Origin of the sequence: Pseudonocardia sp. N23 (genome assembly GCF_002583555.1) — a bacterium.
Classification (GTDB): domain Bacteria; phylum Actinomycetota; class Actinomycetes; order Mycobacteriales; family Pseudonocardiaceae; genus Pseudonocardia.
In genome coordinates this window covers 153,689-207,792 of the sequence record NZ_BEGX01000114.1, presented here as the reverse complement: position 1 = coordinate 207,792, position 54,104 = coordinate 153,689, and the positions used below count along the sequence as shown (strand labels likewise).

77 protein-coding genes (1 of these 77 cut by a window edge) are annotated in these 54,104 nt (G+C 70.3%); 62 read left to right on the top strand and 15 right to left on the bottom strand.

Annotated features, from left to right (window positions below; genetic code table 11):
• From TOK_RS25395 to pgi, 10 genes are all read right to left on the bottom strand, one after another.
• Positions 1–2,629: the 5' portion of a phage tail tape measure protein gene (locus tag TOK_RS25395; protein WP_098960487.1), read on the bottom strand. It extends 1,358 nt beyond the left edge of the window; 2,629 of the gene's 3,987 nt are visible here — the first part of the coding sequence; its start codon is at positions 2,627–2,629; its stop codon lies beyond the left edge, outside the window.
• A 1-nt stretch (position 2,630) separates the two neighbouring features.
• Complete coding sequence (locus tag TOK_RS25390; RefSeq protein WP_098960486.1) at positions 2,631–2,921, bottom strand: hypothetical protein; 291 nt, start codon at positions 2,919–2,921, stop codon at positions 2,631–2,633.
• Between the two features lie 388 nt (positions 2,922–3,309).
• A complete protein-coding gene (locus TOK_RS25385) occupies positions 3,310–4,743 on the bottom strand; it encodes a phage/plasmid primase, P4 family (RefSeq protein WP_098960485.1) in 1,434 nt (477 codons plus the stop codon).
• A gap of 388 nt (positions 4,744–5,131) precedes the next feature.
• Entirely contained in the window at positions 5,132–5,317 is a 186-nt protein-coding gene (locus TOK_RS35530) for a ribbon-helix-helix protein, CopG family (protein WP_098960484.1), read from the bottom strand.
• Positions 5,318–5,468: 151 nt separating this feature from the next.
• Positions 5,469–5,726, bottom strand: a complete 258-nt coding sequence (locus tag TOK_RS25375) for a hypothetical protein (protein ID WP_098960834.1) — start codon at positions 5,724–5,726, stop codon at positions 5,469–5,471.
• 414 nt (positions 5,727–6,140) lie between these two features.
• The gene (locus TOK_RS25370) at positions 6,141–7,691 is read right to left on the bottom strand and encodes a recombinase family protein (RefSeq protein WP_172457777.1); all 1,551 of its coding nucleotides are present in this window, start codon (positions 7,689–7,691) and stop codon (positions 6,141–6,143) included.
• A 25-nt stretch (positions 7,692–7,716) separates the two neighbouring features.
• Positions 7,717–7,848 carry a hypothetical protein gene (locus TOK_RS34825; protein ID WP_256388008.1) on the bottom strand — a complete coding sequence of 44 codons (132 nt, stop codon included), beginning with the start codon at positions 7,846–7,848 and terminating at the stop codon, positions 7,717–7,719.
• A gap of 50 nt (positions 7,849–7,898) precedes the next feature.
• The gene (locus tag TOK_RS25365; protein ID WP_098960482.1) at positions 7,899–8,729 is read right to left on the bottom strand and encodes an ABC transporter ATP-binding protein; all 831 of its coding nucleotides are present in this window, start codon (positions 8,727–8,729) and stop codon (positions 7,899–7,901) included.
• A 273-nt stretch (positions 8,730–9,002) separates the two neighbouring features.
• Entirely contained in the window at positions 9,003–9,707 is a 705-nt protein-coding gene (locus TOK_RS25355; RefSeq protein ID WP_098960481.1) for a phosphatase PAP2 family protein, read from the bottom strand.
• A 56-nt stretch (positions 9,708–9,763) separates the two neighbouring features.
• The gene (pgi, locus tag TOK_RS25350) at positions 9,764–11,437 is read right to left on the bottom strand and encodes a glucose-6-phosphate isomerase (protein WP_253258628.1); all 1,674 of its coding nucleotides are present in this window, start codon (positions 11,435–11,437) and stop codon (positions 9,764–9,766) included.
• A gap of 569 nt (positions 11,438–12,006) precedes the next feature.
• On the opposite strand from pgi, the gene TOK_RS25345 reads away from it, so the two are divergent.
• Positions 12,007–12,798 (top strand): DoxX family protein, encoded by a 792-nt coding sequence (locus TOK_RS25345; RefSeq protein WP_098960480.1) that lies wholly within the window; start codon positions 12,007–12,009, stop codon positions 12,796–12,798.
• Positions 12,799–13,042: 244 nt separating this feature from the next.
• Here TOK_RS25345 and TOK_RS32935 read toward each other — a convergent pair whose 3' ends face one another.
• On the bottom strand, positions 13,043–13,327 hold the full coding sequence (locus TOK_RS32935) for a hypothetical protein (RefSeq protein WP_172457776.1): 285 nt from the start codon (positions 13,325–13,327) through the stop codon (positions 13,043–13,045).
• A 117-nt stretch (positions 13,328–13,444) separates the two neighbouring features.
• Here TOK_RS32935 and TOK_RS25335 point away from each other — a divergent pair, with 117 nt between their 5' ends.
• From TOK_RS25335 to TOK_RS25280, 13 genes are read left to right on the top strand one after another with little or no spacing between them, the layout of a single operon-like run.
• Positions 13,445–13,663, top strand: coding sequence for a hypothetical protein (locus TOK_RS25335; RefSeq protein WP_098960479.1), 219 nt, complete (start codon positions 13,445–13,447; stop codon positions 13,661–13,663).
• Positions 13,664–13,703: 40 nt separating this feature from the next.
• Positions 13,704–13,976, top strand: coding sequence for a hypothetical protein (locus tag TOK_RS25330; RefSeq protein WP_098960478.1), 273 nt, complete (start codon positions 13,704–13,706; stop codon positions 13,974–13,976).
• Between the two features lie 35 nt (positions 13,977–14,011).
• Positions 14,012–14,185: a hypothetical protein gene (locus TOK_RS32930; RefSeq protein ID WP_172457775.1), complete on the top strand. Its 174-nt coding sequence runs from the start codon at positions 14,012–14,014 to the stop codon at positions 14,183–14,185.
• Positions 14,185–14,751: a hypothetical protein gene (locus TOK_RS25325; protein WP_098960477.1), complete on the top strand. Its 567-nt coding sequence runs from the start codon at positions 14,185–14,187 to the stop codon at positions 14,749–14,751. Before TOK_RS32930 ends, TOK_RS25325 begins: the two co-directional genes overlap by 1 nt.
• Complete coding sequence (locus TOK_RS25320) at positions 14,748–15,065, top strand: hypothetical protein (RefSeq protein ID WP_098960476.1); 318 nt, start codon at positions 14,748–14,750, stop codon at positions 15,063–15,065. The genes TOK_RS25325 and TOK_RS25320 overlap by 4 nt, the downstream gene beginning before the upstream one ends.
• Positions 15,062–15,478 carry a hypothetical protein gene (locus TOK_RS25315; RefSeq protein ID WP_098960475.1) on the top strand — a complete coding sequence of 139 codons (417 nt, stop codon included), beginning with the start codon at positions 15,062–15,064 and terminating at the stop codon, positions 15,476–15,478. Before TOK_RS25320 ends, TOK_RS25315 begins: the two co-directional genes overlap by 4 nt.
• Positions 15,475–15,696: a hypothetical protein gene (locus tag TOK_RS25310; RefSeq protein WP_098960474.1), complete on the top strand. Its 222-nt coding sequence runs from the start codon at positions 15,475–15,477 to the stop codon at positions 15,694–15,696. The genes TOK_RS25315 and TOK_RS25310 overlap by 4 nt, the downstream gene beginning before the upstream one ends.
• Complete coding sequence (locus TOK_RS25305; RefSeq protein WP_141566539.1) at positions 15,693–16,601, top strand: hypothetical protein; 909 nt, start codon at positions 15,693–15,695, stop codon at positions 16,599–16,601. The genes TOK_RS25310 and TOK_RS25305 overlap by 4 nt, the downstream gene beginning before the upstream one ends.
• Positions 16,598–17,764, top strand: a complete 1,167-nt coding sequence (locus tag TOK_RS25300) for a hypothetical protein (RefSeq protein WP_098960472.1) — start codon at positions 16,598–16,600, stop codon at positions 17,762–17,764. The genes TOK_RS25305 and TOK_RS25300 overlap by 4 nt, the downstream gene beginning before the upstream one ends.
• Positions 17,764–18,054 carry a hypothetical protein gene (locus TOK_RS32925; protein WP_098960471.1) on the top strand — a complete coding sequence of 97 codons (291 nt, stop codon included), beginning with the start codon at positions 17,764–17,766 and terminating at the stop codon, positions 18,052–18,054. The genes TOK_RS25300 and TOK_RS32925 overlap by 1 nt, the downstream gene beginning before the upstream one ends.
• Positions 18,051–18,371, top strand: coding sequence for a hypothetical protein (locus TOK_RS32920; RefSeq protein ID WP_098960470.1), 321 nt, complete (start codon positions 18,051–18,053; stop codon positions 18,369–18,371). Before TOK_RS32925 ends, TOK_RS32920 begins: the two co-directional genes overlap by 4 nt.
• Positions 18,368–18,643, top strand: a complete 276-nt coding sequence (locus TOK_RS32915; protein WP_098960469.1) for a hypothetical protein — start codon at positions 18,368–18,370, stop codon at positions 18,641–18,643. Before TOK_RS32920 ends, TOK_RS32915 begins: the two co-directional genes overlap by 4 nt.
• Entirely contained in the window at positions 18,643–18,912 is a 270-nt protein-coding gene (locus TOK_RS25280; RefSeq protein WP_098960468.1) for a hypothetical protein, read from the top strand. Before TOK_RS32915 ends, TOK_RS25280 begins: the two co-directional genes overlap by 1 nt.
• Here TOK_RS25280 and TOK_RS34820 read toward each other — a convergent pair.
• A complete protein-coding gene (locus TOK_RS34820; RefSeq protein ID WP_256388007.1) occupies positions 18,909–19,040 on the bottom strand; it encodes a hypothetical protein in 132 nt (43 codons plus the stop codon). The two genes, TOK_RS25280 and TOK_RS34820, sit on opposite strands and share 4 nt — an antisense overlap.
• Here TOK_RS34820 and TOK_RS25275 point away from each other — a divergent pair.
• The 46 genes from TOK_RS25275 (at position 19,039) to TOK_RS25050 (ending at position 50,860) form a co-directional block, all read left to right on the top strand.
• Complete coding sequence (locus TOK_RS25275; protein WP_098960467.1) at positions 19,039–19,380, top strand: hypothetical protein; 342 nt, start codon at positions 19,039–19,041, stop codon at positions 19,378–19,380. The two genes, TOK_RS34820 and TOK_RS25275, sit on opposite strands and share 2 nt — an antisense overlap.
• A gap of 34 nt (positions 19,381–19,414) precedes the next feature.
• Positions 19,415–20,350, top strand: coding sequence for a hypothetical protein (locus TOK_RS25270; RefSeq protein ID WP_098960466.1), 936 nt, complete (start codon positions 19,415–19,417; stop codon positions 20,348–20,350).
• Positions 20,343–20,603: a hypothetical protein gene (locus TOK_RS25265; RefSeq protein WP_098960465.1), complete on the top strand. Its 261-nt coding sequence runs from the start codon at positions 20,343–20,345 to the stop codon at positions 20,601–20,603. The genes TOK_RS25270 and TOK_RS25265 overlap by 8 nt, the downstream gene beginning before the upstream one ends.
• The gene (locus tag TOK_RS25260) at positions 20,596–20,859 is read left to right on the top strand and encodes a hypothetical protein (protein WP_098960464.1); all 264 of its coding nucleotides are present in this window, start codon (positions 20,596–20,598) and stop codon (positions 20,857–20,859) included. The genes TOK_RS25265 and TOK_RS25260 overlap by 8 nt, the downstream gene beginning before the upstream one ends.
• Positions 20,852–21,208, top strand: a complete 357-nt coding sequence (locus tag TOK_RS25255; RefSeq protein ID WP_098960463.1) for a hypothetical protein — start codon at positions 20,852–20,854, stop codon at positions 21,206–21,208. The genes TOK_RS25260 and TOK_RS25255 overlap by 8 nt, the downstream gene beginning before the upstream one ends.
• Complete coding sequence (locus TOK_RS25250; protein WP_098960462.1) at positions 21,205–21,402, top strand: hypothetical protein; 198 nt, start codon at positions 21,205–21,207, stop codon at positions 21,400–21,402. Before TOK_RS25255 ends, TOK_RS25250 begins: the two co-directional genes overlap by 4 nt.
• On the top strand, positions 21,399–21,965 hold the full coding sequence (locus tag TOK_RS25245; RefSeq protein WP_098960461.1) for a hypothetical protein: 567 nt from the start codon (positions 21,399–21,401) through the stop codon (positions 21,963–21,965). Before TOK_RS25250 ends, TOK_RS25245 begins: the two co-directional genes overlap by 4 nt.
• Positions 21,958–22,614 (top strand): HNH endonuclease signature motif containing protein, encoded by a 657-nt coding sequence (locus TOK_RS25240; protein WP_098960460.1) that lies wholly within the window; start codon positions 21,958–21,960, stop codon positions 22,612–22,614. The genes TOK_RS25245 and TOK_RS25240 overlap by 8 nt, the downstream gene beginning before the upstream one ends.
• Before the next feature lie 172 nt (positions 22,615–22,786).
• Positions 22,787–23,086, top strand: coding sequence for a hypothetical protein (locus TOK_RS25235; RefSeq protein WP_141566537.1), 300 nt, complete (start codon positions 22,787–22,789; stop codon positions 23,084–23,086).
• Positions 23,038–24,564, top strand: a complete 1,527-nt coding sequence (locus TOK_RS25230) for a hypothetical protein (RefSeq protein ID WP_141566536.1) — start codon at positions 23,038–23,040, stop codon at positions 24,562–24,564. The genes TOK_RS25235 and TOK_RS25230 overlap by 49 nt, the downstream gene beginning before the upstream one ends.
• Positions 24,557–24,871, top strand: coding sequence for a hypothetical protein (locus tag TOK_RS25225; protein ID WP_098960457.1), 315 nt, complete (start codon positions 24,557–24,559; stop codon positions 24,869–24,871). Before TOK_RS25230 ends, TOK_RS25225 begins: the two co-directional genes overlap by 8 nt.
• On the top strand, positions 24,868–25,089 hold the full coding sequence (locus TOK_RS25220) for a hypothetical protein (protein WP_098960456.1): 222 nt from the start codon (positions 24,868–24,870) through the stop codon (positions 25,087–25,089). The genes TOK_RS25225 and TOK_RS25220 overlap by 4 nt, the downstream gene beginning before the upstream one ends.
• Positions 25,086–25,307 carry a hypothetical protein gene (locus TOK_RS25215; RefSeq protein ID WP_098960455.1) on the top strand — a complete coding sequence of 74 codons (222 nt, stop codon included), beginning with the start codon at positions 25,086–25,088 and terminating at the stop codon, positions 25,305–25,307. The genes TOK_RS25220 and TOK_RS25215 overlap by 4 nt, the downstream gene beginning before the upstream one ends.
• A 280-nt stretch (positions 25,308–25,587) precedes the next feature.
• Entirely contained in the window at positions 25,588–25,833 is a 246-nt protein-coding gene (locus TOK_RS25210) for a hypothetical protein (RefSeq protein WP_098960454.1), read from the top strand.
• Positions 25,834–25,916: 83 nt separating this feature from the next.
• Positions 25,917–26,822 carry an HNH endonuclease signature motif containing protein gene (locus TOK_RS35525; protein ID WP_216362098.1) on the top strand — a complete coding sequence of 302 codons (906 nt, stop codon included), beginning with the start codon at positions 25,917–25,919 and terminating at the stop codon, positions 26,820–26,822.
• Between the two features lie 93 nt (positions 26,823–26,915).
• Positions 26,916–27,392 carry a hypothetical protein gene (locus TOK_RS25200; RefSeq protein ID WP_098960453.1) on the top strand — a complete coding sequence of 159 codons (477 nt, stop codon included), beginning with the start codon at positions 26,916–26,918 and terminating at the stop codon, positions 27,390–27,392.
• Positions 27,393–27,398: 6 nt separating this feature from the next.
• Complete coding sequence (locus tag TOK_RS25195; RefSeq protein ID WP_098960452.1) at positions 27,399–29,051, top strand: terminase; 1,653 nt, start codon at positions 27,399–27,401, stop codon at positions 29,049–29,051.
• Between the two features lie 163 nt (positions 29,052–29,214).
• A complete protein-coding gene (locus TOK_RS25190) occupies positions 29,215–30,567 on the top strand; it encodes a phage portal protein (RefSeq protein WP_098960451.1) in 1,353 nt (450 codons plus the stop codon).
• Between the two features lies 1 nt (position 30,568).
• Complete coding sequence (locus TOK_RS25185) at positions 30,569–31,270, top strand: hypothetical protein (RefSeq protein WP_098960450.1); 702 nt, start codon at positions 30,569–30,571, stop codon at positions 31,268–31,270.
• 87 nt (positions 31,271–31,357) lie between these two features.
• Positions 31,358–31,873, top strand: coding sequence for a hypothetical protein (locus TOK_RS25180; protein WP_098960449.1), 516 nt, complete (start codon positions 31,358–31,360; stop codon positions 31,871–31,873).
• Positions 31,874–31,970: 97 nt separating this feature from the next.
• Positions 31,971–32,897, top strand: a complete 927-nt coding sequence (locus TOK_RS25175; protein ID WP_098960448.1) for a phage major capsid protein — start codon at positions 31,971–31,973, stop codon at positions 32,895–32,897.
• 121 nt (positions 32,898–33,018) lie between these two features.
• Positions 33,019–33,426, top strand: coding sequence for a Gp19/Gp15/Gp42 family protein (locus tag TOK_RS25170; protein ID WP_098960447.1), 408 nt, complete (start codon positions 33,019–33,021; stop codon positions 33,424–33,426).
• Positions 33,426–33,743, top strand: coding sequence for a hypothetical protein (locus TOK_RS25165; RefSeq protein WP_141566534.1), 318 nt, complete (start codon positions 33,426–33,428; stop codon positions 33,741–33,743). The genes TOK_RS25170 and TOK_RS25165 overlap by 1 nt, the downstream gene beginning before the upstream one ends.
• A complete protein-coding gene (locus TOK_RS25160) occupies positions 33,740–34,057 on the top strand; it encodes a hypothetical protein (protein WP_098960445.1) in 318 nt (105 codons plus the stop codon). Before TOK_RS25165 ends, TOK_RS25160 begins: the two co-directional genes overlap by 4 nt.
• Positions 34,050–34,436, top strand: coding sequence for a hypothetical protein (locus TOK_RS25155; protein ID WP_098960444.1), 387 nt, complete (start codon positions 34,050–34,052; stop codon positions 34,434–34,436). Before TOK_RS25160 ends, TOK_RS25155 begins: the two co-directional genes overlap by 8 nt.
• Positions 34,437–34,451: 15 nt before the next feature.
• On the top strand, positions 34,452–35,111 hold the full coding sequence (locus TOK_RS25150; protein ID WP_098960443.1) for a hypothetical protein: 660 nt from the start codon (positions 34,452–34,454) through the stop codon (positions 35,109–35,111).
• A 93-nt stretch (positions 35,112–35,204) separates the two neighbouring features.
• Complete coding sequence (locus tag TOK_RS25145; protein WP_098960442.1) at positions 35,205–35,423, top strand: hypothetical protein; 219 nt, start codon at positions 35,205–35,207, stop codon at positions 35,421–35,423.
• Positions 35,420–35,797 (top strand): hypothetical protein, encoded by a 378-nt coding sequence (locus TOK_RS25140; RefSeq protein WP_098960441.1) that lies wholly within the window; start codon positions 35,420–35,422, stop codon positions 35,795–35,797. Before TOK_RS25145 ends, TOK_RS25140 begins: the two co-directional genes overlap by 4 nt.
• A gap of 233 nt (positions 35,798–36,030) precedes the next feature.
• Positions 36,031–36,270 carry a hypothetical protein gene (locus tag TOK_RS25135; protein WP_098960440.1) on the top strand — a complete coding sequence of 80 codons (240 nt, stop codon included), beginning with the start codon at positions 36,031–36,033 and terminating at the stop codon, positions 36,268–36,270.
• Positions 36,267–39,800 (top strand): phage tail tape measure protein, encoded by a 3,534-nt coding sequence (locus tag TOK_RS35125; RefSeq protein WP_098960439.1) that lies wholly within the window; start codon positions 36,267–36,269, stop codon positions 39,798–39,800. Before TOK_RS25135 ends, TOK_RS35125 begins: the two co-directional genes overlap by 4 nt.
• Positions 39,797–40,723: a hypothetical protein gene (locus TOK_RS25125; RefSeq protein WP_141566533.1), complete on the top strand. Its 927-nt coding sequence runs from the start codon at positions 39,797–39,799 to the stop codon at positions 40,721–40,723. Before TOK_RS35125 ends, TOK_RS25125 begins: the two co-directional genes overlap by 4 nt.
• Positions 40,724–40,736: 13 nt before the next feature.
• Positions 40,737–41,831, top strand: a complete 1,095-nt coding sequence (locus TOK_RS25120; RefSeq protein WP_141566532.1) for a hypothetical protein — start codon at positions 40,737–40,739, stop codon at positions 41,829–41,831.
• Between the two features lie 4 nt (positions 41,832–41,835).
• Positions 41,836–42,954, top strand: a complete 1,119-nt coding sequence (locus tag TOK_RS25115) for a hypothetical protein (RefSeq protein WP_098960436.1) — start codon at positions 41,836–41,838, stop codon at positions 42,952–42,954.
• Positions 42,954–43,535 carry a hypothetical protein gene (locus TOK_RS25110; protein WP_098960435.1) on the top strand — a complete coding sequence of 194 codons (582 nt, stop codon included), beginning with the start codon at positions 42,954–42,956 and terminating at the stop codon, positions 43,533–43,535. The genes TOK_RS25115 and TOK_RS25110 overlap by 1 nt, the downstream gene beginning before the upstream one ends.
• Before the next feature lie 105 nt (positions 43,536–43,640).
• Positions 43,641–43,838 carry a hypothetical protein gene (locus TOK_RS25105; protein ID WP_098960434.1) on the top strand — a complete coding sequence of 66 codons (198 nt, stop codon included), beginning with the start codon at positions 43,641–43,643 and terminating at the stop codon, positions 43,836–43,838.
• Positions 43,835–44,695, top strand: coding sequence for an N-acetylmuramoyl-L-alanine amidase (locus TOK_RS25100; RefSeq protein ID WP_098960433.1), 861 nt, complete (start codon positions 43,835–43,837; stop codon positions 44,693–44,695). The genes TOK_RS25105 and TOK_RS25100 overlap by 4 nt, the downstream gene beginning before the upstream one ends.
• Positions 44,692–45,051, top strand: coding sequence for a hypothetical protein (locus TOK_RS25095; RefSeq protein ID WP_098960432.1), 360 nt, complete (start codon positions 44,692–44,694; stop codon positions 45,049–45,051). The genes TOK_RS25100 and TOK_RS25095 overlap by 4 nt, the downstream gene beginning before the upstream one ends.
• Before the next feature lie 5 nt (positions 45,052–45,056).
• On the top strand, positions 45,057–45,386 hold the full coding sequence (locus TOK_RS25090; protein ID WP_098960431.1) for a hypothetical protein: 330 nt from the start codon (positions 45,057–45,059) through the stop codon (positions 45,384–45,386).
• Positions 45,387–45,389: 3 nt separating this feature from the next.
• Positions 45,390–45,794: a hypothetical protein gene (locus TOK_RS25085; RefSeq protein WP_098960430.1), complete on the top strand. Its 405-nt coding sequence runs from the start codon at positions 45,390–45,392 to the stop codon at positions 45,792–45,794.
• On the top strand, positions 45,791–46,090 hold the full coding sequence (locus TOK_RS25080; protein WP_098960429.1) for a hypothetical protein: 300 nt from the start codon (positions 45,791–45,793) through the stop codon (positions 46,088–46,090). The genes TOK_RS25085 and TOK_RS25080 overlap by 4 nt, the downstream gene beginning before the upstream one ends.
• A complete protein-coding gene (locus tag TOK_RS25075) occupies positions 46,090–46,758 on the top strand; it encodes a hypothetical protein (RefSeq protein ID WP_098960428.1) in 669 nt (222 codons plus the stop codon). Before TOK_RS25080 ends, TOK_RS25075 begins: the two co-directional genes overlap by 1 nt.
• Positions 46,755–47,339 (top strand): hypothetical protein, encoded by a 585-nt coding sequence (locus TOK_RS25070; RefSeq protein ID WP_098960427.1) that lies wholly within the window; start codon positions 46,755–46,757, stop codon positions 47,337–47,339. The genes TOK_RS25075 and TOK_RS25070 overlap by 4 nt, the downstream gene beginning before the upstream one ends.
• Positions 47,339–49,519, top strand: coding sequence for a right-handed parallel beta-helix repeat-containing protein (locus TOK_RS25065; protein WP_098960426.1), 2,181 nt, complete (start codon positions 47,339–47,341; stop codon positions 49,517–49,519). The genes TOK_RS25070 and TOK_RS25065 overlap by 1 nt, the downstream gene beginning before the upstream one ends.
• 23 nt (positions 49,520–49,542) lie before the next feature.
• Positions 49,543–49,872, top strand: coding sequence for a hypothetical protein (locus TOK_RS25060; protein WP_098960425.1), 330 nt, complete (start codon positions 49,543–49,545; stop codon positions 49,870–49,872).
• 38 nt (positions 49,873–49,910) lie between these two features.
• Complete coding sequence (locus tag TOK_RS25055) at positions 49,911–50,618, top strand: hypothetical protein (RefSeq protein WP_098960424.1); 708 nt, start codon at positions 49,911–49,913, stop codon at positions 50,616–50,618.
• Between the two features lie 2 nt (positions 50,619–50,620).
• Positions 50,621–50,860, top strand: a complete 240-nt coding sequence (locus TOK_RS25050; protein WP_098960423.1) for a hypothetical protein — start codon at positions 50,621–50,623, stop codon at positions 50,858–50,860.
• A 5-nt stretch (positions 50,861–50,865) separates the two neighbouring features.
• Here TOK_RS25050 and TOK_RS32910 read toward each other — a convergent pair whose 3' ends face one another.
• Both TOK_RS32910 and TOK_RS25040 read right to left on the bottom strand, forming a co-directional pair.
• On the bottom strand, positions 50,866–51,417 hold the full coding sequence (locus tag TOK_RS32910; RefSeq protein ID WP_172457774.1) for an Ltp family lipoprotein: 552 nt from the start codon (positions 51,415–51,417) through the stop codon (positions 50,866–50,868).
• A 250-nt stretch (positions 51,418–51,667) separates the two neighbouring features.
• Positions 51,668–51,892, bottom strand: a complete 225-nt coding sequence (locus TOK_RS25040; protein ID WP_098960422.1) for a hypothetical protein — start codon at positions 51,890–51,892, stop codon at positions 51,668–51,670.
• Between the two features lie 139 nt (positions 51,893–52,031).
• On the opposite strand from TOK_RS25040, the gene TOK_RS25035 reads away from it, so the two are divergent.
• Positions 52,032–52,292: a MerR family DNA-binding transcriptional regulator gene (locus TOK_RS25035; protein ID WP_253258627.1), complete on the top strand. Its 261-nt coding sequence runs from the start codon at positions 52,032–52,034 to the stop codon at positions 52,290–52,292.
• Positions 52,293–52,297: 5 nt separating this feature from the next.
• Here the strand turns inward: TOK_RS25035 and TOK_RS25030 are convergent, their stop codons facing one another.
• A complete protein-coding gene (locus tag TOK_RS25030) occupies positions 52,298–53,227 on the bottom strand; it encodes a site-specific integrase (protein ID WP_172457773.1) in 930 nt (309 codons plus the stop codon).
• A gap of 183 nt (positions 53,228–53,410) precedes the next feature.
• On the opposite strand from TOK_RS25030, the gene TOK_RS25025 reads away from it, so the two are divergent.
• Positions 53,411–54,104: HipA family kinase (locus TOK_RS25025; protein WP_141566573.1), on the top strand; the 694-nt coding region annotated here is incomplete at its 3' end.

Below are 54,104 nucleotides of genomic sequence, written 5' to 3'. Positions count from 1 at the left end.
CTCCGTCTTTCAGTGTCTCGAATGCCTTGTTGTCACCGAGCAGCTTTAGAGCGTTGTCGAACGTCGCAGACGCGGTCGCTGCATCACGTGCAGCCTTACTAGCGTCCGCGAACTTTCCTGCCGAATCACCAAGCAGGGAACCGACTTCACCGATAGGACCAACCAGCTTCGCGAGTTCCTGACGCAGATAATCCGCACCAGCACCACTCGCACCCTGCATCTCCGCGAACTTCGCAAACGCCTGCTCGTTACCGATAGCAGCATCCGCGAGCAGGTCAAGCGAACCTCCTGCATCCTTGTAGGATTGCAGGAGCGACCCGTTCCACAGATTGGAGGTTTCCAGCACACCACGCGCCTGGTTGTGCAGCGTGAGGTTCACCGACTCAAGAGCAGCCTGGTTGCCGGTGGTCGCGTCAACCCAGACCTTCGAGTCAATACCTAGCTTCGCAATCGCGGAGCTGAGCGACGTCGTCCCATCCTTGAGCTTCGTGTTCGTCAGCTCTTGCGCCTGAATCGCACGCGTCGCATCAGTGGCAGCACCCGTGACCTGGTTTAGCGAGCCCTTGAGATTGTCAATGGCTGCCTGGTGCTGCTGCGCCTTTTGTGCAGCCTCAGCGTTCTTCTGACCGAAGATGGTCAACGCTGCACCAGCAGCGATGAGCACCGCACCCCAAGGACCACCCAGGGCACCAAGCAGCCCAGAGAACCCGACGCGCGTAGCCGTCGCAGCAGCCGCACCCAGACCACCCAGCACACCGGTGAACCGGGTAGCCGCACCGATCGCACCAGAGAAGTGAGTGCTCGTGCTCGCGACGCCGGTACCGAAGTTCGTGATAGCGGTACGCGCGGTGTTGAAGCTGCTCCCGATGGCAGCGATACCGGGGGAGCGCTCCGCAAGGGTGCGCATCCCAGCGGTCAACGTGCTGATCGGAGCACCAGCACCCGCAGCACCCGCGCGGATAGCGCCCATCTGGTTCGTGAAGCCGCGCGCCGCTTCGACCGCGCGACCCTGCGCCGTTTGGTAGGCAGCGGTGACGCTCGCGAGCCGACTGATCGGCTGCCCCAGCGAGGTCGCCATTGCGCGTTGGGTGCGCATCGCTTCGGTGAAGTTGAGTAGCTGCGTCGGACGCAGCGCGTTCACCGCTTGACCCAGTCGCGACGTTGCACCCGCGGTTGTGTTCAGGAAGCCGCTCACTGCGCGGAACGCGAGGAACGCGAGCACCGCTGTCTGAACCGGACCTGGGAGCGCAGAGAACGTCTTGAGCACCCCGCCGATCAGCGACCCGATGGGACCCAGCACCCGCGACACGAACTCCACCGCGCCCGCGAGACCCGTCAGCACGCTCGTGACGAGACCGACCTCACCAGCTCCACCCTTGAAGCTGTCGAACACCGCGCGGATACCCGACGCGACCGGAGCAGCAGCCACCTTGAGGTTGGTAAGCGTCTGCGTCGCCTTATCGAGCGCAGCTTGCAGCGGACCCGCAGAGACACCCTTGCCGCTCAGCAGGTCAGCGAGACCACCGAGACCCCCAGCGCCCGCAGTAGCAAGCTGCGCAAGCGGACCCTTGATCAAGTCATAGATGGAGAGCGCGAGGTCTTGCGCGTTCCCTTCAAGCTGATCCATCGCACCCGAGAGACCCTGCGAGTTCGCAGCAGCAGCCTTCTGAGCCGCACCCTGCTCACGAACCGCAGTACCCAGCTCGCGGAACTTCTCAGTCCCCTGCGACGCCAGCACGTTCGCCGCAGACATACCCTCAGCCCCAAAGGCTGTTGCCGTAGCTGCGGTGAACTCCGCGTCAGTCAGGCGCCCCTTCGCTTCGGTGAGCTGACGGGTGATCGCTTCGAGACCGACGAACTTCCCCGACGCATCGAACGCTTGGATGCCGAGTTCCTGCATCGCAGCAGCCGCAGGCTTGCTCGGTGCCGCGAGCGACGCGAGCACACCGCGCAGCGCGGTACCCGCAGAGGAGCCCTTGATGCCTGCGGTGCTGAGCATCGCGAGCGCCGTAGAGGTGTCCTCAAGACTGATCTTGAGACCCGCTGCGGTGGGAGCGACGTACTCAAGCGACGCACCCAGGTCGCGGATGTCGGTGGTGCTCGCATTCGCGGTAGCCGCGAAGACGTCGGTGACACGAGTCGCGTCAGCAGCAGACAGACCGTAGGTGTTCAGGGTGTTCGCGAGCAGGGAAGCAGCTTCCCCACCATCCATCATCCCCGCGCGAGACAGAGCGATAGCGTCGCGAGCGACAACCATCGAGTCACTGACGCTCAGACCAGCCTTAGCGAGTTCCTCAATAGCGCTCGCAGCATCCTGCGAGCTGGTGCCCGCGAGCGTCGCATCCGATCCCAGCTCACGAGCACGAGCAGCAACCTGCTGCATCGCAGTCGCACTCGCGCCGCTCGTCGCCTGAATGCGCGAGAGCGTGGAATCAAACTCGTTTCCCACCTTGACGACACCCGCGAGACCGAGACCCGCAGCAATCGCGCCGCCACCAATCGCAGCACCGATGAGCTTTCCAGCTCGATCCGCGATGCTCGTGGTTCCGCGCAGACCTGCTTGAAGCTGCGACCCGAAGAGTCGCAGGTCCGGGCGCACGTCGATGAGAATCGTGCCACCGGCTGCCAAGTCAGATCACCCCCGCGAACATCTCTTGGGTGAATCCCGCAGCGATGAAGACGCTCAGATTCAGCTGAGTCGCATGCGGTCCAGGGTGATCCGCGATAAGCTCGCGAAGTCGCGCACCACGTTCGTCCAACACGATCATGTCGAACACAGAGTCAAAGTCCTGCGATGCGACGAGTGCACGCAGCGCAGCAAGCTCGTCGGAGTTGAAGTCGCAGCGGATATAAAAGCGTTCCCCGCGGAGGATGACACCTTGCGGCTCAAGCTCCGGGAGCGTGTCTGTGAGGTTGATCAACGTGCACCTGGTATTCAGTTATCAAAGATCAGGGAGCCACCCCGCACCTACGGCAAGGGAAGTTGCTAGGTGCGGGGTGACGTGGTTGCCGGTTGGTTGCACTCGATACATCGAGTTCATGTACTCGATAATCTGAGGCTCGCGACCCTTTGACCTGCGGATACTCGGTGCATTCGCTGCACTCGATAATTCGGGAGGTTCGGTCGCGGTGTAGTACTACCAGTAGCAGGAGTACCTGTAGCTTCTAGTATCTATAGTCTCTAAATATCGAATATATCGAGTACAACGAGTTCAGACAGTAAAACTGCTGGTCAGAGGTTCGCGAGTTGCACTCGATAACCTCCAACACCGAGTGCGGGAGGCGAGTTATCGAGTGCAACCGCGCGGGTCACGCAAGCTTGCGGAGACCTGTGACTCCCTTGACAGTTCCGCGGGAACCGTCGGGTCGCGGGAGGTTGTCGACTTCCTCCACACCTTCGCGACCGACAACCGCAAGCACGCGCTTACGAATCTGCCGGTCGCTGATGGGTGGAGCGGTGACGTTCTCGCGCCGCCACTCGGAGTACGCGTTGAACAGGTCGCGGGTGAGTACCGAGTCTCCCGCGTCCCGTGTCACTTCGTAGGTGTCGCGGATAAACTGGAGTAGCGGGTCACTGTCTTCGCGTGCGGTCTCCGTCGCTTGCTTCACCTGCGTCGGCATTTCGAGACCCTGCGTGATGTAGCCGCGAAGTCCGGCGAGCAGCCAGTTGAGCACCCCCGGCAACTCGTGCTCGAAGATGCGACGTTCCAACCCCGTGTCTTCGCGTCCCTCAAAGCTCTCGGTGAACGGGATTTCCCGGTACCTGGTCCAGAACGCCACTTCACCGTCAGGAACCGCCGGCTTGAAGTTGGAGGTCATCACGAGCGTGTGAGTCGGAGCAAAGGTGGTCTCGTCCTCACGCATGTAGCGTCCGGTGATGTCGTCACCCCCGGTCAGACTCTTGACCGACGCGACGTCCCACTTGCTATCGCGGTCCAACTCCTGCGCGAGACAAACGCGGTGACCCTTGAAACTCATCAGCTCCGTCTTGTGGTCCTCGCGACCACCTTGCAGCAGGATATTCTTGGAGACGGTGGTCATGTATTCACCAAGAACTTTTTGAATAACGCGGACGAGCGCACCCTTCCCGTTCCTCCCGGTACCGGTGAAGACTGCGAACACCTGGTTCTTCTCGTCACCGCGCAGCGCCATCCCTAGCAGCTTCTGCGTGTACCACCGGGTTTCATCGTTAGGGAGCACCTCGCGGATGAACTTCTCGAACTCAGGTGCCTGAGCGTCCGTGTCGTATCGCGTTCCCGCAGTCTTGGTAAGCATGTCCGCGGGATCAGCTGGTCGGAACGTCACGTCTCGTAGGTCAATGGTCCCGTTAGCGACGTTGAATAGCAGTGGGTTGCGGTCAAAATCGTCTCTGCTGCGGGTGACTGTTGGGAACGTGCGCAGGACACGGGGGACACTGGTGAGCCGCTCTGCGGACCGCAGCCACTCTGTCGCCTCCACCTGATTCCCGTTGTTCTCGCGGATCGCTACGGTGTTGTCGAACACCTTGCGCAGCTCGTGTCCGAGAAGGGTGCTACCCGCGGTGGTGTTCCACCGCGATCCGTCGTAAGTCCACCACTTTTCGACCTCTGCGACCCAGAAGAACTTATCTGATGCTTCTTTGATGACGTGCTCTGCGAGGTCGGTATCAGTAGCTCGGATAACGGTGGGAGGATTGTCACCAAATGAAAATGAGCCGTCGGAATTCTCCGTCAGAATCTCGGTGCTATAGTCCGTCAGTGTCATATGAAGTTGTACTTTCCTGTTGGTGACCACCGCGCACGGTTCGCGCGAGTCCTGCTAGGGGTGAAGCACCCGGGGTGGAGCTGATGAGTTCCTTAGGCTCATCAGCTCCACCGCGAACCGACACAGGACAATCGGTTCTCCGGGGAGACTTGGTGGGCGAGAGGGTGTCACCCGGCGTCTCATCACACCGGGTGACTTCCGCTCTCAGTCTTCCCTATCTTTCTCAACCGCTGCTGCGGTGGAGTCCAGTGCACACGAGCACCCCGGTCGCGCACGTGACAACTTGACCGGGGTGCTCGCGTGGTTTAGGCGCTGCGACCAGCAGTGCGACGGTGAAAGAGGCAAAGACGTCGCACGACTGGGAGCTACCTGACCCGCCGGTTGGAGATCAGCGGGAGTCTTGAGCCACTTGCAACTTGCTTCGACGGGGAACGAACTCTTCGTTGTACCCGAGAGCTTCCGCGAGGATGCTGCGGACAAACTCCGAGCGAGACTTCCGCTGCTCGTCGGCAGCCTCATCCAGAGCGGCTAGTAATCCCGGGTCTGGGAAGCTGAGCGTGGATCGCTCTATCATGGGTGAACCTCATTATTCAGTTATCCGGAAGAGAGCATGAATCTTCCAACGCTATGTACCATTTTAGCACACTTCACACTTATTCACACGCGCAGAAGCGCTTTTCCGACGCTTCGTTACTCATTCGTAACACAATTCTCTTGACAATCTGCTACGTGTTCCGGCGCTTCCTGCGAACCCTTACTGACTTGAGCGCCATCTCCCGATAGAACGCAGCGCGCAATGCTTCCGCTGAGCGGTTAACCTGCTTCTCCGTCGCGTCTGGTCCGAGCAGCTCGCGCGCTTGTTTGGTGAACCGCACATCCGCTGCTCGTCGTCCCGCTGCGGTGCGCGTGGTTCTGTTGCGCGTGGCTGCCCACGACTTGAGCGCGTTGATACGTGCGACCTGCGACCGTTCTTCGGGGTCCATCCGCGCATGGTGCATGCTGCGGGGATTTTGCGCTAGACGCGCATTCTCCGGTGGAAAGTGAACACGTGCGCATTCTCCCGAACTCCCCGAAGTCGACACTGGGTAGCTCAGTCTCCTCTCCCGGTTGCACAGATGTCGCTAGACCGGCATCGCTCGCGTGTTGCCACGCTGTGCGGTACTTGATCACGGTGTTGTTGCTACGCAGACCACGAACACGCAGGTCACAGAGTTGCGCAACTGACAAACTGTGCAGTTCTGCACGGTTTCCGGGGCGCCCCACAACCGGAGGTCGTACCCACGCCCACACCAGCGCTGCGAGCTGCCAACCGGTAGCGGAAGCCAGTCCCGACAGGTCGCTAAGGGTGTCTTTCAGCAGGTCAACCGTGTCGGGAATCTTGACGGTGGTGGTCACGTTTATTGGGGACCACGGTTCATCCACTCGATCAGTGTTTCACCCGGAAGTCTCGGATTCTCCTGTTCCCATGCGACCCGCGCAGCCTCAGTTATCTCGCGGTCACGGGAAATCGCTTCGTCCCACTCCTCAAGGTGCAACTGCACGCGGACTCTGTCTGCCACTGCTAACCGGTTCCCGGAACCAGCGGGGAGAATCGTCACCGTTGCAATATCTGACACAAGTGCGCGTCGCCGGTCGAGGGACAAGTCTTCCCACCTGCTCCGCTCGCGTGCGAGGTCGAACACCTCATCACGCGCTATGCGGATCGGTGCTGCGAATGACTGAGCGAGTTGCTCGCGCTGCGCGATGATGAGTGTCATTGCGGCGGTGTACGCGTCTTCGGGGAGGACTCCCGTCGCGAACTGCATAGCGAGCTTTGATTGACGAGCCTCTAGCTCTTGGATTGTCGTCACGGGTGTCGGGGGAGCGGTGTCTTCCACCTCAAGCGGGAGACCGTGACCGAGTTCGTGCAGCTGCGCGAGGATGACCTCTCCCACGTACTCATCAGTCGGAGCAATGGGGATGGTGACGTGGCGGGTGGTGACCCCGTCCCGCTTCCTGTCCGTTGCAGTGCAGCGGTACACCTTGACCGCAGGCTTTCCGGAGCGCCACGAGCGCATGAGCAACCCGCACTCCTGCTCGTCCACGATCGCACCGCAGCGATAGATGAACGTTCCGAGATACGCGGGTTGGGTGCCGGGGGAGGTGCGTCGCTGCGGGTCGTCCAGCACTGCGACGCACGCGGTCCACAGCTCCGCGGGCACGATGGGTTCCCACGACGCGCGACCGGCAACGCGACCCTGATGCTGCATGAGTCCCGCGTTGCGGGGTCTCCGCAGCAGCGCGCGGAGCTGCGTGGTGGTCCACGGCTTCCCGGTGGTCGTGACGAGTCCCTGAGCGCGCCACTCGCGGGCGATTCCGTGCACCGACTCACCAAGTACCACCGACTCCGTTGCTGAGCGGATAGCGGCTGCCTCAATGGGATCGTGGGTCACCTTGTCGGCGAGGAACCCGAACGGTCGGCGACCTCCACCCGGGAGACCCTTCGCAGAACGGGAGCGGAGACCTCGCTTCACACGTCCACGGAGCTGGTCGACTTCGTAGCGGTTCTGAGCACCCATCATCCGCGCGACCAAGCGACCCTGATCCGTCGTCAGGTCAAGGAAGCCGGAGGTCACCATGTGGGTAGCGACCCCTCGTGGCTCACACACTTCGATGTACTGCTCAAGCTCGTAGGGGCGTCGTGTGAGACGCGACTGCTCCCACACGATCACCGCATCCGTTTCACCCTCACGGATCATCCGCAGCAGCTCGATGTATGCGGGTCGCGGCTTCCCCGCGTAGGCAGACATGTCGTTGTCCGCTAGCTCCGCGACAACCTGAAACCCGCGTTGGTCTGCGAACTCGCGACACTCCACACGCTGCTGATCGACAGAACGCGCGGTCCCGTCCCTGTCCTGCGACGCGCGAGCGTAGATCACTGCGCGGACACCCTGTTCCTGCTTCGGCACGTTGTGTACTCTAGCCATCGTTCACTCAGCAGAAGGTCCAGAAGTCGAGCAGGACGATCTTGCCGCGCAGGTCGGCCAGTGACAGGTCACGTCCGCCGGTGCCGAGCCAGCGGCGGCCGCGCAGCTCGGGGGCGCGCACGCGCACACGGGTACTCACGCCGAGGTCAACTCACGTCGCCGGGCGGCTGTTCCCCGTGCAGACGACGCTCACCGACCCGCGGCCGCCAGCGGGATCCGGTGTGCGCGGGCGGCCCAGCGGCCGTCGTCGCGGACGATCCGCACGGGGTGGCCGAAGCAGTCGCTCACCAGGTCCGTCGTCAGGACCGAGGAGGCGGGGCCGGCGGCGAGACAGCGGCCGTCGCGCAGCAGGTAGGCGTGCGTCGTCGACGGCGGGAGCTCCTCGAGGTGGTGGGTGACGAGGACGGTCGCGAGGGTGGGGTGCTCGCGGCGCAGCACGTCGAGCGCGGTGAGGAGCTGTTCGCGGGCGGCGAGGTCGAGGCCGGTGGCGGGCTCGTCGAGGAGCAGGAGCCGGGGCGCGGGCATGAGCGCGCGGGCGATCAGGGCGCGGCCGCGTTCGCCCTGCGACAGCGTCGGCCAGCGGTCCGACGAGCGGTGGTCGACACCCAGCAGCGCGACGAGCCGGTCGGCCTCGGTCTCCTGGGCCGCGGTCGGGGCCCACCGCGGAACGAGCCCGGTGGTGCCCGTCAGTCCGGTGAGGACCACCTCGCGCAGTGTGAGCGGGGACTGCAGCGGATGCCGCGGGTCGACGTGACCGAGGTAGGACCGCAGCTCGCGGACGTCGACACGGCCGAGCCTGCGGCCGAGGACGTACACCTCGCCGCGGGTCGGATGGGTGCGGGCACCGAGGATGCCCAGCAGCGTCGACTTGCCGGCGCCGTTGGGCCCCAGGAGCGCCCAGTGCTCGCCCTGCTCGACGCGCAGGGACACGGAGTCGAGCAGCCGCGACGACCCGCGGACGAGGTCGACGTCGCGGGCGAGCAGGACGGGGCCGGCGTCGGCCGGGGTCGAGGACACCACGGGAGGTCACGCTAACTCCGGCGCGCACCGTGACACGGCCGGGGCGAGACTGATCACGTGCCGGAGCCCCCGAGGTCGGGTCCGCCCGGCGGGTGCTGGAGCAGGCGCCGGACCGCCGGATCGTCGCCGTCGACGACACCGACGGCTGGGTGTGCACACGGGCCGGATCATCGAGCACCGCCACGGCGACGCGAGGTGCCCGCGATGCGGGTCGCCAATGGTGCACGGCACGGTCGGGGGGCGGTCGACGTGCTGGTGCGCGAAGGAACACGCCTAGCGGTCGACGGCCGGATCGTCGGGGGTGATCGGATCGGCGTCCTGCGGTGCCGGTTCGCCGGGCCTGCTGCCCCAGGACCGGCGCGCGACGACGCACACCGCGAGCCACGTGGCGCCGACGAACCAGCCGGCCAGCACGTCGCTGAACCAGTGCACGCCCAGGTAGATGCGGGTGGCGCCGACGGCGGCGACCCACAGCGTCGCCGCGGCGACGAGCACGACGCGCGCCGCGGCGCCGCACGCGGGCCACACCAGCACGACCAGCGCGCCGACGATGACGACCGACATCGTGGCGTGCCCCGACGGCAGCGACTCGTTGGTCTCGTTGACCAGCCGGGTCGCCACCGGCGGGCGGGGCCGGTCGAACAGCGACTTGAGCAGCCGGAACAGTGCGCTGCCCCCGAGCGCCGCCGCCGCGACGAACAGGGCGTCCGCGCGGCGGCCGCGCAGCCAGCTGACGACGCACATCGAGACGGCGAGGATCGCCATTGCGGCGGTGCTGCCGATCGTCGTCACCGTCACGGCGGCCGTGGTGAGTCGCGGGCCGCGGACGGCGACGGCGTCGGTGAGCAGCGCGGCGTCGGCGTCGGCGGTGCCGGTGCCGGTCGCGCCGAAGTGCAGCAGCCAGCCGGCGGCGACGGCGAGCGCCACCACCACGACGACGCCGAGCAGCACCGGCAGCCGGGGGGACGGAGATCGCATCCGTCCAGTCTCGCCGAGCGGCGGGCCCCCCGCACCCGCCCGACGGGGAGGGCCCGTCAGGCCGAGCGCCCCCGCAGGGTCCGGTACCGCTTCACCAGGGCCGTCGACGAGGCGTCGAGGCCGTCGTAGGACGGGTCGGCCTCGGAGAGGACCGGCACCATCTGCTTGGCCATGACCTTGCCGAGCTCGACGCCCCACTGGTCGAACGAGTCGATGCCCCAGATCGAGCCCTCGACGAAGGTCACGTGCTCGTAGAAGGCGATGAGCTGGCCGAGCACCGACGGGCTGAGCTCGGGCGCGAGGATCGTCGACGTCGGGCGGTTGCCGGGCATGACCTTGTGGGGCACGACGTCGGCGGGGGTGCCCTCGGCGGCGATCTCCTCGGCGGTCTTGCCGAAGGCGAGCGCCGCGGTCTGGGCGAACAGGTTGGCGGAGAACAGGTCGTGCATGTCGGCGGAGCCCTCGCCGGGCAGGTCGTGCGCGGGGCGGGCGAAGCCGATGAAGTCGGCAGGCACGAGCCGGGTGCCCTGGTGCAGCAGCTGGTAGAAGGCGTGCTGGCCGTTGGTGCCGGGCTCGCCCCACCAGATCTCGCCCGTCGACGTGGTGACGGGGACGCCGGTCTGCTGCACCGACTTGCCGTTGCTCTCCATGGTCAGCTGCTGCAGGTAGGCGGGCAGCCGGTGCAGGTACTGGCTGTAGGGGAGCACGGCGTGGGTCTGGACGCCGAAGAAGTTGGAGTACCAGACGTTGAGCAGGCCGGCGATGAGCGGCACGTTCTCGGCGGCCGGCGCGGTGCGGAAATGCTCGTCCATCGCGTGCATGCCGGCGAGGAACTCGCCGAACCGCTCGGGGCCGACGGCGACCATCAGCGAGAGCCCGATCGCGGAGTCGACGGAGTAGCGCCCGCCCACCCAGTCCCAGAAGCCGAACATGTTGGCCTCGTCGATCCCGAACTCCCGCACCTTCTCGGCGTTGGTCGAGACGGCGGCGAAGTGCTTGGCGACGGCCGAGGAGTCCCCGAGCGCGGCGAGCAGCCAGTCGCGGGCGTTGCGGGCGTTGGTGAGGGTCTCCAGGGTCGTGAAGGTCTTGGAGGAGACGATGAACAGCGTCGTCGCCGGGTCGAGGCCGCGCAGCGTCTCGGCGAGGTCGGTGGGGTCGATGTTGGACACGAAGTGGCCGGTGAGGTCGCGGTCGGCGTAGGCGCGCAACGCCTCGTAGGCCATGACCGGGCCGAGGTCCGAGCCGCCGATGCCGATGTTGACCACGTCGCGGATCCGCTCGCCGGTGTGGCCGGTCCATTTGCCGGACCGGACGGAGTCGGCGAAGGCGCCCATGCGGTCGAGCGTGGCGTGCACGTCGGTGACGACGTCCTGCCCGTCGACGGTCAGGGCTGCGTCGCGGGGCTGTCGCAGCGCGGTGTGCAGGACGGCGCGGTCCTCGCTGGTGTTGATGTGGTCGCCGCGGAACATCGCGGTGATGCGGTCGGGGATGCCGGCCCGGTCGGCGAGCGCGAACAGCAACGGCAGCGTGTCGCGGGTGATGCGGTGCTTGGAGTGGTCGAGCACCAGGTCGGCCGCCTCGGCGGTGAAGGCGTCGACACGGTCGGGGTCGGCGGCGAACAGCTCGCGCAGGTGCAGGGGCCCGACCTCGCGATGGTGCGCGGTCAGCGCGGCCCATTCGGGGGTCGAGGTGATGTCGGCAGGACGGTCGGACCGGATCGGTTCGCTCACGGGCTCATCATGCCCACTCGTGCAACGGTTGAGGAGATCGAGATCGGCCGGGCGGCGCTCCCCAGTGCCGCCCGGCCGGCGGGGGTTCTCGACACCCCCGTCGACAACCCCGTCCACCCGGTCGCGGCCCGCTCCCCAGCGGCGGCGACGTGGTGGTCGTCCGTGCCGGGCGGGCCCCCCAGGTGTTGCCCTCCCGCCCGGCAGGAACGACTGTGCCGGACCGGGGCCGGCGCGACGAGCGTGCTGACCCGTCGACGGGGGTGGGGCTAACACCACCCCCGTACGGCCTACATGCCACGTTCGGGTCCGAAGTACGCCCGTGCGTACTCGTCGGAACTCGGCGCGTCACCTTTTCCGCTGACGTGCGTTACACGGATGAGTGGTCGATGTGCGACAGCTCACCGCGTAGGACCGTTCGGTCGTCGTCGGATCGACCGTTCGCCCCTCCATGGAGTGGCGTTCGGGCTAGCGTCGGGACGACGGCCATCACGGACAGCGTCCGGGCAGGCACGCAGAGTCGCACTCGGCCTCGCCGGACATGACGATCGACCGATGTACAGGAGGCTGAGATGCCCCGCACGCTCCCCGACCTGGTCCGCGCCTGGGTGCAGGACTGGTCGCGCGACACCCTGATCCTCGTCTGCCGGATCCTCGTCTCGGTGGTGATGCTCGCGCACGTCTGGCAGACGTTCGTGCAGACGGGCTTCGCCAGTACGACGGTGGTGTTCACCAACTTCGGCATCCCGATCGCGATCGCGGCCACCGCGTTCACGCTGGTCGTCGAATTGACGGGGTCGTTCCTGCTGCTGCTCGGCGTGATGGTCCGATGGGCCGCCGCCGGGTTCGTGTTCGTGATGACGGGCGCGGTGTACTTCGTTCACGCGAAGAACGGCATCTTCGTCAAGAACGGTGGCTGGGAACTGGTCGGCATGATCATCGCCGTGGTGCTCGGCATCGCGGTGAACGGTCCCGGCCGGCTCAGCCTGTCGTACGTCGCCGCGGGCCGGCGGGCCCGCGCCGAGGCCCGGCGTGCCGCACGCCGCTCCGTGGTCGTCTCCGTGCACGACAACGGCCGCCCCGTGGCCCCGGCGATGGCCGGTGCCCAGGCCCCCGCCACCGCCAACGGCAACGACGTCCCCACCGAGACCCGCGGGTTCCCGATGCTCAGCGAGAGCTTCGTCCCGATGGGCCGGCCGGCCGCGCCCGTCGTGCAGCGGGGCGAGCCGGACGCGGCGCCGCAGTCGCGCGCGATCGGGACACCCGCCCACACCGGCGCTCCCACCGAGGTGCACGACCAGGAGCGGGCCCGCTACGTCCCGGCCTGGACCGAGCCGGAGCCGCACCTGTTCTCCACCCGCTGAGCGTCTCCACCCGCTGAGCGTCTCCACCCGCTGAGCAGGACCCACCCGGGTCCTCGCGAACGTCGGTCCGCCCCCCGCGGCGCACGCACACCCCGCTCTCCCGCACGACGGTCGTCCGCAAGGATGGCCCTCGAGCGAGAGGACGGGGTGTCGTGCTGCGAGGGGTCACCGCGATCCGCTACGTCACGCCGTTGCGTGAGGGCGGGTCGCTGCCGGGTCTGATGGAGGCCGACGACCTCGGCACCTACGTCGTGATAGTCCCCGGACCGTTCGGCCCGATCCGGACGGTTCCCGAGTAGATGTCCTGAATTGGGACCGCAAAGAAGCGGGCAGCCCTGGCTACGTCTTTCGCGTGCCAGGGCTTTTCTCCGTTCACGCGGTTGTAGTAGCTCTGCCGGCTCATCTGGAGAGCCTCGGCAAGGCGGCCTGTGTCAACCCGGTTCGCGCTGACGAGTGCCCGGACGGTTGCGCTGATGACGCGGTCCGGGTCGTCGTCGACGATCTCGGTGGCCGCAAGTGCCGTGGTCATGGGATGCAGTCTAAGCACTTGTCAACTTCTTGGACAACTAGCGGATCATCACAGTAACGACACGCTCCTTGCCACGATGTTTGGCGAGTCCACATATCTTGGGATACGGTCCTCGACGTGCCGACCGAGACCCCCCTCCAGCGACTCGCCAGTCGCGTACTCGGGCAGCCCGTCGCACCCTGGATCCGCGCCCAACGTCCCGAGACGTCCTGGCGCAAGATCGCGGCAGAGCTGAACCGAGTCACCCACGGCGAGATCGACGTCCCCGCCCAGACTCTCGCGAACTGGGCCCCCGACCCCGTCGTTGCCGACGAGCCGTCGGCGGCCGCCTCGTGAGCAGAAGCGCCCTGCAGTTCTCCCGTACTTGGGACTGCCGATGAGCAGTGACAACAAGAGATGGCGCCGCCCGCCCGAGCTGCTCCCCGAACGCCAGGACAACACCCAGGCCGCCCGCGTCGCCCGCCGACGCGCGTTCCGCCGTCAGTTCGACCTCGCACCCGAAGCCCGCGGCTACGTCCCGGCGCCCTACAGGAACGAACTCCCCGAGGCCCCCGAAGCGGGGGACGACCTCACCGGGCAGCTACTCGACGTCATCGAGCAGCACACCAACGGCGAACGGGCCGGCGCCGCCAGCGCCGACCCGTCGTAACCGCACCCGAACCACGAAGGGACCACACCTCCGCCATGGCCATTGTGACGCATCCCCGCCCGATTCCCACCCCTCCGCGCGGCATCCGGCAGGTCGAGTACGTCGGGCGCCACCGCAAGCCCGAGCCCGACCCGGTCGTGCGCGAGTCGCTGTTGCGGCGCGCGATCCGCGTGATGGCGATCGTCGAGAACCCGAAGGAGACCGCCTGATGGGGCGCTTCATCCCCGACCTCCTCCGCGCGGTCGCTGACGGCTGGGACCAGGCCGCCGGACACGATCCCGTCGACCCGCACGCCGACGAGGCCATCGCGATCCTGGAGGACCCCGAGACGGCGACGCTCATCCAGCGCACCCCCGAGGCGATCCAGGCCTACTACCAGGACAAGATCGCGGAGCTGATGAGCACGATCATCGAGCTGCGGCGGGCGCTCGATGAAGCCCACGACGACCCCGACGAGGTGGTCGCCCCGAGCGCCGACGTCGACGAAGACACCACGATCCGGCTCGGACTGGATCTCCAGGAGGCCCGCCGGGAGAACGCGGCGTTGCGGGCGCAGCTCGCAGCGCGTCCCGCGCCGCCGTTCGGGCCCCTCGACGCGAAGCTCGCCGAGAAGAACCAGGACCTCGACGCCCAGGCCGTCGTCGACGCCGCCCGCGCCTGGGCGAAGAGCCTCGGCGACTACGGCCACCTCCTCGGCCCGGAGGGCCAGGCCGTCATCAACTCGGTCCGAAAGATCGACGGCGAGGCGCCCATCCCCAACCCGGTGGCGACGTGACCCGCGCCGCCGGCCTCGCCACCGTCGCCCAGACCGCGCTCCCGCGCCCCCAACGCCTCGCCTGCGACCGATGCGCCCGCACCGGCTGGCTCACCCACCGCGACGGCGAACAGCTCTGCGTCGTCTGCGCTGGGGGCCTTCTGCCGCAGGAGGTCCCTCCAGCACGGCCGAAGCCGGTGATCCCCGCGCCCGCCCCGACCGCCATCGCCTGCGGGTGCTGCGACGAGGTCGTCGCGCTCACCGACCTCCGATGGCGCAACCGCCGCGCCCTCCTCCTCGGATGCCGGTTCTGCACCCCGAAGGAGGACCAGTGACCGTGACCGCCGACTACCCCGGGCTCTACGTCCCCGACGACCCCACCGTCGCGCACAAGCTCATCCAGTCCGAAACCTGGCTCGTCCGCGACGACGAGACCCGCCAACTCCACTGGCGCAACGTCGAGCACATGACGCCGTCGCACCGCGCGCACCTCCTCGACTGGTTGCGGCGCAACGCCGACGCCATGCGGATGCACGTCTACCGGTCAGTGAACCAGTCGTTCCGGCGGTACGAGATCGACGGCGTGCAGCGGGCCGAGCTGATCCGCGACCTCCTCGGTGACCGGCCCGCCGCCGAGTGGCTCGAAGACACCGCGCTCGTCCGCCGGCTCGTCGCGCTGCAACCCGCGCCGGCCCCGCGCCGCGACCGCAGCCGCTGGCTCCCAGCACGCCTCCGGAGGACCCGATGAACCTCACCTACCCCGGCGACGTCCGGAACGTCGTCGTCGGCCGCGTCATGGGCCCCGACCTCCACGGCGGATTCGTCGTCGCCACCGCCGCCGAGCACGACCCCGCCACCAACAAGACCCGCGTCTCGTTCCGGCCCATGCAGCCCGGCGAGCGCGAACACGTCCTCGAAGACGCCGACGGCGCGCCGTGGCTCGGACAGATCGGAGTCGCGTGGTGAGCCGTTACGTCGGGCCGATCCGCCGCGTCAACCGCGGCCGCGGCCACTCCTATGTCGACGCCAACGGCGCCAAGGTCCCCGGCGTCACCACACTCCTCGGCGATGGCGTCCCGAAGCCAGCTCTCATGGACTGGGGTCCGCGAGTCACCGCCGAGTACGCCGTCGACCACTGGGACGAGCTGGGGAAGCTCACCCCGAGCGCGCGGCTGGAGAAGCTCAAGAAGGCCCGCTACGCCGACCGCGACGCCGCCGCGAACAAGGGCACCCGCGTCCACACACTCGCTGAGCAGCTCGTCGCCGGGAAGACCGTCGCCGTACCCGACGACCTCGCCGGGCACGTCGAGTCCTACGTCGCGTTCCTGGACCAGTGGGACCCGCAGCCACTCCTCGTCGAGTTCGTCGTCATGTCCCACCGCCACGGTTACGCCGGCACCGGAGACCTCGCCGCCTACTTCGACCCGCAGCTCCTCCTCGACTGCGGCCTGGCGGGCGACGATCCCGCGCTTCAGGCGCTGCTACAGGGCCTCGCCGACAACGGCGAGCTCGCGCTCGTCATCCTCGACGTGAAGACGTCCCGCTCCGGCATCTTCGGCGAGACTGCCCTGCAGCTCGCCGGCTATCGCTTCGCCGACGTCTACGTCGACGAGGACGGCGCCGAGCAGCCCATGCCCGAGTTCCACCTCGCGCTGGCCCTGCATATCCGCGCGGACGGCTACGACCTGTTTCCGATGACTGCCGGTCGCGACCAGCACCGCGAGTTGCTCTACGTGCGCGAGGTCGGCCAGTTCGTCACCGACCACTCCCGCAGCTACGTCGGGCCGCCGCTGTCGTCGCCCGCCCACACGAAGCCGCGCCGCCTCGAGGTCGCTACCGACGACCGCGCGAAGGAAGGACAGCCCGCATGACCGCCGAGCTCGACCGCTACCAGGGGGCGCAGGCCCCGGTCATCCCGATCACCGGCGGGCACGCCCTCGCTCCGCTGCCGCCCGCCACTGACGTCGACGGGTGGATCACTGTCGTGACGCAGGTCGCGATGCTCGCCGAGCGCATCGCCGACACCGACTTCGTGCCCGACGCCCTGCGGCGCAAGCCGGCAGCGATCACCGCGGCGATCCTGTCCGGCCGCGAGATGGGCGTCGCCCCGATGACCGCGCTGCAGCACATCAACGTGATCAAGGGGAAGCCAGGCCAGGACGCGCTGCTCATGCGGGCGCTGGTCCTGTCGAAGGGCCACCAGATCGAGTACGGCGACTGCTCCGACACCCGCGCGCTGGTCCGCGGGAAGCGTCGCGACGAGGACACCTGGACCGAGGTCGTGTTCACCGCTGACCAGGCCCGAAAGGCGAAGATCGACCTCGGCGGGTACCCGGAGGACAAGCTGATCGCGCGGGCGACGTCGCGGCTGTGCCGCCGGAAGTTCGCCGACGTGATCTCCGGGATGTCCTACACGCTCGAGGAGCTGCAGGACGGCGACGTCGAGTTCGTCCTCGGCGACGAGCAGCCCCCGGCGCTCCCGGCCCGTGAGGAGACCACCGCGCCGGCGCCCAGGACCGCGCAGCGCGCCACCCGGAAGAAGCCCGCACCGAAGACCCCCGCGGCCGCATCCGGCGGCGGCACGGCCGCGGCGGCGGGCGCGGCGGCCCCGACATCTGCGGGGCCGCCGTTGCCCGGCGAGGACGGCTACGACACGCCCAGCGCGGACGAGCCGGGGGAGCGGGACCCGAACCGGCCGTCGTCGACCGAGCAGAACCGGAAGATGCACGCCCTGTTCCGGGAGGCCGAGCTCGGCGGCGCGAACGACCGGGACGACCGGCTCCGGCTGACCGGGCTGCTGCTGAAGCGGCAGCTCGACACGTCGAAGGGCCTGTCGGTCGCCGACGCGTCCCTCGTCATCGACGCCCTGTCCCAGCTGGAGAGCGCCGGGCACCCCGACGGGCTCGCCGGCGCCGCGGCGGACCTGCTGACCGCGGACGATATCCGGCGCGAGGAGGCGAAGATCGCGGCCGAGGAGGACCAGGGCGACGCCGCGCAGGCCGCCGCCGACGACGACGCCCGGACCGAGTCGTGATGTACGACATGAGGCTGTCCGGCTGCGACGACAGCACGAGGCTCTTCGACGTCGAACTCAGCGACGACGAAGCGGCGACGGTCCGACGCATCGCGAAGCTGACCAGCGAACACGGCGGAGGGTGTCAGCCGGTCCTGACGATCGGCCCGGCCCCGGAGCGGCCCGCGGACGCCGACTGCACCGGCTGCTGGCGTCCCATCGCCGCGACGTCCGCGCGGCGCCGCGACAGCTGGGGTGACTGGCTACACGGCGACCCCGCCGAGTGCGAGGCCGCTGGAGGCCAGTCGTGATCCCCGGCGTGAAGGTCGCCGGCCACACCGGCCGCGTCGTCATCGAACCCATCACCTCCACCGACGACGCCGCCGCCGTCTGGCTCCGGCCCCGCACCGCCAACGCCGACGCCCGCTGCGTGTGGCTCACCGCCACCCAATGCCGCGCCCTCGCCGCCGAACTCAACGAGCGCGCCGACTACCTGGCGTCGACGACACGCCACCACGTCGTCCGCATCACCGCCCGCCGCGACTGCGCCCACGAGCCCCGCCCGTGGCTGACCCGCCTCGCCGACCTGTTCCGCCCCGCCACACCTCGACAGGAGACCCCCGCATGACCGACAAGCCCACCGGCGACGAGACGTTCGTCCGGTTCACCGGCATGAAGGCCGCCGCCATCGTCGAGGAACTCCCCACCCTCGGTGGCCGGATGCGGTTCACCGGCATCGCCGAGTGCGTCAAGGAGCCCCACCACGAACTCATGGCCGACGGGCACCACCGACCCGTCGTCGGCATGAAGGTCATCGAGGTGGAGCTCGGCGAGGTGACGCCGGCCCCGGAGGGTGACCCGGCGCTGCCGTTCGACGAGGACACCGAGGAGATCGGCTGATGAGCCAGGCTGACGTCGACCGCTACCACGCGGCCATGCACGCCATGCAGTCCGGAGTCGCCGCCGAGATGTTCCGCGACCCGAAGCCGACCGAGCCGAAGCACCTCCGCGTCGGTGTGAACAGCGCGCTTCTCGGCAGCGCCGCGATCGGTGCCCTCCTCATCGAGAAGGGCGTCATCACCCAGGACGACTACGAGCGCGCCATGGCCGACCAGGCCGAGAGGGAGAAGGCGGCCTACGAGGAGCGCCTCGGGGTGCACCTGCACTAGGACGTCGACGCGTTGCCCTCGCTGCGCGCCGACGGTGCCGCCCGGGTGCCCCCGAGCGCGCACCACCCGGCCGGGCGCCACTTCCCCTCCGGCGCCCGGCCGGGCACCAACCCCAGAAGGGTGGACATGCCCGACTTCCAACGCCTCTGGGCCGAGCAGGCCGCCCGAGCCCACGAGGAGAACCAGGCCCGCCGCGACCGCGTCCTCGCCCACGAAGACCTCGCGAAGGCCCTCACACAGCCCCCGTACGCCATCAGCGACCCGCGGCGCTGGTCCGGGTGGATCCCACCCCGCACCGATCCCCCGCAGGTGTGCGGACCGTCCTGCGGGAAGCACCACAACCCCTGCAACTGGACCCAGCACCGCGCCCGGATCAACGACTCCCCGATCCGCGCCCAGCTCGTCGAGATCGCCGCCGAAGCGCTCCGCCGCGAGACGCAGCCGGCGCTCGACGAGGTCGAACCCTGAACCGCACCCCGACGGACCGAAGGACGCCACCCCGATGGCCAACCGCGGCTACGCCCAGATCTTCACCAGCATCTGGACCGACGACGACTTCCGGAAGGTGTCCGAGCGCGGCCAGCGGCTGTACTTCGTGCTCCTGTCGCAGGCCGACATCAACTACGCCGGTGTCCTCCCGCTCACCGTGGGCCGCTGGGCCCGCTGCTGCACCGCCATGACCCGCCGTGACGTCGAGGACGGCCTCGACGAGCTCGCCGACCGCGGGTACGTCGTCCTCGACTGGGACACCGAGGAGCTCCTCGTCCGGTCGTTCATGCGCAACGACGGGCTGTGGAAGCAGCCCCGAATGCTCGGCGTCGCCCTCCGCGAGGCCCTGGGGACGGCCTCCCAAGCCCTTCGCCAGGCCCTCGCGAGGGAGTGCGGACGCCTTCGGGAGGCCCTCGGGACCCCCTCGGGAGGGCCTCAGAAGCAGGCGGAGCACGCCGAGCAGCTCCAAAAGATCACCGATGCCGAGAAACAGCTGCTCGGAGACCCTGACGAGGCCCTGGAGGACCCCCTCGGGACGCCGTCGGGAGGGCTCCCCGCGTACGCGCGCGCGGCACCTGCACCTACACCTACACCTACACCGTCACCTGGCACCCACACCGCCACCGAGTCGCCGACGACTCAGCCTGAGGGGGGATCTCTAGATCCGTACCCGCGCGAGTCGAACGACCCCCCGCCCCAACCTCGACCCGAGGACCGCTGCGCGACCCACGTCGGGACCGACCACGACGGCCCGTGCCGCGCCTGCGCCGGCGCCCGCCGCGCCGCCGAGCAGTGGGACGCCGACCACGCCAAGCGCCTCGCAGCCGACCGGCGGGCCTGCCGTTGGTGCGACGCCGACGGGTGGCGCATCCACCCCGAGGCCCGGCACCTCGGCCCGACCGGCGACAAGTGCGACCACACCCCACCGAAGGACCACCCCGATGCCTGACTCGACACTCGATGTACTCGCCGTCGAGGCCTACGCCAACGGCGACGACCCGATCGACTACGCCGCGATGCGCGTCGAGGTCCTCCTCGACGTCCGAGGCCGACTCCAGTGCCGCGACCGCATGGGCCGCCCACCGTTGCCGTCCTGGCCCGACCTGTCCGACGCGGCGCTGGCCCGCAAGGTCCTCGGCACGATGCTCGCCCTCGGCTGGACGCCGCCGTCCCGGCCGTACACCGGCGGCCGCCGTGGCTGACACCACCCACGCGATCACCGTCGCGCCCGAACTCCTCGTCTACGCCTTCCGCTACGCCCTCGGCCGCCGCACCTACGCCGTCGCCGACGTCACCCAGGCGCTGCGCGAGCACCGCGCCGCCCTGTCCGTCCAGACCCGCCGCCAGGTGGCCGACGAGATCCGCGACGCGATCCGCGCCGGCCACGCCGGATCGATCACCGACGCCGACGAGTGGGACGCCGTCGCGACGTTCCTCGAGGAGGCCACCGATGCCTGACCCGTGCCGCGGCTGCGACGACCCGCGCTGCCCCCGCTGCGCCACCGCCCGCATCCCCGCCGTCGAACCCCACACCGAGCCGATCCAGCAGCACCCGTGGCTCCCCGGCCACTGGGAACCCGCCCCGCCGGCGACGAACGGGTACGACCACCAGCTGAACCAGGCCATCGACGACGGCGGCCAGACCCTGCGCATCGTGGCGGCGACGTGCTCCCTCGCGGTGCTCGTCTCGACCGGCGGGCTCTACGTGACCGGGAACCTGCTGTGGCTGCTCGGGATCATGCCGGGCGCGGTCGTCGCCGCTGTGGTCGTCGTCGGCATCGTCGCGCTGCTCCGGAGGTCACGATGAAGCCGCCGATGCAGCAGCTCGCCGAGCGCATCGCCCTCTTCTCGTCAGTACTGCTCGGGCTCGTCATGATCACCGGCCTCTGGCTGGCCCAGAGCACGGGAGACCAGCTCTGGCTCCTCCTCGTCCTGCCGGGTGCGCCGATCGTCGCGCTCGCGGTGATCGGTGCCGCTGTCATGATCTGGCCGCCGCGATGACCGACCATGTCCTCGCCCTCGACCTCGGCCTCGCCAAGGCCGGCGCCGCCACCCTCACCGCCGACGGCCGCGTCGACACCTGGCTCAAGACCTCGCCCACCCTTGCCACCGGCGCCGGTCTCGAAGCCACCGCCGACCGCATCGGCGTCATGGCGTCCTGGGCCGTCGGGCTCGCCACCACCGGCACGATCCTCGCAGTCGTCGAGGGCCCCGCGCACGCCGCGCAGCACGGGCAGCCCCACGAGCGCGCCGGTGTCTGGTGGGCCGTCGTCCGCCGCCTGCTGCACCACCAGATCCCCGTCGCGGTGCTCGCCCCGTCGACGGTGAAGGGCTACATCGCGGGCAAGGGCAACGCCACGAAGGACGACGTGAAGCGCGCCGTCGCGCTCGCGTGGCCCGGGCAAGGCCTCGGCCGGATCAGCGCGGACGAGGCCGACGCCGTCGCGATGTGCACCTGCGCCGCGGACTGGCTCGGCTGGGAAGGGCCGTACTTGGACGGGAGACGAGGCGTCGACTGGCTGAGAAAGGCCCAGTGGCCGGACAGGGAGAACGTCCGTGCCTGAGTGCAAGATCGAGACCTGCGCCCGTGAGCGACACGGTAAGCACGGCTGGTGCTCGATGCACTACCGCCGCTGGCAGCGCCACGGCGACACAACGAGCCTGGTCGTGGATCGGGCTCCTGTCGGCTCGACCGTCGCTGAACGACTCGACTACGGCAGCGAACGGCGCGGCGAGTGCCTGATCTACCGGCCCCGTTGGAAGCTGCGTGGCTTCGGCTACCGCAAGCTGACGCTCACCGATGGTCGCTCGGTGGGGGCGCACATCCTGGCCTGGGAACTGGCCACTGGGCGGACCGTGCCGAAGGGCATGTTCGTGTGCCACCGCTGCGACACGCCTGCCTGCATCGAGCCGACGCACCTGTTCCTGGGCACGCCGCGGGACAACAACGAGGACCGCGACCGCAAGGGCCGCAAGGTCATCGTCCGCGGCTCCCGCGCGTCCGGGGCGAAGCTGACCGAGCACCTCGTCCAGCAGATCCGAGAGGCCCTGCTCGACGGTCAGTCCGGGCCCGCTCTGGCGGAACGGTTCGATGTGGACCCCGAGACGATCTCGTCCGTGGCCACTGGCCGCACCTGGGGCCACGTCAGTTGCCCACCGCCGCTGACGTTCGTCGGCCGAGGTCGGCACGGTCGCTGGACGGTGCCCTCGTGACCACCACACCCGCGCCGCCGGCGCCGATCTACCCGTGCGACCGCTGCTCCGAGGTCCGCCCCGTCTACCCGTGCCGCCCCGGCGAGCTGCTGTGCGGGCCCTGCGCCGCAGCGAACCGCCCCACCCCGAGGAGACGCCCGATGCCCCCGAACGCTGACAGCCGAGACCGGCCGTGGACGTGCCCGATCTGCACGAACAGCCCGTGCACGTGCGACGGGCGGCGCACGTCGTGACCGCCGCGGATCGGGTCGAGACGGCCGCCCAGCTGCTCCACTCCCGCCGTCACCGCGCCGGGCTGGGCAGCGTGTGCGGGGCGTGCCGGGACGTGGTGCGCGAGATCGCCGACGTGCTCGACGTGCCCCGGCTGGAGGCAGTCGATCAGCGAGCCCGCGACAGCGTCGACCCGCTCTGTCAGTGCGGCGGGTGTGGGTCCTGCGCCGCCGACTACATCCTCACGGGGCAGAGCCGGTGACCGCCCCGACCCCGGACGAGGCCGCCGCGCTGAAGACGGCCGCCGAGATCATCGCTGCGCAGACCGACCCGATGGACATCCGATACCAGGGCGAGGACGGCCTGCTCTGGCGAGACTGGGCCATCCCGTCCGGGAACTGCTACGACCTGATCGCCGACTTCGCCGAGGGTGTGCAGACGGACGAGGGCAAGCGCGAGCAGCTGGTGATCGCGGCCAGGGAGATGATCCGGGTCGCGGTCGAGGGCTCGCCGGAGGTGGCCGCTCTCCGCGCCGACCTGGCCCAGGCCCGCGAGGATGTCGAACGCCTCCGCTGTCGCACGCACGAGATCCAGGCAGAGGAGATGCAGAAGCGGGCCGCTCTCGACTCCGAGGTTGATCAGTGGCGCGCCCGATGGAAGGAGGCCAAGCGCTGGACCGAGGAGGCTGGCCTCACCGCGGACTGGTCGTCGGAGCGCCCTCTGCCGCACTACTGGGGCATGTCGTCTCTCGCCGCCCGGACTGCGCTGTTCCGCCTCGTGGCTGAGCGCGCTGACGCCCTGGCGGACCTGGCCCAGGCCCGCGCCCGGGTGCAGGCCGTCCGCCCCGTCCTCGACGCCGCCGAAGCGTGGGTCGACTGGCGCGAGCGCACGGGACAGCCTGAGGGCTTGGAGCACTACCTGTGGGCCATCCGGGACGCTGTGGCCGCCTACCGGGCCGCTGCGAGTGGTTCCGCCGAGGCGCCCATGTCCGTCAACGAACACGGCGCCGGTGAGCATGTCAATGATCATGCTGATCACGGCAACGCCCATGGTTCCGCCGAGGCGGACGAGCCCGCACCGGCGTGGGTGCGCGACGAGACCCGCACGGAGTGGGCGGTGCGCACGACCGGGACCGGCGGTGTGGAGATGATCGGCGGCGTCACCACGGAGCTCCATGCGCGCGCGTGGGCACAGCAGGCGGTCGGCGACCACCCGGGCGAGATCGCCGCTGCAGTGCCGGTGTCGCGAACGATCGTGCACCGCGTGAGCGCCTGGACGTCTGACGCTGAGCGAGCTGCCGCTGTCCCGGCTGTGGCATCCGGAGACGACACACAGCCCGACGGCCGAGGCGTTGCGGCGCAGGCTGTCCTCTCTCGCTGGGCCGTCCTCAGCGATGACGACGCGCACTCGACGATGAGCCTCGCTGACGCGTACAAAATCGTCGACGTCGTGTCCCGCGCGCTGGCCGAGGCGGGCGCCCCCGCCCAGCCGGACGAGCGGCCAGCGATGAAACCCGCGAACTACTGGAGGGCGACGTTCGGGCCCCACGCGTGCGACCCGACCAACCGCTCCGCTGTGTGGTGCGAGTCGTCGGACGAAGCCGAGGTTCGCGCCTCCCTCCGCAATGCACCCGGAGGTGGGCTGGTGTTCCGGCTGTTCGAGCGGCCACGAGAGACGGATTGGCGACCGGCTCCGCTGGCTGGGGCTGCCGACACCGCACGGGAGCCGACCGATGCCTGAGGTCCACCGCCCCATCGACGACCTTCGCGACATCCGCCGCCAGGTCAGCGCGCTGCTCGTCGGGCTCGACTTGACGATCGAGCAGCACGTCAAAGCCATCAGCAAGGCGCAGGACCTCAGCGACATGGACGCGCTCGCGATCTACGACGGCAGGCCGTACCGCGTCGAAGTCTGGATGCACGACGTCGACGGGACGATCTCTATGCGTCTCAAGCCGATCGCGGCTGGGGCTGCCGCGCCGCAGCCCCCGAACCCCGAGGCCCAGCCCGACGTCGACGGCGACCGCTACCGATGGGGACACACATGAGGATCGTCGTCTGGCTCCTCGGCACCGAGGTCATCGACATCCGCCTGACCAAGACCGACCCCGCCGTCACCGCCCCACCGCCAGCACCGGCCGAAGGCGACGGCACCGAGCGCACCCGCCACGCCGGCGAGTTCCAGCTCGGGTTCACCCCGACCTACCAGCCGCCGTTCCGCCTCGGCGACGTCGAGGCCCAGCACCCCCGAGGAGCGACACCGTGATGTTCCTGCTCTGGTGCCGCGTCTGCGAGCCCGAGCCCAGCCCCGACAACGTCATGCCCTTCGAGTCCCCAGCCGAGCGCGGCAAGTGGGCAGCCGAGCACACACGAGGCACGGGGCACGACAGGTGGCTCGTGTTCGACGTCCCACCTGACCTGGGCGTGCCCAAGCGGTTCGTCTTCGGCGTCGCCCAGGACAACCCCCCGGGTGCCCCGCAGTGACCCCCCGCCGGCGCTCACCACTACCCCCCGGGTGGTACGGCCGCAACGGCATCCGCGCCCACGTCCTCGCCCGCGACCACGAGCAATGCCAGCTCCGACTCCCCGGCTGCGAGACCAAGGCCAACGAGGTCCACCACACCGGCGCACACGACGACCACCGCCTCCACCTCCTCGTCGCCGCCTGCACCCGATGCCACGCCACCATCACCGCCCGCGACGCCAACACCATCCGCCACGCAGCCACACGACGCCCAGCCCAACCGCACCCAGGAGTCACACCATGACCGAGCAGCACCAGACCGAGCAGGCCGACGAGCAGGCCCAGCCGGGCTGCACCGTCGTCATCCTCACCGACGGAACCGTTCTCAAATGGCCCACCGCCACCACCTCCTTCCGCTGGGACGACGACGGCGACCTCACCCTGTACCGCCACGACCCCGACACCGGCCAACGAGTCGAGGCCACCGCAGGCGCACTGCGCGGTAAATGGGCCGCCGTGTACGAGGAAGGCCACCTCGCGGACTGACCGCGCGCGACCATGAACAGCACACGGCCCAGGTGGCCACACCCTGACGCCCCGGTGGCGATGTCCCGAAGGACACGCCACCCGTGCCAGCCGCCACCCTCGACGCACCCTCACGCACATGCCCCGAGTGCCACAGCCCCGTCACCGGCCGCAGCGACAAGCGCTACTGCTCCCGCCGCTGCACAGGACGAGCCACCTCACGAGCCCAACGCCAACGCGGCTACCACCAGGCCTACCGCGTCACCGTGCCCTGCGGCTGGTGCGGCCGAGCCCTGCAGCGAGACCCGCGGAACCTCAAGGCCGGCCACCAGCCGCACTGCGACAACCTCTGCGCCGCAGCCACCCGGCACGCCCCGGACAAGGCCGAGCGCCACACCAGGACCGTGCAGAACATCCTTGCCAGCACCACCCCCCGGGTGCTCTGCGCAGGACCCCCACCCAGCCGAACGTGCCCCGGGTGCCACGAGCCGTTCACCCCACACCACATCGAGCAGCGCTGGTGCAGGAAGCAGTGCGCGAAGCGAGCCCGCCGCAGTCGATCGGTACCGAGATTCGTCACCAGTCGGTGCGACTGCGGCACCTGGTTCACCATCGATCGACGCGCCGGGTACAGCGGCGTCATCACGACCTGCTCACGGTCATGCCAGCGCCGCACCGCAGCCCGCCGACGTCGCGCACGAGAGCGCAACGCCTACGACGAGGACGTCATCGCCATCGTCGTCTTCGAGCGCGATAGCTGGCTCTGCCACCTCTGCGGCACACCCTGCGACGGCCGACCCAGCCAGACCTGGCGCCCACTCGCCGCGACGCTCGACCACGTCGTCCCGCTGGCCCGGGGCGGCCGGCACAGCTACGCCAACGTCCGAACCGCCCACGCCCGATGCAACAGCCTCAAGGCGGACCAGCTCGTCGAGGCGGTCGCAGCGATGGTCAGCGGACCCACGGGCCCCCTCCCCCCGCCCGGCCGGGAGCCGCTACGGGAGGCATAGCCCGCCGGATCCCGTACGCCTGGGAGCAATGCGGCCGCCCGATTACCATTCCCGTTGTCCCGTTTCGGTGGACACGCCCTTGGAGGTTGTCGAATGGCCACGATTCCGAAGCCTGCGGAGCAGCGGCAGCGCCGGAACAAGCGGGTCGTCGACACACCCCCGGCCGCGCCGGAATCGGCGAGGCGGGTTCCGGAATGGCGGCGGGCGTCGTCGAAATGGCACCCGGCGGCCCGGGACTGGTATCTGTCGCTGCGGGAATCGGGGCAGGCGTTCTACTACCAGCCGTCCGATCGGATGGCGGCATGGTTCCTCGCCGAGCAGATGTCGCGGGTCCTCGCCGACCCGGAGGCGAAGGCGTCGAGCTACGACTCGGTGATGCGCGGCATGGAGCAGCTGCTGTGCACGGAGCGGTCGCGGCGGCAGGCGCACGTCGAGCTGGCGCCGCCTGGGGCGTCGGGCCGTCCTCCGGCTGGGGGTGCGTCGACGTCGGCGGGGGAGCAGCGGGCGGCGGAGGTCGAGGCGGGGATCGCGCACCTCGACGACGCGCGGCGTCGCCTGTCGGGGTCCTGACCCGCGGTGCTGGAGCCGCTGGACACGCTGCCGGCGGGGATCCCGGACCGGACGCTGGGCTGGGGAGTGCTCGCGTGGGCTGCGGGCGCCCAGCACGGGGAGCCACTGTTCTACGTCCCGGACGGTGAGCTGGCAGGGCAGCCGCTGACGCTGACCGACTACCAGATCCGGTTCGTGCTGTGGTGGTACGCGCTCGACGAGCGGGCCCGGTGGCTGTACCGGGCCGCGCTGGTCCGGCTCGCGCGCGGCACCATCAAGTCGCCGACGGCCGGGTTCCTGTCGCTGGCCGAGCTGCTGGGCCCGGTGCGGTTCGGGGGCTGGGACGCCGACGTGCCCGGGGGAGCGCTGGGCCGGCCGGTGTCGATGCCGCTCGTCCAGCTGTCGGCGGTGTCGCAGGCGCAGGTGGGGAACACGTTCAAGTACGTCGGGGCGTGGACGGCGCGGGGGACGCCGCTGCAGCGGATCTACAACCTGGACCCGGGCCGGGAGCGGATCTACGTGCCGTCGTCGCCGGGGATCACGGGCGGCGAGTTGCGGGTGACGACGTCGTCGCCGGCGACGGCGCGTGGTGGCCGGCCGACGTTCGTGGTGGCCGACGAGCTGTCGGAGTGGACGGTCAGCAACCACGGGCACGAGTTCTACGACGTGCTGTCGGACAACGCGACGAAGGTGCCGGGCGCCCGGGTCCTCGGGCTGGCGAACGCGCCGGAGCCGGGGTCGGGCTCGGTGGCGGAGGCGCTGTGGGAGGCGTGGTCGGCGGAGCAGGAGGGCCGCACCCGGGGCCGGCAGCGCCTGCTGATGGTGGTGCGGGAGGCCCCGACGGACACGGACTGGTCGGACCCGGAGTCGATCCGAGCGGCGCTGGCGACGATCTATCACGACTGCCCGTGGGTGGACCAGGAGCAGATCCTCGAGCAGGTGCTGGACCCGAAGCGGCCGATCGAGCGGTCGCAGCGCGAGTTCGGGAACTGGCGGGTGTCGTCGTACTCGACGTGGGTGGCTGCGCAGGCCTACGACGCGTGCGCGGACCCGGGCGTGGTCGTCGAGGATGGCGAGGAGATCGCGCTGGGGCTGGACCCGTCGGAGTCCGACGACGCGACGGCTCTGGTCGCGTGCCGCATCTCGGACGGCTTCTCGTGGCCGATCTGGATCCACGAGCCGCGGCACGCCGGGGCGCCGGTCGACGTCGCCGAGCTGGACTACTGGGTGACGCAGGCGCACGAGCGGTACCGGGTGTGCGCGTTGTGGTCAGACGTGCGGCCGATGGAGCAGTTGGTGCGGGTGGAGTGGCCGGGCCGGTGGGGCGCGGGCTACGACGCGCCGGCGACCCCGGCGTCGCAGGGGTCGCCGTCGGACCCGATTGCGTTCGACATGCGCCGCCACATCTACCGGTTCGCGCTCGGGGCCGAGCTGGTGGCGTCGGAGATCGAGCAGGGGACGCTGCTGCACTCGGGGGACCGGGTGATGGCCCGGCACGTCTACAGCGCGTGGCGGCGGCCGTACCGGGATCGGATCTCGATCGGGAAGGGCCCGGACCGGGATCGGAAGGTGGATGCGGCGGTGTCGCTGGTGATCGCGAGGATGGCGCGGCGGGCGGTGCTGGAGTCGAAGTCGTACCGGAAGCGGCACCGCTCGCGCGCCGTGGTGATCCTCGGGTGATGGGAGAGTGGCTGTCTGACAACCTCGACGTCCCGGCGCCGATGCCGGGCCGCATCACGATCCTCGGGTCGTAGCGCTCGCGCCGTAGGATCGGGCCTCGATCCGCCCCCCGGTGGGCACCCGGCGCCCGAGGTGGCCGCGCACCGGAAGGCGGGCACCGCGCGTGGCCGATCTCGATGTCCTGCGTGGCCTGATCGAGAAGATCTCCAACGGCGCGACCGAGCGCCGACGGCTCAACGCCTACTACCAGGGCGAGAAGCGGCTCTCCGCGCTCGGGATCACCCTGCCGCCGCAGATGCAGAACCTCGCGGTCGTCGTGAATTGGCCGCGGCTCGCGATCCGCTCGCTCGAGGAACGGCTCGACGTCGAAGGGTTCCGGCTCGCGGGGGAGACCCGGGTCTCCGACCGGCTGTGGGACTGGTGGCAGGCCAACAACCTCGACACCCGCGGCCCCCTCGGCCACAAGGAAGCGTTCGTCACCGGGGATGCCTACGTCGTGGTCGGGCGCCGCGACGGGGACGACGAGACCCCGCTCATCACCGTCGAGTCCGGCGATCACCTCCACGCCGACGTCGATCCGGGCACGGGCGAGGTCCGGTCAGCGGGTCGGGTGTACGCGGCCGACGACAACGGGGTGCCGCAGCGGGCGGCGCTGTACCTGCCCGACGTCACGCTGCTCTACGAGCTGCGGCAGGGCAGAGGGTTCGTCGAGGTCGACGCGATCGAGCACGACCTCGGCACGGTGCCGGTCGTGCCGATGCTCTACCAGGACCGGCTCTCCGACGAGTCCGGCCACTCCGAGATGGCCGACATCATCGGCCTGACGGACGCGTGCTGCCGGTCGCTGACGAACCTCGGCGGCGCGCAGGAGCTCCTCGCGGTGCCGCAGCGGTACGTCCTCGGCGCGTCGCGGGAGGACTTCGTCGACGAGGCGGGGAACCCGAAGCCGGCGTGGGAGGCCTACATCGGCCGGCTGTGGGCGCTCGGGAACGAGGACGCGAAGGTCGGGCAGTTCTCGGCGGCGGACCTGCGGAACTTCACCGAGGTCATCAACCTGTACTCGAAGCTGGTCAGCGCGATGACCGGGATGCCGCCGCACTACCTGGGCTACTCGACGGACAACCCGGCGTCGGCGGACGCGATCCGGTCGTCGGAGTCGCGGCTGGTGAAGCGCGCGGAGCGGGCCGGGACCCAGCTCGCGGATGCGTGGGAGGCCGCGTTCCGGATCGCGCTTCGCTGGATCGACGACACCGACGACGTCCCGCGGCTGGAGACCCGCTGGCGGGACCCGTCGACGCCGACGTTCGCGGCGAAGGCGGACGCGGTGACGAAGCTTGTGCAGGCCGGGATCATCCCGAAGGAGGCCGCGTGGGACGCGCTGGGCTACTCGGTGGAGCAGCAGGCGCACTACGCGCAGCTCATGGCGTCCGACCCGCTCGCGGCGCTGATCCGCTCGGTCGGCGCCGACCAGGCCCAGCAGCAGGCGCCCGCCGCGCCGGCGGCCATCGAGGCGTGACGTGCCGCTCGTCGAGCTCCGCACTCAGCAGGACCTGATCAGCCGGGAGGCCGCGCAGCTGGTGCTGCCGATCCTGCTCCGCGGCGTCGAGGCCGAGCTCCCGAACGCCGGGTGGCTGCGGCTGGCCGCGTTGCTGTACCCGCAGGTGCTGGGGTGGCGGCAGCGGTCGGCCGCAATCGCGTACCTGGCGGCGCGGGCGGTGCTGCCGTCGGCGGATCGGCCCGCGCGGCTGCCGTACGACCTGTCGTGGACGGTGCAGGCGCTGCGGTCGACGATCGTGGACCGGGACCGGCGGTCGCCCGGGTGGTCTCCGGCGCGGGTCGCGGCGGATGGGACGGCGCGGCTGGTGCGTCACGTCGAGCAGGCCGGGCGGGAGACGACGCTGCAGGTGTCGGAGGCGTCCGGGGGTGAGGGCCGCTGGGCTCGGGTGTCGGACGGCGCCCCGTGCGCGTTCTGCGCGCTGTTCGTGTCCCGCGGGCCCGTCTATCACACCGAGGGGGCCCGCTCGGGCGGGTTCCGGGCGCACGATCACGACCGGTGCGTGGCCGTGCTGGTGCGGAAGGATCAGCGTGAGTGGCCGGGTCGTGAGGAATTCGAGCGGGTCCAGGAAATCTATTACGATGCGTCGATCCCGTATTCGGGTGAGGAGAAATGGCACGCATTCCGGCGGGCCTGGGAGAAGTCGGGCGGTCCTGCCGAATGAGTTAGTATTCGCAGGTCGCTAGTGGTGCCGATAGGCCGCGACCCATGGCCCCGGGTGGGCACGCTCCCCGCGATTTAGGAGTCATTCGTGACTGAGCAGCAGCAGACCACGAACCCCACGCCGACCGCTCCCGAGGCCACCGGCGGCGAGTCGAACGAGCAGGAGCCGTTCGACGCCGAGCGGGCGATGGAGAAGATCCGCAAGACCAACAGCGAGAACGCGGGCCTGCGGAAGCGGCTGAAGGAGCTGGAGCAGTTCGAGACGGCCGCGAAGGCCGCCGAGGACGCGAAGAAGTCCGAGACGCAGCGGTTCACCGAGCAGCTCGCGGACGCGAACCGGCGCGCCGAGGAGGCCGAGCTCGGCCGCTTGCGCGAGCGAGTCGCCCGCCGCGCGCAGCTGCCCGACGAGCTGGCCGACCGGCTCCGCGGCAACACCGAGGAGGAGCTGACGGCGGACGCGAAGGCGTTGGCCGCGCTCACGGCGAACGCGCAGGCCTCGGGTCGCGAGGAGCGCCGGCGCACGCCGGATCCGTCGCAGGGGCAGGGGATGGCGCTCAACGGGGACCCGCTGGAGGACTCGCTGCGGGCCGCGCTCGGCATCTGATCGGCTACCCTCGCCGCATCCAGTCCCCCGCGGTGGGGGCGCGCTCGCCCGAGGTGGCGGTCCGACATCGGATCCCTCACCTCGAAAGGCGGGCCCAGTGGCTATCACCGCCCCCACCGTCACCGGCGACTTCTCAGGCTTCCTGAACAAGGAGCGCGCCGCTCCGATCTTCGACCAGGTCTACCGGGCGTCTGCGCTGCAGCAGCTCGCGCGGAAGGTCCCGCTCGGCCTGGCCGGCACCGAGGTTCCCGTCGTCACCTCGAAGCCCACTGCGGGGTGGGTCGCCGAGGCCGGGAAGAAGCCGGCCAGCAAGGGCGGCATGACCCTCAAGTCGATGACGCCGAAGAAGATCGCGGCCATCGCCGTTGTCTCCGCCGAGACCGTGCGCGCCAACCCCGGCGGCTACGTCGACGAGATCCGGCCGCAGCTCGGCGAGGCCTTCGCGATGGCGTTCGACGCCGCCGGCTTCCACGGCACGAACACCCCGTTCGCCGCCTACCTCGGCCAGGCGACCGCGTCCGTCGGCATCGGCAGCAGCGCAGCGTCCGCCGGTGGCGTGCACGCCGACCTCGTCACCGCGCTGCGGCTGCTGGTCAACGCCGGCAAGAAGCTCACCGGCTTCGCCCTCGACACCCGCCTGGAGCCCGACCTCCTCGGCTCAGTGGACACCACCGGCCGGCCGCTCTACATCGAGTCCCCGTACGAGGGGACCGCGCCCGCGGCCCGTGGCGGCCGCCTCATCGGCCGTCAGTCGTCGATGGGTGACGGGGTTGGTGCGCCGACGCCGGGCGCCCCGTCGACGGCGTACACGCTCGGCTGGGCAGGTGACTGGTCGCAGGTCGTGTGGGGCCAGATCGGCGGCATCTCCTACGACGTCTCCACGCAGGCCACCGTCACGATCGACGGCGAGCTGACCTCGCTCTGGGAGAACAACCTCGTCGCCGTCCGCGCCGAGACCGAATTCGGTCTGCTCATCAACGACGTCTCGTCGTTCGTGAAGCTCACGAAGACCACGGCGGCCTGACCGATGCCGGCCTACAAGCACCCCGAGGCCGGGACCGTCATCGAGACCGACGGTCCCGCGCCCGAGGGCTTCGAGCCCACCGACGACCTCGACTACGGCGACCCGGCGGAGGGCAGCGACGATGGCGCTGGCGGAGACGACGGACGTGGCGACGGCTCTGCAGCGGACGGAGCTGACGACGGAGGAGGCGCGGTTCGTCCGAGCCCAGCTCGAGGCCGTCGAGGCAAGGCTGCTGACGCGGCTGCCGTCTCTGCGGACAAGGACTGACTCCGACCCGTCGTACGCGACGCTCGTCCGGAACATCGAGGCCGAGGCCGTCGCGCGCGTCCTGCGGAACTCCGAGGGGTTCCGGCAGGAGTCGATCGGGCCCTGGTCGGCCACTCTCGACACGCGGGTGGCGGCCGGGTTCCTCACGATCCTCGACGAGGAGTGGAAGCTCCTCGGCGCCGGTGGTGGGGCGTTCACGATCACGCCGTCCGCGCCGGTGCCGCCGCAGTGGCCGTCTCCGCACCTGGCGGGGTGGGCCTGATGCGTTACCCCGACACGGTCGTCCGGTGCCGCCCTGGTGGCGTCAACCGGTTCGGCGACCGCTTGACCGAGACCCGCACCGAGATGGCCGGCGCGTTCGCGCCCGTGTCGTCGACGGAGGACCACGTCACCCGCGGCGACACGGTCACGACGCAGGCGACGCTGTTCCTGCCCTACGGCAGCGACGTCGTCGCCACGGACGTCATCGAGATCGGCGGGCGGCGCTGGCACGTCGACGGCGACCCGGCGCAGTGGAAGTCGCCGCTCACCGGCCGCAAGGCCGTCTGCTCGGTGCCGCTGCGGGCGGTGTCGGGATGAGCACCCCTCGCGCGCGGTTCCGCCGCAACAGCTCCGCGATCCGCGCCTACCTGGCCCGGGACGTGGCGCTGCGGCAGGCGGTGAAGCGGCACGCCGACGACCTCGCGGCCCGGGTGGCCAGCGCGCCGGCAGGTGTCTACGACCGGATGCCGACGCCGATCGTCACGACGTCGGCAACGGCAGGGGCTCGCCGGGACCGGGCCGGCGCGACCGTCCTCGTCCCGGCCCCGCCCACGGGTGCGGTGCGCTACCCGGACGTCAAGAGCCGCTACCGCAGCGTCGTCGGGGTCGTCGGGTCGGTGACCCATGGCTGAGCTCCTCGCGGCGTGGCCCGATGCCGAGGTGGTCGTGCTCGACCTCCTCGACCCGGCCGTCGCGCCGGCGTGCACCGCGACGCCGGAGACGATCGAGACCCCCCTGATCAGGGTCGTCCGCACGGGCGGCTCCGACGACGGGATCACCGACTCCCCGGTGATGGAGGTGACCTGCATCGGCGCGGACCGGACGCAGTCCTGGCAGCTGTCGGAGCAGTGCAGGCAGGTGATCCTCGCCAGCCCGAACACCGTGGTGGCCGGCGTGCTGATCGACGACGCGGCGACGTTCACACCGCCGCTGCAGATTCCCGATCCCGACCTCGACAAGCGGTCGGTCACAACGAACTTCGTGCTGGCGTGGCGCCGGCCGCGATCCTAGGAAGGACTGTCTGACATGCCGGCATTCAACACTCTTCAGCAGCGCCAGCAGCAGCTGATCCGGAAGGCGCTCAACGGCGGCATCTGGACGGCCGCCTCGTCGGCCGCGGCGCCCGCGGCGCTCACGTCGGGGGCCGGCGCGGACCCCGTCGCGCTCCCGGTCGGCTACTCCGACGTCGGGTACATCACGAAGGACGACGGCGCGAGCTGGTCGCGGGACATGGACACCTCCGACACCACGTCGTGGGGCGCGTTCGAGCCGACGCGCCGCGACATCACCTCCGATGTCACGAACCTCAAGTTCACGATGCAGGAGACGAAGCGCCAGAGCCTGGAGCTCTACTACGGCGTGGACCTGTCCTCGGTCACCCCGACCGCGGTCACCGGTGAGGTCGCGTTCAACCAGGCCAGCGCGAACACCACGATCTACCGGCGGTTCTACGCGATCATGGCCGACGGTGTCGGCGCCGACGCGGTGTACATCGGCCGGTTCTGCCCGCGCATGTCGGTCACGACGGTCGACGACCAGGCGTGGACCGATGGCAGCGAGCTGCAGTACCCGGTGACCGGCACCGCGTTCGTCGACCCGACGCTCGGCTACGCGGTGCGGCACTTCTTCGGCGGCCCCGGCTGGGCGGCCCAGCTCGAGGCGGCCGGGTTCCCGGCCCTCGCCTGACCCGCTCCCCAGACCCGGTCCGGTGGCGGGCGTGCTGCTGCAGCCCGCCGCCGGGCCGGACCACCGGCACTACCCACCCGGAAGGAATCAGCCGTGCAGAACACCACCCTCGTCCACCCCGACGGCCGCGAGTACCAGACCAGCGACCCCGTCGAGCTCAACAACCTCGTCTACGGGCAGGGCTACCGCATCAAGTCCGGGAAGTCCTACGACGCCGTCATCGCGTCCGGTGGGAAGGCCGACGTCGACGGCAAGGAGCCCGTCGACACGAACACCGCCACCAGCGGCGGCGGGAAGGCCGCGGCGAAGTGAGCACGCCCGTCCCGAACCGCAAGGAACGCCGGTCGTGGAACCGGATGGTCGCCGAGGCCCGCAACGTCACCGCCGAGATCCCGGTGACGGACGAGCCCGGCGACGTCGTCGTCGTGCACATCCCGACGGCCGAGTCCCTCCAGTCGCTGCAGGAGCTGCAGCGCAAGGGGGACTTCGCCGGCGCCGTGTCGGTGCTGATCGGGAAGGACAACTACGAGCGGCTCGCGAGGGCTGCTCGTGGGGGCGCGCGACCCGACGACGACGCAGACGACAAGGCCGAGGGTGGCGCCCCGTTCACCGCGTGGCGCGACCTGATCGTCGACGTCATGACTGACCTCAACCTCGGCGGCCCGGGGGCCTCCCCGGAACGGTAGGCCGTGCCGTCGAACTGATCGACCGGTACGGCCACGAGCTGGAGTACGACCTCCAGGCCTACCTCGGCCTGGACCTTCTGGACTGGCTTCGCGGCCGGCACCCGTGGGGGAAGCTGCTCCGCCTCGTCGAGCAGCTCCCCCGCGAGTCCCGCTACATCGCCGCGCTCCACGACGACGACGAGATCGCCCCGCTGCTCGTCGCCGGACACACCGACAGCGGAGAGGAGCCCCGGATGTCGCTGGTCGGGTGGACGCCCGAGCGGGAGCTGCTCACCGAGCTCGTGCAGGCGGTCCGGGCGATGCATTCCACGCTGATCGGGGTGAACAGCAAGTCCGGCAAGGGGCCTGAGGTCCCGAAGCCGCGGCGGCCGCGGACGCTCGTCGACGACCTGCGCAAGCGCGCTGATCGCGATGAGGCGAACCGAGTGATCCAGATGTTCTCCCCGCGCGATGAAAGCGGAGCGACCTCGTGAGCCAGTACACCGCGGGTGACATCGCCGTCCCGATGGTCCCGTCGTTCGGCGGGTTCTTCGAGGAGATCACCTCCCGCATCAACTCCTTCACCCCACCGGACATCGTGATCACCCCGGTCGTCGACACCGACGAGGCCGAGGATCAGATCTCCAACCCGGGCATGGTCGCCGCGGGGGTCGCAGCTGGTGCGCTGATCGGGCTGGCCCTGACGAAGGCGCTGACCGACGCCCTGGACTTCTCCGCGGCGAACGGGAAGCTGCAGGCCCAGCTCGGGCTCTCCGCGGCGGACGCTGGCCGGTACGGGAAGATCGCCGGGGACCTGTACAGCCAGGCCTACGGCGAGTCGATCGGCGATGTCAACGACGCGATCCGGTCGGTGCTGCAGTCGGGGGCGCTGGCGGCGAACGCGACCGACGCCCAGATCCAGGACGTCACCGGGTCGGTGCTGAACCTCTCCAGCGCGTTCGGGGTCGACGCTGCCGGCGCGGCGAACGCGCTCGGGCAGGTGATGCGGACCGGGCTGGCGCCGAACGCTGAGGTCGCGCTCGACGTCATCTATCGCGGCTTCCAGGTCGGGGCGGACAAGGCCGAGGACTTCCTCGACACCCTGAACGAGTACGGCACCCAGTTCCGGAAGCTCGGGCTCGACGCCGCGGACGCGACTGGGCTGATCTCGCAGGGGTTGCAGGCCGGTGCCCGCGACGGGGACCTGGTCGCCGACGCGCTGAAGGAGTTCTCGATCCGGGCGGTTGACGGGTCGGAGGCCTCGGCGGCGGCGTTCAAGGGCCTCGGCCTGTCGGCTGAGCAGATGACCGCGCAGATCGCGCGGGGCGGGCAGGGCGCGAAGGACGGCGTCGGCCTGGTCCTCGACCGGCTCCGCGCGGTGAAGGACCCGGCCCAGCAGGCGGCGCTCGCGACCGGCTTGTTCGGCACCCAGGCCGAGGACTTGGGTGCGGCGCTGTTCGCGCTGCACCCGGAGACGGCGGCGGCCGGGCTGGGGCAGATCGGTGGGGCAGCAGACGCTGCGGGCGAGGCGCTGATGACGCCGTCTGCGCGGATGGAGTCCTTCCAGCGGACCCTGCAGACCACCGTTGTCGACCTCATCGGCGGGAAGATCCTGCCGATCTTCTCCACGCTCATCGACTGGGGCTCGGCGATCTTCAGCTGGGGCCCTGTCCCGGAGATCCTGTCGTTCCTCGCCACCTCGGGCGGTGTAGCCGTCGGGCTGCTCCTGGCCGTCGTCGGCGCCACCAAGGCGTGGACCCTGGCGCAGGCCGCGCTCAACATCGTCATGAACGCCAACCCGGTCACGCTCATCGTGCTGGCGATCGGGGCGCTCGTCGGCGCCCTGATCTGGGCCTACAACAACGTCGAGTGGCTCCGCGACTTCGTCGACAGCGCGTTCCGGGTGATCGCAGGCGTCGCGACGTGGCTGTGGAAGTCGGTGTTCAAGCCCGCGTTCGACGGGATCGCCACCGCGGCGACGTGGCTGTGGCAGTCCGTGCTCTCCCCGGTGTTCTCGTTCATCGGGAAGGCCGCGCAGGTCCTGTTCGCGGTCATCATGACCGTCCTCATCGCACCGCTGATCGTCGCGTGGAACGTGCTCGCCGCGGCCGCGACCTGGCTCTACGAGAACGTCCTGCAGCCCGTGTTCTCGGCCATCGGTGCCGCCGCGACCTGGCTGTGGGAGAGCGTCCTCAAGCCCGTCTGGGACGCCCTCGTCTGGCTGTGGCAGAACGTCCTCGCCCCGGCCGCCGAGTGGCTCTACCAGAACGTCTTCCTGCCGATCTTCAACGCCATCGGCGCGATCGTCGAGTGGGTGTGGCTGAACCTGATCAAGCCCAACCTCGACGCGATGGTGTGGCTGTGGCAGAACGTGCTCGCCCCGGTCCTGAACTGGCTGTGGCACAACATCTTCGAGCCCGCGTTCCAGGGCATCGGCACGGTGATCTCGTGGGTGTGGACCAACGTCATCAAGCCCACCTTCGACGCCATCGTCGCCGGCGTGAACTGGGTGAAAGACGGGTTCCAGTCCGCGGTCGACTGGATCGGTCGGATCTGGTCCGGGATGAAGTCGCTCCTGGCGAAGCCCGTGAACTTCCTCATCGAGACGGTGTGGAACAAGGGCATCCTCGTCGCCTGGAACTGGGTCGCCGACCTCCTCCCCGGCGTCGAGCCCGCGAAGGGGCTCGACAAGATCCCCGAGTTCGCGGCCGGTGGGCCCGTCCCGCACGACATGCTCCTGCGTGCCGGTGAGGCCGGCCCCGAGTACGTCCTCTCGGCGCCCGCGGTCGCGAAGCTCGGAGGCATGGCCGCGGCCGACCGGCTACACCGCAACCTTCTCGGCGGGACCGAGTCCGAGACCGGCGCTGGTGTCGGCGGGGTGTCCGGCTCCAGCTCTGTGGGCTCCGGCGGTGGCAGCGTCTGGCAGGCCCTGTGGAACATCGTGCACGGCGCGTTCCCCACCGCCCGGCTCACCTCGAGCGTGCGGCCGGGGGACCCCGGCTACCACGGCGCCGGGAAGGCCATCGACATCGCGGGCCCCCGAAGCATGGACATGCCGTTCATGCTCGCCGTGGACCAGTGGATCGCCGCGAAGTACCCCGGCTCGACGGAACTGATTCACACCCCGGGCATCAACCTGAAGAACGGCCGCCCGTTCACCTACTCGGCCGGGACCCGCGCCGAGCACTACAACCACGTGCACTGGGCCATGAACGGGATCCCCGGCGCGGCAGGTGACGGCGCGGTCGCGTTCTCCGGGTCCGCGCGGGCATACAACTGGTTCCAGCAGCGCGTCCGGGAGCTCGTCAACTCGGCGACCGACGGGATCATCAACGCGATCCCGTTCCACGCGCCGCCGCAGATGTTCGACATCCCGAAGAACATCGCGAACTTCGGCCGGGACAAGGTGCTGGAGTTCCTCGTCGGGGAGGGCAAGAAGGAGGACGAGAAGTCGAACGTCTCCTACACCGGTGGGGCCGGTGTGGAGCAGTGGCGCGGGCTGGTCACGCAGGCTCTGGCCCGGCTCGGGCTGTCCCCGGCCGATGCGGATCGGACGCTGCGCCGGATGAACCAGGAGTCGGGCGGGAACCCGCGCGCGATCAACAACTGGGACTCCAACGCCGCGCGGGGCACGCCGTCGAAGGGCCTGATGCAGGTCATCGACCCGACGTTCCGCGCCTACCGCGACCCGGGTCTGGCCAACGACATCTGGGATCCGATGGCGAACATCGTCGCGTCGATGCGCTACGCCCGAGCCCGGTACGGGTCGCTCGCTGCGGCCTACGACAAGCCGGGCGGCTACGACTCGGGTGGCTGGCTCCCGCCGGGCATGTCGACGGTCTACAACGGCACGTCGCGCCCGGAGGCGATCCTCACCCCGGAGCAGTGGGACAAGGTCCGCCCGGGCGGCGGTGACGGCGCCCAGATCACGCTGCAGGCCCGGGAGCCGATGTCGCAGTCGGAGATCTCCCGGCTGGCCGACGAGATCGTCCGCAGGCAGCAGTGGGCCAGGAGGACCGGATGAGGCTCGTGGCCCTAGACGTGCTCAAGGCCTCGCACGGCCCGACGCACGAGCAGTACGTCGACGCGGCCGGGACGGCGTGGATCTGCACCAGCATCAAGGGCTGGCTGACGGCGCCAGCCCGCCGGACGAAGCACGACGAGCGGGAGACGGGTGACGGGGCGCACCGGTCGGCGGCGTACCGGCAGACCCGAAGCATGTCGATCGAGGGCCGGTTCTTCCCGCTGTCGGACACGGTCGCCTGGGACACCGCGGAGCGGCTGCTGGCGATCTGCCCGGACCCGGGGGAGCGGTACCCGCTCGTCGTCGACGGGGCGGTGCGGCCGTTGCTGGCCTACGTGGAGCAGGCGGGGGAGGTCCTCGTCGAGCAGACCGGGCCGCGGCAGTGGGACTGGTCGGTGCCGGTGATCGCGGCGGACCCGTACCGGTATGCGGTGGCGTGGGCGAGCGTGGGCCCGTCGTCGGCGGGGACTGACGGGGTCGGCGGTATCGCGACGTCGGGGTCCGGGATCGTGTCGAGCTCGCCGGGTATCGCGACCGGGACGGCGCCGACGCTGGCGACCGCGACGGTCACCGGGACGGGCACGGTCGACAACCAGGTGGTACTGCAGGCGACCGGGCCGACCGCGGGCGTGCAGATCGCCGACCTCGGCGGAACGTCGATCGTCGGGATCCGGGGCACGACCGCGGCCGGGGAGAACCTGTTCATCAACACGTCGGGGCGGGTCGCGTTCGACGTGCCGGGCTGCCCGACCCCGATCCCCGCCTACGGCGCGGTGCTGGGCGGCGCGAACGCGCGCGGCGCGGTCTGGGTGACCGGCGGCTGGCCGCGGCTGCGGCCCGGCGACATCTGCACGTTCCGGCTGACCGGCGCGACCGGGCCCGGGACGGCGCTGACAGTGCACACCCGCGGTACGTGGGTCTGAGGAAGGAACCAGCATGGGCGCATCGAGTGCCAGTACGACCTCGCCGTGGGTCTCCAACCAGACCGTGACGAGCCCGGAGGCGCGCCTCGCGCTGGGCGCGTCGTGGGCCAAGCAGGTCGGGTCGTCGATCCTGACCGAGTCTGGCGCCGTCGAGGGCGCCGGTCCGGGCGCGTCGGTGTCCGGGAACAATATTCTCGTCACCGCGCACCAGGCTGTCGTCGAGGCCGCGCTCGGCACGTACGTGTGCACCTCGACGGCGACCATGACTGTCCCGCTCGACACGCCGATCCCGACGTCGGGGCAGTCGCGCTACGACATCATCTACGGCGAGATCGTCGACTCCTCGGACTCGGCGACCTACCGCCTGAACACGGTGAAGAGCGCGGCGTCGGCGTCGCCGAGCATCCCCAGCGCCCCGTCGAACACGGTGCCGCTGTTCCGGGTACAGGTCACCAGCGCCGGCCCGCAGACGCCGGTGCCAATCATGTCGTGGGCGCGGGCGCCGGGTGCGCCGCGGCTCGTCGAGACCGGGGACACCCGCAACGGCGCCTACATCGGTGACCGCCGCAAGTTCCGCGACGGCTCCGAGGACGTGTGGTCCGGGTCCGCGTGGCAGCGCGTCGTCGCGCCGGCGTCGTGGTCGCAGTTCACCCCGTCGCTGCTCACCGCGGGCGACGCCTCCGGTGTGCCGGTCGGACCCAACGGCTCCGCGATCGGCCGGTACCTGGTGCAGGGCAAGAGCATGCACCTGCGCTACATCTTCAAGGTCGGCGCGGGCGCGCCCCCGGCGGGCTGGGGCGACATCTCCACGACGCTGCCGCCCGGGATCACCTCGGCGCCGATCGAGGAGACACAGATCCTCGCGAAGCTCAACGCGCACAACCCGGTGGGCACGCTGTACGCGATCTGGCTGGGGAAGTGCTTCATCCCGCCGAACAGCAACCAGATGAACCTCTACTTCCCGTTCTCCTCCGCCCGCTCGGACCTGGGCACCTACCAGATGTCGAGCTCGTCCGGTGGGCCCGCGGGCACCGGCCGCCCGCTCGTCCCCGGCGGCTATCCGATCCCCGGCGTGCTCGTCATCCAGGGCACCATCGAAATTTCGTGATCTTGTGGACGAGCCCGAGTTCCGTGTCCTGGTCGCCTACACGCGCACCGGGCAGATCGTCGACGCCCTCGACGACCCCGGCTGGTCGTTCGAGGAGAACCTCGCCTGGTCGACCCTGGGGAAGATGACCCTGACCGTGCCGCTCCCCGGCGCCGACCGCGCGGGGAAACTCACCCGGGACACGCTGCGCGGCATCCGCAACGGGATGTCGTCGATCTCCCTGGTGATCCTCCGCCGCGACGGCGCCGCGCTCGCCGCCGGGCCCGTCTACACCCTCGGCTGGAACGCGGCCGGCGTGTCGATCGGCTGCGCGTCGCTGAACAAGCTGTTCGACAAGCGCATGGTGCTCGCCCCCAGCTACCTCGGGGACCCGACGAACCCGGCCGCGTCCGTCACCCTCGCGCTCCCGCCCCGGGACCGGGCGACGAAGCTCATCGACCTCGCCATGACCGGTGTCCGTCGGGGCCTCCCGATCACCCTGCCGTCGCTGTCCGGAGTCGAGGGCGACGAGGTCACCTACGCCGGCGTCGACCTGCGCACCACCGCCGAGGCCGTCAAGGCCATCGTCGAGGCCGATGGCGGCCCCGACATCCTGCTGCTGCCGCAGGTGTCTGACGACCAGTCCCAGCTCTCGTGGACCGCCGCGATCGGGGACCCGGCCCTCGGCGCGTTCAACCCAGACGCCACCTGGGACTACCCGCTCGTCGCGATCTCCGGGGACGTCGATGACTCCGAGACCACCGAGACCGCGTATGTCGTCGGCGACTCGTCCGGGTCGGATTCCGCTACCCGCCTGGTCGGGGTCGCTACCGTCGACCGCGGCGAGCCGTGGCCGGCGCTGGAGCGCGCCGACCGCACGAGCGTGTCGGAGGCGCGGCAGACGCAGCTCGACGCGCTCGCCACCTCCTACGGCGCCGAGTACAGCGATGCCGTGGAGACGATCACCTACAGCGCCCCGACCGACCTCGCGCCGGCCTACCGAACGGCGTGGAACCTCGGGGACACGGCGACGTTCGCCTACACCGGGCACCCGTGGCTCGACGACGGCACCGCGACCGCCCGCATGATCGGGGTGGCGATGGACCCCGGTAACACGCGGTTCTCGACGAAGGCGGTGGCCTGATGGGCCGGATCGGTGAGACCACCTCGGAGGCGTCGGAGGCGCAGCGCACCGAGGGGCGGCTCCGCGAGCTCGACCGCAAGGCGATGCGCGCGCAGCGGGCCGCGGCTGGTGGGGCGCGGGGCGTCGTGGCGGGCGGGCTGGTCGTGAAGACGTCGGGCTCGGCGACCACGTCCGGGACGACACCGGCGACGGGGGCCGCGATCCTCAGCGCCGCGGTGACGATGCCGTACGGCCGCACGTTCGAGGTTCGGGTCCCCAACCTCGGCTTCACCAGTGTGTCGCCCGGGTTCGTCATCGCGCAGATCACGCACACCCTCGATGGGTCTGCGCCGACGGCGAGCTCGACGGTCCTCGACACCGGGACCAGCGACACGTCCGGGTCGGGCCGCGGCCTGAACATGGTCGGGTGGGTGTCGCTGGCCCGTCCGGTCGGCGTCGACGACAGCGCCATCGACGTGCCGCTCAAGGTCCTCGTGACGTTCTGGGCCGGGCTGGCCGGGACGTACACGGCGCAGGCGGCGCCGACGTGGCCGGCGAAGCTGGTCATCGAGGACAAGGGCCCCGCGCTCGTCGTCGCCTGAGCAGGCCGTGGCTGCGCCCTGGTCCGGGTAGCATCCCCTCACCGGCCCTCGGTGGCCGAGGTCCCGCCCCAGGTGGCATCCGCCCGATGCCGACCAGGGGGCCGCATGGCGCGCCACGAGCTGGAGCAGGACCTGCAGTCGCTGGCGTACCGCGACATGCCCGACGAGCAGGTCACCACCGACGACCAGATCCGCCACTTCCTCGTCCGTGAGCACGAGCCGATCCGGTCGGTTGCCGACGTCACCCTGCCCGGCCAGTACGAGCTCGACGGCTGGGACACCGGACGGCAGGACCCGCGATGAGCGGCATCTACGTGCCGTGGCTGGCCGACGCCGCACGGCTCACCGGCTACCCCGTCGCCGAGGTGTCGGGATGGCGCAACCGCGGCCACGGAGGCATGACCGCCGTCGAGGGCGTCGTCTGCCACCACACCGCCGGGCCGCGCACGGGGGAGTACCCGTCCCTGCAGGTCGTGCGGGACGGCCACGCCGGCCTGCCCGGCCCGCTCGCGCACCTCGGCCTCGGCCGCTCGGGCACGGTCTACGTGATCGCGGCCGGGCTGAGCTACCACGCCGGTGACTCCGGGTGGGCTGGGCTGTCGAGCCTGAACTACCGGTTCATCGGCATCGAGGCCGAGTCGACCGGTGCAGGGTCCGGCGACTGGACGCCTGAGCAGGTCGACTGCTACCCGCGGCTCGTCGCGGCGCTCCTGTACTTCATGCGCCGCAATGCATCCCGCGTGTGCGCGCACCGCGAGTGCGCCATCCCGAAGGGCCGCAAGATCGACCCGACCGGCATCGACATGACCGCGTTCCGCGGCCGCGTCGCGGCTCTGCTCGCGGACCCCCTGCACCGCATCCCCCGGGGCGGCGCCAGCGGCGCCGGTCCCGCTCCCACGCTCCGACCGGAGGACGACGTCATGTACATCAAGAGCGATCTCGGGAAGGGCGTCACCGGCACGGCCCTCCTCGCTGGCCCGATCTTCGTCGGCCTCACCGGCGGTGAGGTTGCCTCCGCCGACGAGCAGATCGCCAAGGGCGCCCCCGTGCAGTGGGTCGGCCTGGCCACCTGGAACGAGCTCGACCGGCGTTCGCACGCCCTGTGCGACAACCCTCGCCCGGTCCGGGTCGTCGCGGACCCGATCGAGGTGCAGCCGTGAAGCGCGAGCCTGCCCTGCTCTACGTCGGGCTCCTCGCCCCGCTCGTCCAGGTCCTGGCCGCGTTCGTGTTCGGCGCCGACCCGACCGTGCAGGGCGCGGTCAACGCCGCGGCCGTCGCGATCGCAGGCGCTGTCACCGCCATCCTCGTCCGGACCGACAGCATGGTCCCGGCCATCCTCGGCGCCGCGCAGGCCGTCCTCGCCCTGGTCCTGGCGTTCGGAGTGCAGTGGACCTCCGAGCAGCAGGCCGCGCTCATGGGCATCGTCGGTGCGATCGTCGCCGTCGTCATCCGCGACCGCGTCACCGCGCCGGCCCCGGCCGCCGTGCCCGTGGCCATCCAGTTCGACGGCCCCTGACCGCCGTGCTGATCCGCTGGCTCGTCCGCCGCTGGCGGGCCCCCGACCGCATCGAGCAGGCCCTGCTCGAGGTGCTGCGCAACGTGAAGGAGAACCGGAAGATGGCAGAGCAGACGAACGCCGCGCTGGCCGAGCTGTCCAGCGCGATCGACGAGGTCGCCGGCGAGCTCGACGACGTCACCGCGAAGCTCGACGCCGCGCTGGCCGACGACGCCACGATCGACCAGGCGACCGCCGACCAGATCCGGGCGGCCGCGACCCGGCTGCGCGGTCTGCGTCCCGACGACGCCCCGGCCGAGCCCGAGGCGCCGGCCGACGGCGGCGAGCAGGCCTGACCTGTGGCCGTCCGCACCGACCTCACGATCTACCGGGGCGACACCTACCTGTCGCCCTGGTGGGTCGTCGTCGTCGACGGGGCCGGCGTCGACCTCGCCGACCCTGGGTCGGGGTGGACGGTCAAAGCCCAGGCCCGCCGAGGCGGGACCGTCGTCATCGACTGGGGCAGCACACCCGGCGCGACGCTCGTCGCGCAGCCGTGGACCGGGACCGTCGGCACCAGCACCGTCGAGACAACGGCGGTGCGGCTCTACCTCACCCCGGCGGCAACAGCCCTGCTCGAGGCGAACCGGTCGCTGGCGTTCGACATCGAGCTGTCCAGCCCCGACGGCGGCCCTCTCGACGACGCCTACCGGGTCACGCTGATCGTGGGCACCATCTCGATCACGAAGGATGTGACCGAGTGACTGCGCCGATCCTGCCCGGGGAACAGGTCATCGTCGTCGAGATCGGTGGCGGCTCTGACGCGGTCCCGGTGTTCGTCCCCGGCACCGCTGTGGGAGGCGCGTCCCGCCTCGACGACCTCCTCGACGTCGACGCACCAGCCGGTAGCCCGGGGCTGCTGGAGCGGCAGGACGACGGCCGGGTGCACCCGGTGAGCCGTGACGACGTCCTCGCCCCGCACATCGTGGCGCCCGAGCCGCACCCCGCCTACGACGACCTTCCCGACCTCCGCCTGATCTTCGAGAACGGACTGATCTGATGCCCTCACTGGGTACGAACATCGCCAACCTCGCGCAGCGCGTCTCGAACGAGTCGAAGGCCCTGCGCACGCTGGTGAACGGCAACGCCCTCGACAACTCTGCGCTGCTCACCACGGCGAAGAACAACCTCGTCGCCGCCATCAACGAGCTCAAGGACGGGCTCGACGACCTGTCCTCGGGCGCTGCAGGCATCGATGACGGCACCACGAGCACGGCGTCGACCTGGTCCTCGCAGAAGACCTCGGACTCGATCACCGCGGCGGTTGCCACGATCGTGATCCCCGAGCTCACCGACCTCATCGACGACGTCACCGCGTCGACGTCCACGGTCTACAGCTCGAGCAAGACCGAGACCGTCGTCTCAGACGCGGTCTCCGCGGCGGTGTCCAACCTCCTGGATGGCGCCCCGGCAGCCCTGGACACGCTTAACGAGCTGGCGGCGGCGGTCAACGACGACGCCACGTTCTCCGCGATCGTCACCACGGCGCTCGGCAACCGCGTGCGCACCGACACCGCGACGCAGGGCCTCGACTCCACGCAGCAGAGCAACGCCCGGACCAACATCGGTGCCGCCGCAGCGAGCGACCTCGCCGCGTTGAGCGCGGCCGTTGGCGACACCGATCCGGACCCGACGTTCGTTGAGATCTTCGAGGCCGGTCTGTCGTGAGCCTTGCGAGCGCTGTCGCCGCGCTCGCGTCCCGACTTGCCACCGAGCTCAACACGCTCCGCGGCGAGATGGCGGCGGGCCTCACGGGGAAGGCGAACAGCAGCCATACCCACGGCGCCGGGGACGTCACCTCTGGCACCCTGGCCGTCGCACGGGTGCCGACGGGCACGTCGGGCACCACGGTGGCGCTGGGCAACCACACCCACTCGTACCTCGACCAGTCGGCCGGTGACGCGCGGTACCGCCAGCACAACCAGGCACCCCGCACGCTGACGGTGTCGACGTCGACAGCGAACGCCGATGTCGGCGCGGCCGGGGATCTCCAGATCACGGTCAGCACCGTCACCTCGACGACGATCACGCCGACCAACGGCCAGAACGGCCGGACCTGCGTCATCGACGTCACCGCGGCATCGGGCGCGACGCGCACGGTGATCATCGGCGGCTCGCCGAAGAAGGGCGAGGGCATCAGCGCCGCCCAGCTCGCGATCCCCGCCGGCGGCATCGGCCGGTTCGTGATCCGCTACACGACGCTGGGCTCCGCGGCCTACAGCGTTGACTCCTGCTACCTGGTGGCCTGATGCCCGGCACGATCGTCCAGTTCAACTCCGGCGGCGACGCGACAGGCGGATCCGGGACGGCGACCCTCCCCGCAGCCACCAAGGCCGGGAACGTCCTGTTCATCGCGATGACCGCCATCTCCGGCCCGACGGTCTCAGGCCTCACCCAGGACGTGACCGTCACCGGCTCCGGGGTCAGCCACCTGACCCGGCTGTTCCGCAAGGACGCGGTCGCCGGCGAGACGTCGTGGCCGGTCAGCTACGGCGGCAACGGCGGCCTGTGGGTTGTCGTTGAGGTGTCGGGCCTCCTCACCGGCACCGGGCCGGACAAGACCGCGTCCAACGCGGGGTCGGCCAGCGGCACGTCGACACCATCGGGCACGACCGCGGCGACCACCCAGGCCGACGAGTTCGCGATGGCAGTGTTCTCGGCGCTCACCATCGGTGGCTCCACTCCTTCGTTCTCGGGGTACACCAACTCGTTCGGCGAGATCGCCGACGTCGGCTCCCCGGCGGGCGCGACGTACCGCAACGGACTCGCGGTCGCGACGAAGGCGCTCACGGCCACCGGCACGCAGACGAGCACGGCGACGTCCAGCGTGTCGACGTACCGCTCCGGGTTGATCGCGACGTACAAGGCGGCCCTCCCGGCCGACTACTACATCTCCGCGGCAGGTTCGGACTCCAACCCCGGCACCCTCGCCGCGCCGTGGAAGACGTTCAGCCCGACGTACTCGAAGACGTTCATCCCCGGCGACACGATCAACCTGCGCGGCGGGGACACATTCTCCGGGCTGCTGTACCTGCCCAACGCCGGTTCGTCGGGCAGCCCCATCAAGATCCGCAGCTACGGCACCGGCCGGGCGACGATCACGAACACCACCAACTCGGCGATCTACGTCTACAACAGCGGCTACGTCGAGATCGACAACATCAACGTCGTCGGCGGCTCCGGAGCGTGGGCCTACGACGGGATCGCGTTCTACGCCTCCGGCGCGGGCCAGAAGACCTACGTGCGGATCACAAACTGCGAGATCAGCTGGTTCCGCAACGGCATCGCGGTCGGCGGCGACAGCGGCGGCGGCTGGTCCGACGTCATCATCAACTCCGTCGACACCCACGACTGCCGCGACCAGGGAATCTTCACCTACGGCCCGTCCGCCACGAAGGCCAACACCAACGTGACGGTGAGCAACTGCCGCGCCTGGGGCAACCCCGGCGACTCCGCGAACACCACCACCCACACCGGGTCGGGCATCCTGCTCGGCTCCGTCGACGGCGGCCTGATCCAGGACTGCTCGGCCTGGGGCAACGGCGCGAACTGCTCAGCACCCGAAGGCCCCGTCGGGATCTGGTGCTACGACTCCAACGCCGTGATCATCGAGCGCTGCCTGGCCTACAGCAACCTCACCGGCGGCACCGCCGACGGCGACGGCTTCGACCTCGACATCCGCACCACCAACTGCGAGGTGCGCTACTGCCTCGCCTACGGCAACGACGGCGCGGGGATCCTGGTCTACGGCGGCGCCGTGACCGCGCACTCCGGGAACCGGGTCCACCACAACATCTGCTGGGGCAACAGCCGCAAGACCGACTACTACTACGCCGAGCTCACCCTCGCCGGGAACGTCGGCAACGTGGCGGTGTTCCACAACACCCTGATCGCGCGAGACAACGGCGCGGTGCTACCGCCGGCGCTGTCTGTCGAAGACACCGGCGCATCCGGCGCCACGGTCCGCAACAACATCCTCCGCGGCGCGACCGGCTACCTCGTCCGCGGCGAGAACGCCTACGCCACCACCGCCGTGCTGCTGCAGGGCAACGCCTACGAAGGCTCCGGCGGGATCCGGTGGGGCGGCACCACGCACGCCACCCTCGCCGCGCTGCGCGCCGCCGTGTCGGGCCAGGAGCAAGTGTCCGGGGTCAACAAGGGGTACGAGGGCACCGTTGGCCTCGCCTCCCCGAACACCACCCCGACCATCACCACCGTCGCCGGTCTGACCGGCGCCACCGACTACGCGCTGACAGCGGCGTCGCCGGTGAAGGCCGCCGGCCTGGACCTGCCGACTCTGTTCGGCGTGTCGCTTGGCTCGAGGGACTACTTCGGAACCGCGCTGACGGCGCCGTACTCGATCGGCGCCCATGAGCAGGACTCCACCGGGCCCGAGCCGGGCCGTCGGCTGCTGAGCGCGACATCGTGACGTCGAGAGGTGGCAGGTGATGCGTGGACGGGCTGGGCGCGATCGGGACCGAACTGATCTCCCGGTTCGGGGTGTACGCGCTCCTGCTGATCGGGATGCTCCTGATCATCCGGGCCCTGCGGAGGGACGCGGAGAAGGTCGCCACACGGATGGCCGAGCAGGACGAGGACCACGCCCGCGAGAGGGCGGCGTGGCGGGACGAGCAGCTGTACCTGCAGGGCCAGATCCGGGACCTGCGCCTGGACGTGGAGGACGAGCGGATGGCGAGGCACGCCGCGGAGGACGCCGCGCGGGCGGCCGGGGTGGCGCTCTCGCCGCCCGCGTCACCGCGGCATCGTCTGCAGGACGGCTGATCCGCCGCCACGGGGCGTGGCCCGTCGCGCTTGTCGCGTTGGGGCTGGCCGGGGTCGGCTTCTTCTCCGTGCACGACGTGGTGGAGAAGCAGGACGCGAAGACAGGGCAGGCTGTCGCGGTCGAGCAGCTCGGGCAGGTCGCGGACCCGCTCGCGCAGCTGTGCGCCGAGGACCCAGCGATCCGGGCGCGGGTTGGGCAGGGGTGCGGAGCTGCCCAGGCCGCCGTCGACAGCCCGACGGTGCAGGCCGCGAAGAACGGCAGCGACGGCGCGAACGGGCGCGGGATCACCGGCACCAGGATCGGTGTGGATGGGCACCTGGTCGTCGCCTACGACGACGGCACCTCCCGTGACGTCGGGAAGGTCGTCGGCGACGACGGTCGCGGCATCGCCACCACCACCCTTGATGGAGGCCGCCTCGTCCTCGTCTACTCCGATGGCACCCGCGTCGACCTCGGCGGCGTCGTCGGCCCCGCCGGGCGCTCCATCACCGGCGCGTCGACCGACGGCGGGCGCCTCGTCCTCACCCTCGACGACGGGTCGACCCTCGACGCCGGCCCGCTCCCCGCCGGACCGGCCGGGCAGGACGGCCAGCCCGGCGACCAGGGACCCGCGGGCGCGGCTGGCCCGGCGTGCCCGGACGGCTACCAGGCCGTCGTCGTTTCGGGCCCGGTGTTCGGTGAGGACGGCACGCGCTACTCGCGGGCGATCACCTGCGTCGACCCGACGTCGGCCAGCGGCGGCTGACCGTGGCCGAGCAGCGGCTCACCCCGGCCGAGGCGGAGGAGGCCGCGTTCCGGCGGGTCCTCGTCGCGCACGAGCGGTTCCTGCGGGCGCTGGCCGAGCACCGGCAGGCCAGCGAGCAGCTGCTGCGTGAGTCCGCGGCCCGGGCCGTCGAGGACGCCGACCTCGTCCGGAACTTCCGGGCGTTGCTGCCGTTCGCGACGCGGCGGACACGGATCCCGCCGCAGCGCGCCCCGCAGGATTGATCAGGTCACAGACCGACGGACTTCGCGCCGTGCGCAGCCTGCTCCGCGGTGAACCCCTCGAACTTGAGCTGCTTGATCAGCCCGTCCCGGGAGAACGCCTGGAGCTCCATGTAGCTGGCGGCCTTCTTGTCCGCCTGTTCGGTCCAATCGACCGTGACGTGGTCGACCGCGTACGTCGAGTCCGCCGTCGAGAACTTCTCGTACTGGAGTTGCTTGATCAGCCCCGTCCGGGAGAACCCGGAGAACGACAGGTAGCTCTCCGCCTTGCGGACGGCGTTGGCCTGGGACGTCGTCATGGCCGGCGCAGTCGGAGTTGGCGGGGCCTGAACGGCGGGCACGGATGTCACGGCAGGAACCTGCGGCGCGGTCGACGCGGTCGTGGGCGCCGACGCTGTCGAGGACGGTGACTTGTCGCCACCTCCGGACGTGGCCGCCGCGATGATGATGATCAGGACGACCGCACCGGCCACGATCCACGGCCACTTCTTCCGGGACTTCTTCGGCGGCTCCTGTTGGTACTGCTGGGTTGGGTCGAACGGCGGCTGCGGGTAGGACACGTGGTAGCTCCTGGCGGTCGGTGGTGGCGGGTGGCTGTTCGTTCGCTGACGAAGAGTTGTTACAGAGTGGACAGAAGTCACGCACCGCGTGGGCGCAGGGTGAGTTCTTCCCCCGGCCGGCCGAGAAGGACCACTCGACCGTGGAGGAGGCGCGCGATCCGGATGCCGTCGGTGAGACACGCGATCACGGCGAGGGTGTCGACGTGCACGATGACCTCCGCGGCGCGCCGGCACCGCTCGTCGCAGCACCTCATCCCGGACCTCGAGCGGCTCCGCGCGACCGGATCACCGCGAGGGCGTCGGCGGCCAGCTCGGACACCTTGCACGGCCACGCCGCGTGCAGGCTCGTCCCCGCGACACGACAGACGACGCAGCGGCCGTCGTTGTCGGGGCGGTGCTCGACGACGAGTCGCCCGACGAGTTCCACGTTCTGGGCGATCGTGTCGACCAGCTCGGGCCAGTTAGCGTCCTTCATGGGTCCCCTCCCGTGGGGATCAAGGCCCCCGGCGAGGTGTTCGCAGCACCTGCCGGGGGCCGTCCGTCTATGCGGGGGCCCAGGTGGGGTCCGCGGGCTTCCCCACCCGCGGACCGTTCGCACCTGGGATGAAATTGCGGTGGAGCACGGTGAAATCGGCAAGATCCCCGGGGAAATCGGCAACTCCTCCGACACCGTGCCGGGCGTGCCCGAGTACCTCACGACGCCGCAAGCCGCGAAGGAGCTGAACGTCAACGAGCGCACCCTGCGGCACTGGGTCGCGACAGGGCTCATCGAGCCGGACTTCCGCACCGCTGGCGGGCACATGCGCTGGGACATTGACCGCGTCCGGGCGGAGCTGCGCCGCGACCTCCGGCGCCGACGCGACGAGGCCGAGTAGGCCGGTCACGCCGCCGCTCCCGCCTGGTCGTCGCCCGAGGGGCGAGGCCGCCGGTGCGCGGAGCGTGGTCGCAACGAGCGGGCGGCCAGCTTGTCCATCGCCCGCACGCCGGCTCGGCCGCCGGTCTGCACGTAGATGCGGGTCGTCTCCGGGCTGGAGTGACGCATCAGGTCCTGCGTAAGCAGCAAGTCCCTTGTCTGCGCGTAGGCGGCAGTCCCGAAGCTATGGCGTGCCCAGTGCAGGGTGTAGGGCTGCCCGAGCCTGCGGAAGAAGTCGCCGACCGTGCGGGAGACGTATTTCGGGCTGACGGCAGCACCAGACTGCGTCCTCCACAGGACCGAGTCGGTGACGAGCCATGAGCGGACGTCGGCCTCGATGTGCTTGGGCACCACCATGCTGAACGACTTCCGGCCCTTGCCCACCGCCGACAGCACCAGGCGCCCGTCCGTCTCGGTGAAGCTGTCGCGACGCAGTTGTGCCACTTCCATCGCGCGCAAGCCCATGAACGCGGCGAGCAGGAGCCACGTCCGGATGCGCGGCGGGGCGCAGATGAGTGCGGCCTGCAGGTCGCCCTCCGGGATGGGGTGCGGCCGGCCGCGGGACAGCCGGATCCGCGGGAGCCTCGCTGCGGGGTTCTGCTCGAGGTGCCCGGCCTCGAAGGCCCACCGGTAGAAGCCGGCCGCGTGGACGGAGTACGTCGACACGGTGCTTCGCGCGAGGGTTTCGCCGCGGCGGGTTCGCCGCTGGAGGAGGCCGGACTGCCACTGGTCGAGGACGTCGGGTGTGGCGTCGAGGAGGTCGCATGGGAGGGAGCGCGCGAGCCGGTACAGGTTGTCCCGGCGGTGCGCGAGGGAGATGGGTGTGGCGCCGCTGCGGTCGAAGTGGTCGAGGTGAATTCGGATCATCCGTCGGTCTGCGTCCGAAATCTCGTTCATTGCCGAATGATCGGCCTTCGCGGCCCTGCGCCGATAGGCGTCCATCAGGCGGCCCTCCATGACGGAGCGGAGCCGTCTTGTGGGCTTGTGCCCGGCGTTTGGGCGACCCCTGCCGCTGCACTGTCCGAGCCACTGACCTGCGGTTCGGGGACTATCCGAAGGTGACTACGTGGAGAACACGTCGTGAAGTTCCACGGCGCGGGCCAGGGCCGCAAGGTGCTGGTCGCCGAGGTCGTGGCGGGCGAGCTGGCGCGCGGGATGGGGCTGCCGGTGCCGGAGCTGCTCACCGTCGACGTCGACCCGCAGCTCGGGCTCGCCGAGCCGGACCAGGAGGTCCAGGAGCTGCTGCGGAACTCGCCGGGGCGCAACCTCGGCGTCGACTTCCTGCCCGGTGCGCTCGACCTCGATCCGCTCGCGTTCGACCCCGGCCCGGAGTTCGCCGGCCGGGTCCTGTGGTTCGACGCGCTCGTCGGCAACGTCGACCGCTCGTGGCGTAACGCCAACCTGCTGCTGTGGCACCGCAGTCCGTACCTGATCGACCACGGCGCCACGCTCACGTTCCACCACGGCTGGTCCGGGCCGCCCGCGCCGGAAGCGCTCGCCCAGCGGGCCGTCCGCCCCTACGACGCCGCCGACCACGTCCTGATCGGCTGCGCACCCGACGTCGACGCCGCCGACGCCGAGCTCGCCCCGCGCGCCACCGGCGAGCTGCTGGCCGCGGCCGCCGCGGCCGTGCCCGACGAGTGGCTCGACGGCGAACCGGGCTTCGACGGACCCGACGAGGTCCGCGCCGCGTACGTCGCCGCGCTGGCGGCCCGGCTCGACGCCCGCGCCGCGTGGCTGCCCGGGTTGCGCGAGGCCGCCGCCGCCGGTGCGG

Coding starts and splice junctions, on each gene's coding strand:
- TOK_RS25385 (WP_098960485.1), bottom strand. CDS start 4,743: ATGACACTGACGGACTATAGCACCGAGATTCTGACGGAGAATTCCGAC.
- TOK_RS35530 (WP_098960484.1), bottom strand. CDS start 5,317: ATGATAGAGCGATCCACGCTCAGCTTCCCAGACCCGGGATTACTAGCC.
- TOK_RS25375 (WP_098960834.1), bottom strand. CDS start 5,726: ATGGACCCCGAAGAACGGTCGCAGGTCGCACGTATCAACGCGCTCAAG.
- TOK_RS25355 (WP_098960481.1), bottom strand. CDS start 9,707: ATGCGATCTCCGTCCCCCCGGCTGCCGGTGCTGCTCGGCGTCGTCGTG.
- TOK_RS25345 (WP_098960480.1), top strand. CDS start 12,007: ATGCCCCGCACGCTCCCCGACCTGGTCCGCGCCTGGGTGCAGGACTGG.
- TOK_RS32935 (WP_172457776.1), bottom strand. CDS start 13,327: ATGACCACGGCACTTGCGGCCACCGAGATCGTCGACGACGACCCGGAC.
- TOK_RS25330 (WP_098960478.1), top strand. CDS start 13,704: ATGAGCAGTGACAACAAGAGATGGCGCCGCCCGCCCGAGCTGCTCCCC.
- TOK_RS32930 (WP_172457775.1), top strand. CDS start 14,012: ATGGCCATTGTGACGCATCCCCGCCCGATTCCCACCCCTCCGCGCGGC.
- TOK_RS25325 (WP_098960477.1), top strand. CDS start 14,185: ATGGGGCGCTTCATCCCCGACCTCCTCCGCGCGGTCGCTGACGGCTGG.
- TOK_RS25310 (WP_098960474.1), top strand. CDS start 15,475: ATGAACCTCACCTACCCCGGCGACGTCCGGAACGTCGTCGTCGGCCGC.
- TOK_RS25300 (WP_098960472.1), top strand. CDS start 16,598: ATGACCGCCGAGCTCGACCGCTACCAGGGGGCGCAGGCCCCGGTCATC.
- TOK_RS32925 (WP_098960471.1), top strand. CDS start 17,764: ATGTACGACATGAGGCTGTCCGGCTGCGACGACAGCACGAGGCTCTTC.
- TOK_RS32915 (WP_098960469.1), top strand. CDS start 18,368: ATGACCGACAAGCCCACCGGCGACGAGACGTTCGTCCGGTTCACCGGC.
- TOK_RS25280 (WP_098960468.1), top strand. CDS start 18,643: ATGAGCCAGGCTGACGTCGACCGCTACCACGCGGCCATGCACGCCATG.
- TOK_RS25275 (WP_098960467.1), top strand. CDS start 19,039: ATGCCCGACTTCCAACGCCTCTGGGCCGAGCAGGCCGCCCGAGCCCAC.
- TOK_RS34820 (WP_256388007.1), bottom strand. CDS start 19,040: ATGTCCACCCTTCTGGGGTTGGTGCCCGGCCGGGCGCCGGAGGGGAAG.
- TOK_RS25270 (WP_098960466.1), top strand. CDS start 19,415: ATGGCCAACCGCGGCTACGCCCAGATCTTCACCAGCATCTGGACCGAC.
- TOK_RS25265 (WP_098960465.1), top strand. CDS start 20,343: ATGCCTGACTCGACACTCGATGTACTCGCCGTCGAGGCCTACGCCAAC.
- TOK_RS25255 (WP_098960463.1), top strand. CDS start 20,852: ATGCCTGACCCGTGCCGCGGCTGCGACGACCCGCGCTGCCCCCGCTGC.
- TOK_RS25250 (WP_098960462.1), top strand. CDS start 21,205: ATGAAGCCGCCGATGCAGCAGCTCGCCGAGCGCATCGCCCTCTTCTCG.
- TOK_RS25245 (WP_098960461.1), top strand. CDS start 21,399: ATGACCGACCATGTCCTCGCCCTCGACCTCGGCCTCGCCAAGGCCGGC.
- TOK_RS25225 (WP_098960457.1), top strand. CDS start 24,557: ATGCCTGAGGTCCACCGCCCCATCGACGACCTTCGCGACATCCGCCGC.
- TOK_RS25220 (WP_098960456.1), top strand. CDS start 24,868: ATGAGGATCGTCGTCTGGCTCCTCGGCACCGAGGTCATCGACATCCGC.
- TOK_RS25210 (WP_098960454.1), top strand. CDS start 25,588: ATGACCGAGCAGCACCAGACCGAGCAGGCCGACGAGCAGGCCCAGCCG.
- TOK_RS25200 (WP_098960453.1), top strand. CDS start 26,916: ATGGCCACGATTCCGAAGCCTGCGGAGCAGCGGCAGCGCCGGAACAAG.
- TOK_RS25170 (WP_098960447.1), top strand. CDS start 33,019: ATGGCGCTGGCGGAGACGACGGACGTGGCGACGGCTCTGCAGCGGACG.
- TOK_RS25165 (WP_141566534.1), top strand. CDS start 33,426: ATGCGTTACCCCGACACGGTCGTCCGGTGCCGCCCTGGTGGCGTCAAC.
- TOK_RS25160 (WP_098960445.1), top strand. CDS start 33,740: ATGAGCACCCCTCGCGCGCGGTTCCGCCGCAACAGCTCCGCGATCCGC.
- TOK_RS25155 (WP_098960444.1), top strand. CDS start 34,050: ATGGCTGAGCTCCTCGCGGCGTGGCCCGATGCCGAGGTGGTCGTGCTC.
- TOK_RS25150 (WP_098960443.1), top strand. CDS start 34,452: ATGCCGGCATTCAACACTCTTCAGCAGCGCCAGCAGCAGCTGATCCGG.
- TOK_RS25135 (WP_098960440.1), top strand. CDS start 36,031: ATGTCGCTGGTCGGGTGGACGCCCGAGCGGGAGCTGCTCACCGAGCTC.
- TOK_RS25125 (WP_141566533.1), top strand. CDS start 39,797: ATGAGGCTCGTGGCCCTAGACGTGCTCAAGGCCTCGCACGGCCCGACG.
- TOK_RS25120 (WP_141566532.1), top strand. CDS start 40,737: ATGGGCGCATCGAGTGCCAGTACGACCTCGCCGTGGGTCTCCAACCAG.
- TOK_RS25110 (WP_098960435.1), top strand. CDS start 42,954: ATGGGCCGGATCGGTGAGACCACCTCGGAGGCGTCGGAGGCGCAGCGC.
- TOK_RS25105 (WP_098960434.1), top strand. CDS start 43,641: ATGGCGCGCCACGAGCTGGAGCAGGACCTGCAGTCGCTGGCGTACCGC.
- TOK_RS25100 (WP_098960433.1), top strand. CDS start 43,835: ATGAGCGGCATCTACGTGCCGTGGCTGGCCGACGCCGCACGGCTCACC.
- TOK_RS25075 (WP_098960428.1), top strand. CDS start 46,090: ATGCCCTCACTGGGTACGAACATCGCCAACCTCGCGCAGCGCGTCTCG.
- TOK_RS25065 (WP_098960426.1), top strand. CDS start 47,339: ATGCCCGGCACGATCGTCCAGTTCAACTCCGGCGGCGACGCGACAGGC.
- TOK_RS25040 (WP_098960422.1), bottom strand. CDS start 51,892: ATGAAGGACGCTAACTGGCCCGAGCTGGTCGACACGATCGCCCAGAAC.
- TOK_RS25030 (WP_172457773.1), bottom strand. CDS start 53,227: ATGAACGAGATTTCGGACGCAGACCGACGGATGATCCGAATTCACCTC.